The sequence below is a fragment of the Pseudomonas sp. 2 genome, assembly GCF_056627435.1.
This window is the reverse complement of record NZ_JBWXNG010000007.1, coordinates 170184-225995: the sequence shown is the minus strand read 5'-3', so window position 1 is coordinate 225995 and position 55812 is coordinate 170184. Positions and strand designations below refer to the sequence as shown.

Below are 55812 nucleotides of genomic sequence, written 5' to 3'. Positions count from 1 at the left end.
GGTTCGTGCGCCTGTTCGAGCCGCTGCTGATGACCTTCATCGGGCTGTTGATCGGGATGATCGTGATCCTGATGTACATCCCGATTTTCGAGTTGGCGTCGAGTATTCATTGAAAGAGCGACACCGCGTTTCCTCTGTAGGAGCGAATTCATTCGCGAATAATCTTGCAAGCGACATCGATGCATCGCCTGTTCCACCGCTTCGCGAATAAATTCGCTCCTACAGTGTGGGGTTGTCTGTGCAATAAAAAACGCCACGACAATGCGTGGCGTTTTTCATTTGCAGCGACGAATCAACAACACTTCGGCCCGGCCTTGCCGCCGTACCGCGCGTCCTGGCGTTCGCGGAAGAACGCTTCGTAGGACATCACCGGCAGGTCGGGGTGAGTCTTTTGCATGTGCTCGACGTAGTTGTCGTAGTCAGGCATGCCCACCATCAGGCGGGCCGCCTGGCCCAGGTATTTGCCCAGGCGACTCAGGTCGTTGAACATCAGTGCGCTTCCGGCATGGCCTGGAACGGCGATTCCTTGTCGCTGCGCTCCTTCTTCACCCAGGCTGCGCGGCCGACTTTCACCGCGAAGAACAGGATGCTCAGGACCACGAACAGGAACAGCGTGGTCAGCGCCGCGTTGGTGTAGGCGTTGAAGATCACGTGCTGCATCTGCTCGGCGGTCTTGGCCGGGGCCAGGATCTGACCGGCTTCAGCGGCGGTGCTGTATTTCTTGGCCAAGGCCAGGAAGCCAACCGCCGGGCTTGGGTCGAACAGCTTGATGAAGCCTGCGGTCACGGTGCAGATCAGCAGCCACGACGCTGGCAGGATGGTGACCCAGGCGTACTGCTGACGTTTCATCTTGATCAGCACGACGGTCGCCAGCATCAGCGCGATACCGGCCAGCATCTGGTTGGAGATGCCGAACAGCGGCCACAGCGTGTTGATGCCGCCCAGCGGATCGATCACGCCCTGATACAGCAAGTAACCCCACAGCGCCACGCAGCCACCGGTACCGATGATGTTGGCGGTCCAGGATTCGGTGCGTTTCAGCGCCGGCACGAAGCTGCCCAACAGGTCTTGCAGCATGAAGCGACCGGCACGGGTACCGGCGTCGACAGCGGTGAGGATGAACAGCGCTTCGAACAGGATCGCGAAGTGGTACCAGAACGCCATGGTGTTTTCACCCGGCAGCACCTGATGCAGGATCTGCGCGATACCGACGGCCAGGGTCGGGGCACCGCCGGCGCGAGCCAGTACGGTGGTTTCGCCGATGTCCTTGGCGGTGGCGATCAGCGTCTCGGGGGTGATGGCAAAGCCCCAGCTGCTGATGGTCTGCGCCACGGCAACCGGGTCGGAGCCTACCACCGCCGCAGGGCTGTTCATGGCGAAGTACACGCCCGGATCGATCACCGACGCAGCCACCATGGCCATGATCGCCACGAAGGATTCCATCAGCATGCCGCCGTAACCGATGTAACGGGCGTTCTTCTCGTTATCCAGCAGTTTGGGCGTGGTGCCCGACGAGATCAGCGCATGGAAACCCGACACCGCACCACAGGCGATGGTGATGAACAGGAACGGGAACAGTGCGCCTTTCCAGACCGGGCCGGTGCCGTCGGTGAACTGGGTCAGGGCCGGCATTTTCAGCTCGGGCGCCAGAATCAGGATGCCGATGGCCAGGGCGACGATGGTGCCGATTTTCAGGAAGGTCGACAGGTAGTCACGGGGCGCCAGCAGCAACCAGACCGGCAGCATGGCAGCGACGAAACCGTAGCCCACCAGCATCCAGGTGATCTGCACGCCAGTGAAGGTGAACGCATGGGCCCACTCGGGGCTGGCCGCGACCTGGCCACCGGCCCAGATCGACAGCAGCAACAGCACCACGCCGATGATCGAGATCTCGCCGATGCGGCCCGGGCGGATGTAGCGCATGTACACGCCCATGAACATCGCGATCGGGATGGTCGCCAGCACCGTGAACATGCCCCACGGGCTCTCGGCCAGCGCTTTCACGACGATCAGCGCCAGCACTGCGAGGATGATGATCATGATCAGGAAGCAGCCGAACAAGGCGATGGTACCGGGAACGCGGCCCATTTCCTCACGGACCATGTCGCCCAGCGAGCGGCCGTTACGGCGCGTGGAGAGGAACAGGATCATGAAATCCTGCACCGCGCCCGCCAGCACCACGCCGGCGATCAGCCACAGCGTGCCGGGCAGATAGCCCATTTGCGCAGCGAGCACCGGGCCGACCAGCGGACCTGCCCCGGCGATGGCGGCGAAGTGGTGACCGAAGAGAATGTGTTTGTTGGTGGGAACGTAGTCCAGGCCATCGTTGTTGAGCACGGCAGGCGTGGCCCGGGTCGGGTCCAGTTGCATGACGCGGTTGGCGATGAACAGGCTGTAGTAACGGTACGCAACCAGATAGATCGCAACGGCAGCGACGACGATCCAGAGTGCGTTGATGGACTCGCCGCGGCGCAGCGCGACGACACCCAAGGCGCATGCCCCAAGGGCAGCAACGGCGAACCAACCCAGATGTTTGGTCAGTCGGGTCATTGTGGGTCTCCTGCCCAAGCTCATGGCTTGTGGCGTAATTGTTATTGTGTGATCCGGGATAACGGAGCGTCGCCACTATCCACGCAGTTGTCAGCCAGAGAAATTCGCATTACTACGTTTGCACCTACGTAGTTCTACGCAGATCCAATTCTCGGGTCGACCTTGTGCGGATGCGTTGGATCATCCTCCATGTGATCTGTGGGAGTGAGCTTGCTCACGAAAGGGCCACACCATCGGCAGCCGCGCATGCCTGATCATTGGCCTTCGTGAGCAAGCTCACTCCCACAAAAAACATCATTGGCCTGGAAATGTGCACCTATTCAAGACGGATGCAGCCGATGCCCGTTACGTGTCTAATACCCCGTATAACAAAACCCGCCGCGCTGGACGCCTGCCACCATGCAACTCAAACACAAGATCGTCGCCCTGGGCATCCTGCCGCTGATCCTCGCCGTGTCGGTCATCTGCGCGCTGGTGATCGTGCAGAACCAGCGCCTGGGCGAGCAGCAGGCGCAACTGATCGAAGACAGCATCCTGGCCAGCAAGCGCGCGGAGCTGAAAAACTACGTCGAGATGGCCATGAGCGCTCTCGCGCCGATTTACGACAGCGGGCGCAACGACGAGCAGACCAAGCGTCAGGTGCTCGAGGAGCTGTCCAAGCTGAGCTTTGGCATCGACGGCTATTTCTTCGTCTACGACCAGAACGGCCGCAGCCTGATGCACCCGCGCCAGGCCGCGCTGGTGGGCCAGGACTTGTGGAACATGACCGACCCGCAGGGCCTGTTGGTGATCCGCGCCTTGCTGCAGAGCGCCGAATCCGGCGACGGCTTCCAGCACTACGCCTGGGAAAAACCGTCCACCGGGCAAGTCACCGACAAACTCGCCCATGTGGTCATGCTCAAGCGCTGGGGCTGGATGCTCGGCACCGGCATCTATCTGGAAGACGTCGAACGCGCCACCCAGCAGGCGCGCCAGGAAGTGGCCCGGGGCATCTACGCGACCATGCTCGACATCGGCGCGGTGGCGCTGATTGCGGTGTTGCTGGTGTTCGTCTGCGGCGTGACCCTCAACGCCAGCGAGCACCGCCTGGCCGACCGCAAGTTACAGTTGCTCAACCAGCGCATCATGAACCTGCAGGAAGAAGAACGCTCAAGGCTTTCGCGCGAGCTGCACGACGGCATCAGCCAGGTGTTGGTGTCGATCAAGTTCCAGTTCGAGCTGGCTGCTCTGCAAATGGAGAGCGTGCAACTGCAAGGCAACGATCAACGCGGCCTGGAAACCCTGCGCCAGGGCACCGAGCGCCTGGGCGCCGCCATCGGCGAGATCCGCACCATTTCCCACGACCTGCGCCCTTCCCTGCTCGACACCCTGGGCCTGGCCGCCGCCGTCACGCAACTGGTCACCGAATTCGAGCAGCAGACGGGCCTGGCCATCCACTACACCCACAACCTGGGCCAGCTGAAACTGGCCGAGGGCGCCCCGGTGGCGCTGTTCCGCATTCTTCAGGAAGCGCTGACCAACATCGAACGTCACGCCCACGCGCAGAACGTCTACATCGACCTGCAAGGTGATAAAAAGCAGGTTCAGCTGAGCGTGCGCGACGATGGCATCGGCTTTCGGGTGGATGTTGCGCACCTGCAGGAGATACAGGGCGGCATCGGCTTGCGTAATATTCGCGAGCGCGTCGAGCATTTCCACGGCCAGCTCAACCTGTATTCGGCCCCTGGCCACAGCGAACTGACCGTGATCATGCCGGTCAGCGTCGCTGCCTGAACCTTCAACGAACAAGGAACCTGCCCCCGATCATGAGTGCCAGCCAGACCATCCGCATCGCCCTGGTCGACGACCATTCACTGGTCCGCGACGGCGTGCGCGCCCTGCTCTCGACCCGGCCGCTGTTCGAGGTGGTGGGCGAAGCGGAGAACGCCCAGCAGGCGATTGCGATGTGCGAAGCGGTCAAGCCCGACATCCTCTTGGTGGACATCGGCCTGCAGGACATGAACGGCCTGGAACTGACGCAGCTGATCCGCCAGCGCTGCCCGGCGATCAAGATTCTGATTCTGAGCATGTACGACAATCAGGAATACGTCGCCACCTCGATCCGCGCCGGCGCCAGTGGCTACGTCCTGAAGAACGCGCCGTCACGGGAAATCGTCGCGGCCATCGAGGCGATCGCCACCGGCGGCACCTTCTACAGTGCCGAGGTGACCCTCAAGCTGGTGTCGAAAAAGCCTGAAGAGAACGAACTGACCCCGCGCGAGGTGCAGGTGCTGGTGGGCCTGGCCAAAGGGCTGGACAACAAAACCATCGCCCGCGACCTGGCGATCAGCGTACGCACCGTGGAAACCCACCGCCTGAGCATCCGCCGCAAGCTGAACATCGACAAGCCGGCGGGGTTGGTGAAGTACGCGATGGAGCATGGGTTGTTGGTGCCCTGACAACGCCCCCTCTGTAGGAGCGACCGGGGTGGCGCTCCACTTCATTCGCGAAAATGTGTCAGGCGGTAAAGATGTATCGCCTGATCGATCTTCGCGAATGAATTCGCTCCTACAGGGTTACGCGACATCAACCCTTCGGCAGCGCCTGCTGCGCCGTCTCCTGATCCACCGGCAAGGCAAAGCGAAACGTCGCGCCCTGCCCCGGCACGTCCACCAGCGCCACCTGAATCCCGTGCAACTGCAGGATCTGATGCACGATCCGCAGCCCCAACCCGCCATCGCGCCGTGCGCCGCCGATATTGAACGGCCGCAGAAACAGCCCTTCGCGCAACTCAGCAGCGATCCCCGGGCCGCTGTCGCTGACCGTCACCTCGACGAACTGCCCCCTGGGCACCAGAGCAATCCTGATCTCGCCGCCAACCGGGGTATGGCGCAAGGCGTTGTCGAACAGGTTGGTCAGCACCCGCTCGATCAGCCCCAGGTCCGCGTGTACACCGGGCACCGAGGGCGGGAAAATCGGGGTCAGGGTCACCGATTTGGCCTCGGCGCCGAGCTCGAATTTCTGGAAGATGTCCTGCACCAGATCGGTCAGCGAGAAGCGCTCGATCACCGGCACCACGAAGCCATGCTCCAGGCGCACCAGCTCGAGCAGCGACTGCGCCAGCCCGCCGACTTTGCGGCTCTGGTCCAGGGCGATACCCAGATAGCGGCGGCGTTCCTCGGCGCTCAGGCTGGCGTCCTTGACCGACAGCACTTCCAGGTAGCCGTGCAGCGAGGCCAGCGGCGTGCGCAGGTCGTGGGAGATGTTCGCCACCAGCTCGCGGCGGTCCTGGCTCTGCCGGGTCAGGGTCTGCCACTGCTCGCTCAGGCGGTGCTGCATCTGGCGGAAACTGGCGTCGAGCACGGCGATTTCGTCGGCGCCCTGGCCCGGCTGCGCGATGGCCTCGGCCGGCAAGGCCACGGGTGCGGCGTTGATGTCGAAATGGCTGACCGAATCGGTCAGGCGCCGCAGCGGCCGGGTGATCCAGCCAAACGCGGTAAGGCCGGCGAACAGGCAGAGCAAGGCGATCAGGCCGATGGACCACAACGCGGTGCTCAAGGCCTCGCTGGTCGCCCCGCGCTCGGCAAAGCGATCATGGGCCTCGCCCAGCAGCACCACGTAGAGAAAGCCCGAAGGCTTGCCCGCCACCATCAACGGCGCTGCGCTGAACACCTTGCGCGTGTCGACGCTGCGCGGGTCGTCGCCCAGGATCGGCAGCGGCGCACCCGTGAGCAGCTGTTGCACCGGCCGCAGATCGACCCGGTCCCGCACAATCCGGTCCTTGGGCGCGGCGTCGCCGACGATCTTGCCGTCCATGTCCAGCAGGTACACCTCGACACTGGGGTTGACCAGCATCAACTGGCTGAACAGCTCGCGCACCGCGTCGGGTTTCAGGCCGTTGGCGTCCATCAGCTGGGTGTCGCGGGCGATGTGCTGGGCCAGGTCACGGGACAGGCCCTGCACCACTTCCAGCTCGTGCATCTTGTTCGAGCGCACCTGCAGCCAGACCGAGGTGCCGCAGCAGATCAGCAGCAACAGCGCGAAGACCAGCGACAGGCGCTGGGTCAGGGTCATCTTCACGAGGCCTCTCCCGGGTCGACGAACTTATAGCCGCGGCCCCACACTGTCAGAATGCGCAAAGGCTGGGCCGGATCGGCCTCGATTTTGGCGCGCAGGCGGTTGATGTGGGTGTTGACCGTGTGCTCGTAGCCTTCGTGGTTGTAGCCCCACACCGAGTTGAGCAGGTCCAGGCGCGAGAACACCTTGCCCGGCTGGCGGGCGAAGTAGTACAGCAGGTCGAACTCGCGAGGCGTGAGGTCCAGCGCCCGGCCTTCCAGCGAGGCCTCGCGGGTCAGCGGGTCGATGAACAGCCCGGCGCTGGACAGGCTGCCCGCTTCCATCTTCAGGTTGCGCGCCATGGCGTCGACCCGGCGCAGCAGCGCTTTGACCCGCGCCACCAGCTCCATCATCGAGAACGGCTTGGCCAGGTAGTCGTCGGCGCCCAGTTCCAGGCCGAGGATGCGATGCATTTCGCTGGAACGGGCGCTGGTGATGATGATCGGCGTGTAGCGCGTCATCGCCCGGGCGCGGCGGCAGATTTCCAGGCCGTCGACGCCGGGCAGCATCAGGTCGAGGATCAGCGCGTCCCAGCCGCCCTGCTCCAGCAGCCGCAGGCCCTTCTCGCCGTCGGCGCTATGTACCACTTCGAAGTGTTCGTCCCGCAGATGCAGGCAAATCAGGTCGGCGATATGGCTATCGTCTTCGACCACCAGAATGCGTTTGGGCTGATCCATGTCAGGGAAACCTTGCCGGCGCCGGATGGCGCGATGGGCCCATTGTGCCGATTTTGCCGGCGGGCAGTTATCACGAATTGTTTAACTCTCGGTGAGGATTCCGGGAACAGGCCGCGCGCAGGATTGCCCCATCGCATCACCGCCGCCCCAACCGTGGCAGGCAGCCGGTGCCAAGGAGACCCTCATGCTTTCAAGACGACAATTCATGGTACTGAGCAGCAGCGCCGGGGTGGCCGCCATCGCCCTGGGCGTACTGCCCAAGTTCGCCGATGGTGAAACCCTGACCCCGGCCGACTCGCCCATCGGCAGCTTCGAAGTCAGCCACAGCGACGCCGAGTGGCACACGCTGCTCACCGATGACCAGTTCGCGGTGTTGCGCCGCGAAGCCACCGAACGCCCCTACAGCAGTCCGCTCAACGACGAACACCGCAACGGCACCTTCGCCTGCGCCGGTTGCCAGCTGCCGCTGTTTTCCTCCAGCACCAAGTTCGACAGCCACACCGGCTGGCCCAGCTTCTGGCAGCCGCTGGACAACGCCACGGGCATTCGCACCGATACCTCGTTCGGCGTGCTGCGCAAGGAAGTCCACTGCCGCCGCTGCGGCGGGCACTTGGGGCACGTGTTCACCGACGGGCCCAAGCCAACGGGATTGCGTTATTGCATGAACGGGTTGGCGATGAGTTTCACCCTAACGTCCTGATAGCAGGTAAGCCTGTGGGAGTGAGCTTGCTCACGAAGGCGGCAGGTCCGCTTGAACAGATGCCGCATCTACCGAATCTTCGTGAGCAAGCTCACTCCCACAGGTGCTCCGATATCCGCTCCGATGTCTTCATGAACTGATTCTGAAGGGAATTACCCCATGCTCCTGATCATCCTTGCCTATCTCGGCGGTGTGCTGACCATCGTCAGCCCCTGCATCCTGCCGGTGCTGCCTTTCGTGTTCGCCCGCACCGGCCAACCTTTCGTGCGCAGTGGCCTGCCGTTGCTGGTGGGCATGGCCCTGACCTTCGCCCTGGTGGCGACCCTGGCGGCCGTCGGCGGGGGCTGGGTGGTCCAGCTCAACCAGTATGGCCGCGGCCTTGCGCTGGTGTTCGTGGCGCTGTTCGGCCTGACCCTGCTGCTGCCCAAGCTGGCCGAGCGCCTGACGCGCCCGCTGGTGGCGGCCGGCAGCAAACTGTCGGAAAACGCCGGGGTCAACGCCGAACCCAGCCCTTGGGCTTCGTTCCTGATCGGCGTTGCCACGGGCCTGCTGTGGGCGCCCTGTGCCGGCCCGATTCTGGGTCTGGTCCTGACCGGCGCCGCCCTACAAGGCGCGAGCGTCGGCACCACGCTGTTGCTGCTGGCCTACGCCGCCGGCGCTGCCACCTCGCTGGCCCTGGCCCTGCTGCTGGGCGGCAAGGTGTTCAGCGCGATGAAACGCTCGCTGGGTGCCGGTGAGTGGATTCGTCGCGGTCTGGGTGCTGCCATGCTGGCGGGGGTTGCAGCCATTGCGCTGGGCCTGGACACCGGCATCCTGACCCGCATCTCCACCGCCTCCACCAGCAGCCTGGAGCAATCGCTGGTTGGCCGTCTGACCGGCAAAACCGGCGACAGCAACCTGGCCCAGGGCGGAGCGATGATGGCGCAGAACATTCCCGGCAGCGATCAGGGTGGCGCCATGATGATGGCGGCGAAAACCACCTCCGACAGCCTGCCGGTCGAAGGCCAACTGCCGAGCCTCAATGGCGCGGTGCAGTGGCTCAATTCCGAACCGCTGACCGCCGAGCAGCTCAAAGGCAAGGTGGTGCTGGTCGACTTCTGGACCTACTCGTGCATCAACTGCCTGCGCAGCCTGCCGTACGTCAAGGCCTGGGCCGACAAATACCGCGATCAGGGCCTGGTGGTGATCGGTGTGCACGCCCCTGAATTCGCCTTCGAACGCGACGTGAAGAACGTCACCAAAGCAATGAAGGATCTGGGCATCAACTACCCGGTGGCGATCGACAACGACTACAAGATCTGGCGCGCCTTCGACAACCAGTACTGGCCTGCCCACTACTTCGCTGACGCCCAGGGCCGCATCCGTTATCACCACTTCGGTGAAGGCGCCTACGACGAGTCCGAGCGGGTGATTCAGCAGTTGCTGCGCGAAGCCGGCAAGGGCCAGATCACCAGCGACCTGATCGACGCCAGCGGCAAGGGCGTGCAACAGGCGGCCGACATGAACGAGGTCAAATCGCCGGAAACCTACCTGGGCTTCGAGCGCGCCGAGAACTTCGTCTCCCCCGGCGGCGCCAAGGGTGACCGCGCGGCCAGCTACAGCACTCCGCAATCGCTGGCACTCAACAGCTGGGGCCTGGATGGCCAGTGGAACATCGCTGCCGAGCGCGCCAGCCTCACCGCGGCCAACGGCAAGATCAGCTACCGCTTCCATGCCCGCGACCTGCACCTGGTGCTGGGCCCAGGCAGCGACGGCAAGCCGGTGCGTTTCAAGGTGATGATCGACGGCAAAGCCCCGGGCGATGCCCACGGCACCGACGTCGCACCGGACGGCAGCGGCACGGTCACCGAGCAGCGCCTGTATCAGCTGGTGCGCCAGCCGGGCGACGTCGCCGACCACACCTTCAGCATCGAGTTCAGCGACCCGGGCGTGTCTGCCTACGCCTTCACCTTCGGTTGATTGACCTGTTCGAGGAGAATCAGAGATGAAAACTTTCAGCCTCAATCGTATAGCTCAAGGCTGCTCCGCCTGGCGTCGCACCGGCCTGCGCGTGCTGCTGGGCGCCGCCTTGCTGCAGACCGCCGCCTGTTCGTTCGCCGCCGAAGACGCGGTGAGCATCGCTCCGCCGCAGAAAGACGAAATCACCACCTCCGCCGGCACCGAAACCGCCGTCCTGGCCGGTGGCTGCTTCTGGGGTGTGCAGGGCGTGTTCCAGCATGTGCAGGGCGTGACCGAAGTGGTCTCGGGTTATGCCGGCGGCAAGGCCGAAACTGCGCATTACGAGCGCGTCGGCGATGGCGATACCGGGCATGCCGAATCGGTGAGGATCACCTACGACCCATCGAAGGTCAGCTACGGCAAGCTGCTGCAGATCTTCTTCTCGGTGGCCCACAACCCCACCGAACTCAACCGCCAGGGGCCTGACCACGGCACGCAATACCGCTCGGCGATCTTCGCCGAAAACCCCGAACAGCAAGCGATCGCCCAGGCCTACATCGCCCAGCTGGATGCGGCCAAATCCTTCAACGCGCCCATCGTGACGAAGATCGAGCAGTACAACGGTTTCTACCCGGCGGAGGACTACCACCAGAACTTCCTGACCAACCACCCGACCTACCCGTACATCGTCATCAACGACCTGCCCAAGGTCGGCCAGCTGAAGCAGCTGTTCGCCGATCGCTACAGCGAACAACCGGTGTTGCTGAAAACCGCCCGCTGACAACCCACCAGAAAATGTAGGAGCCGGCTTGCTGGCGAATGCGGTTGGTCATTCAACACTGCTGTGTCTGACCTGCAGCATTCGCCAGCAAGCCGGCTCCTACAGGGTTTGTCAGATCCTCACGATCCGTGTCTGTCGGGATGGCACGGGAGCGCCATCACAAACCAAAGTATGACCGGCAGACACCTGTGTATCCGCCACCTGTACCAAGGTACAAGTGACGGCATTCGGTCGCAGGCATACCTTTGAGCCATTCCTGTCATGCAGGCCAGAGCTCTCTTGATGCAGTGGGATGCAGACCTTACCGCACAGGCCGTCCAACCGATGCCGAGGAGATTCGCCATGTTTGCCGATGTCGATCCAAAGCCCGGACTCAACGCCGAGTTCGCCGCCGACGCCCACGGGCTGTACACCACCTTGCACGGCCAGCAGCGCCAGGCGTTTCTCCAACTGCTGCAGGCCCACCGCCAGACCACCGAACAGGCCGGCGGTTTTGCCCGCGAAGTGCGCTGGCGGCTGCGCAGCCTGAACTATCAGGCGATCAAGGAGCTGTTCAAGGATCTGGATCAGTCGACCCGGCATTTCGTGAGTTTCCTGGGCTCGCGCATTCAGTTGCTCGGCGGCCAGGTCGCCGAAGATCACCTGCCCACAGCGCCGGTGCCAGACGCTGAACAGGCCCCCGGTTTTCGTGAGTGCTTCAAGGAAATTCATCAACTGGCACAGCAACTGACCACGTTGACCGGCCAGGCCCAGGGTTTCATGGACCGCGCCGTGGACGCCGGCGACTACGCCACCGCCAACCTGGTCAGCGAGCTGCTGTACCGCACCAACCAGTTGGTGTGCAAGATCCGCATGGACATCCCGTCCGGCGCCTCGTTCACCAGCGAATGCCGCCAGCCGACGCGGCCCAACGCCTGGTTCTCGACCATGGAAGTCTGGGCGCAGAGCCCGGGGATCGCGGCCTTTGCCTCCACCCGCAGTATTCATATGTGAAGTGTTGTCGCGTGCTGTTCTCTCCTCCTCTTGGCGCCCGTACAGGGCGCCCTTTTTTTATGAAACGTCTACGCTTGATGAGCCTCGAATCCCGGCCCGAGGCCGATACGGGCAGGCGCAAACAGCCAAGGCAGTGCAACACGGAAAAAAGGCGCACACGCGTCCAATAAGAAGATCGTTCACCCAGGAAGACTAACTGTCCCAAACCGGAGCCTGATAATGAATAAACTCACCACCGTGGCGGGCGCACCCGTCGTTGACAACCAGAACTCGCAATCGGCCGGCCCCCGCGGCCCGCTGATGCTGCAAGACGTCTGGCTGCTGGAAAAACTCGCGCACTTCGACCGCGAAGTGATCCCGGAGCGTCGCATGCACGCCAAGGGTTCGGGGGCATTCGGCACCTTCACCGTGACCCACGACATCAGCCGCTACACCAAGGCGCAGCTGTTCTCGCAAATCGGCAAACAGACCGACATCTTCATCCGCTTCTCCACCGTGGCCGGCGAGCGCGGCGCGGCCGATGCCGAGCGCGACATCCGCGGTTTTGCCGTGAAGTTCTACACCGAGCAAGGCAACTGGGACCTGGTGGGCAACAACACCCCGGTGTTCTTCCTGCGCGACCCGCTGAAATTCCCCGACCTGAACCACGCGGTCAAACGCGACCCGCGCACCAACCTGCGCAGCGCCGAGAACAACTGGGATTTCTGGACCTCGCTGCCCGAAGCTCTGCACCAGGTCACCGTGGTCATGAGCGACCGTGGTATCCCGGCCTCGTACCGGCACATGCACGGCTTCGGCAGCCACACCTTCAGCTTCATCAGCCCGCAGAACGAGCGTTTCTGGGTCAAGTTCACCCTGAAAACCCAACAGGGCATCAAGAACTTCACCGATGCCGAAGCCGCCGAGGCCGTGGCCGGTGACCGCGAAACCCACCAACGCGACCTGTTCGATGCCATCGAGAAAGGCGACTTCCCGCAGTGGAAGCTGTTCGTGCAGGTGATGCCCGAGCAGGACGCCAACACCTACAACATTCACCCTTTCGATCTGACCAAGGTCTGGCCGCACGCCGACTACCCGCTGATCGAAGTCGGCGTGCTGGAGTTGAACCGCAACCCGGACAACTACTTCCACGACGTCGAGCAGGCCGCGTTCAACCCGGCCAACGTGGTGCCGGGCATCAGCTTCTCGCCGGACAAAATGCTGCAGGGCCGCCTGTTCTCCTACGGCGACGCCCAGCGTTATCGCCTGGGGGTCAACCACCACCAGATCCCGGTGAACACGCCCAAATGCCCGGTCAACAGCTACCACCGCGACGGCCAGATGCGCGTCAACAGCAACGCCGGCGGCACCATCGGTTACGAGCCCAACACCAAGGGCGCGTGGGTCGAGCAGCCGGACTTCGCCGAGCCGCCGCTGGAACTGCACGGTGCAGCCGCCAACTGGGACTTCCGCAAGGACGACGATGACTACTACTCCCAGCCACGCGCGCTGTTCCGCCTGATGAACGCTGCGCAACAGCAGGCGCTGTTCGACAACACCGCCCGCGCCATCAGCGGTGCGTCGGCGGCGGTGCAGCAGCGCCACATCGACAACTGCACCAAGGCCGACCCGGCCTACGGCGCAGGCGTTGCCGCGGCGATCGAGAAGTTGCGCTGAACCTATCTCGTAGAGACCGATAAACAGCGTTGACACACAGGGGTGTTCAGGCCACGGTACTGACACCCCTTTTCTTCGCCTGCGATTCGACGCCGAGTGCCCGCCATGAACGACCTTGCGCAATTGAACGAAACCCATGGCCTGCTGCTGGTGTTCGTCAACGTGCTGCTGGAGCAGATCGGTCTGCCGGTACCGGCCTATCCGACGCTGATCGTCACCGGCGCGCTGGCGATGCAGAGCAAACCGCTGCTCGGCGCCGGGGTGCTGGTGGCGATGTTCGCCTGCCTGATCGCCGACGCCCTGTGGTACTGGGCGGGCAAGCGCTACGGCGGCACGCTGCTGAAAACCGTGTGCAAGATTTCCCTGTCCCAGGACACCTGCATCCGCCAGGGCCTGACCGTGTACGACCGGGTCGGGCCACGGGCGATGCTGCTGTCCAAGTTCCTGCCCGGCGCCGGCGCCCTGGTCACCACCGTGGCCGGCATGAACGCCACGCCGTTCGGCATTTTCATGCGCTACTCGCTGGCCGGTTCGTTTATCTGGGCAGGCTCCGCGCTGCTGCTGGGCATGCTGTTTACCGACGCGTTGATTCCGCTGCTGGACTGGCTCAGTGGTTATCTACCGCTGGCCATCGCTGGCGTGGTCGGGGCCCTGGCGCTGTTCATCGCCTGGAAATACTGGAAACGCCGCCGCCTGATCGCACGCACCGCCCAGGTACCGCGCATCACCGTGCCACAGTTACTGGCCCTGCAGAACAGCGAACAGGCGCCGGTGGTCATCGACGTGCGGCCCAAATTCCATACCGCGGTGGTCGAGGGCATTCCCGGCGCGGTGTCGATCAGCCTGGAGGAGCCGCTGCAGCCCTGGGTCGAGCAGTTGGGCGACGTCGACATGGTGTTCTACTGCGCCTGCCCCAACGAACTGTCCGCCGCCCTGCTCGCGCAGAAGCTCAGCAAACACGGCCTGACCCGAGGCAAGGCGCTGGTCGGCGGGCTGGATGCGTGGCGCGATGCGCAATCCGATCAGCAGATCCCGGGCCAGACAGCCACCGCCTGACGTCTCTCAGGCGATGTCGATCACCACTTTACCTTTCGCGCTACCGCTTGCGACCCGCTCGTAGGCCTGATTGACCTCGGCCAGGGTAAAGCGCTGCTCATCCAGCAATACGCGCAATTGCCCGGCCTCGGCCATGCGGGTGGCCTCGGCCATGATCTCGCCGTGGTGCCTGCGACCCTTGCCGGTCAGCAATGGCAAGAGCGTGAACACGCCCGAATAGGTCGCGCCGCGAAACGACAGGGGCGCGAGCTTGTGTTCGCCCCAACCCAGGCAGCTGACCACATGGCCGCTGTAGATGCGCGCGGCGGCGAAGGACGCATCCAGGGTCGCCCCGCCCACGGTGTCATAGACAATGTCGAAACCTTCGCCGGCGGTGTATTCGGCCATGTAGCGCTCTACGCTCTGTGCACGATAGTCGATGGCCGTTGCGCCAAGACCTTCGATCGTTTTCAGGCTGGAGGCTGAGCCGGTGGCGAACACCTCGGCGCCGTAGGCTTTGGCGATCTGCACCGCAACATGCCCGACCCCGCCCGCACCGCCATGCACCAGCACCTTCTGGCCGCTGCTCACCCGAGCGCGGTCGACCAGCCCTTCCCACGCGGTAATGAACACCAGCGGCAAGGCGGCCGCTTCGCGCATGCTCAGGTTGTGCGGCTTGCGCGCCAGCAGGTCGGCGTCCACCGCGATGTACTGCGCCAGCGCACCCTGATTGCCACCGATGCCACCGGCCATGCCGTACACCTCATCGCCGACCGCAAAGGCCGTCACGCCCGCGCCCAGCTTGTGCACCACACCGGCCAGGTCCATCCCCAGCACGGCAGGCAACGGCTGGCGCGCATGGCCGCCCTTGCCGGCGTGAATCTTGGTGTCCAGCGGGTTGACCGCACTGGCCATGACCCGTACCAGTACCTGGCCAACGCCCGGTTCGGGGATGTTCAAGATTTGCAGCGCAAGTGGGTTTTGATGATCGACGGCGACAGCGGCTTGCATGGTACTCATGGCGGTTTTTCCTGATTCGAGGGCCTCAATGCGAGGCGATGAACAGAGTTTGAACCGCAGAAACCATGCCGATAAGACGATAGATCTCTATAGTATTTATTCCGTTAAGCCACCAAATGACCGAGCGATGGACACTCTTCAGGCCATGACCATGTTCGTGCGGGTGGTCGAGCGCGGCAGTTTTTCTGCGGTCGCGCGGGAGCTGGGCACGACCCAACCGACCGTCAGCAAGCAGATCGACGCCCTGGAAAAACGCTTGGGCGGTCGCCTTATCGCCCGCAGCACCCGGCAGTTGTCGCTGACCGACGAAGGCCAGCGCTACTACCGCCAGTGCCGGGAAATCCTTGCCGCGATCGACACCGCCGAACTCAGCTTCCAGACCGGCCGCGAGGCCGTGGCCGGGCCTTTGCGCATCGCCTCGTCGGTGAGTTTCGGCCGTTTGCAGATTGCACCGCGGTTGCAGGGCTTTCTCAGCCGTTACCCCGAGGTCACGGTGGACCTGTTGCTCAGCGATCAGAACGTCGATCTGGTCAGCGAGGGCATGGACGTGGCGATCCGCATTGGCGAATTGAAGGACAGCAGCCTGATCGCCCGGCAGATCGGCCTGACCCGACGCCTGCTGGTCGCCGCCCCCGACTATCTGCAGCGCCATGGGACGCCGCAAACAGCCGCCGAGCTGCGCGGGCACAACTGCGTGCTGTTCAATCTGCTGGAGGATTTCGACACCTGGGTGTTCGACGGCGGACAACAGCATGTGCGGGTGCGCGGCAACGTGCGCAGCAACAACAGCGAGGCGATCCGGCAGATGGTGCTCAGCGGGCTGGGGATTTCGCTGTCGCCGTCGTGGTTGTACCGGCAGGACATCGCGAAAGGTCGGGTGGTGCAGCTGTTGCCACAGCTGACCCCGGCCGCCCTGCCCATCCACGCCCTCTCCCCGGCCAACCGCAGGCAATCGGCGCGGGTGCGGGCGTTTGTGGATTTTCTGGCAGAGGCCTTTGAAGCGGATGCGGATTTGCGGTGATCCGCTTTTGATTCTGGCCGAAGGCCGTAGGAGCCCGGCTTGCCAGCGATCTGGCGCGCAGCGGCAGCAAATTCATGCACCTTGGCCGTGTCATACACACCGCATGCATAGAATTTACTGCCGGTTTCCGGCAGATCGCTGGCAAGCCGAGCTCCCACGCCCTCCGGGCAGAAGCCTTTCGGCAGTGCGTGTCAGTGCAAAACGCTCTGCAAGAACTGCCGCGTGCGCGGGTGTTCCGGTGCGCTGAACACCTGCGCTGGCGGGCCCATTTCGACGATCTTGCCGCCGTCGAAAAACACCACCCGGTCAGCCACTTCCCGGGCAAAACCCATTTCGTGGGTGACCACGATCATGGTCATGCCCTCGGCGGCCAGCCCCTTCATCACGCTCAGCACTTCGCCCACGGTTTCCGGGTCCAGTGCCGAGGTGGGCTCATCGAACAGCAACAGGCGCGGTTTCATCGCCAGCGCGCGGACGATCGCCACCCGTTGCTGCTGGCCGCCGGACAGCTCGCTCGGATAACCCTCGGCCTTGTGCTTCAGGCCCACGCGATCGAGCAACGCCAGCGCATTGGCCTGGGCATCGGCCTTGCTCACGCCCTTGACCTTGACCGGGGCCAGGATCATGTTGCCCATCACCGTCATGTGCGGAAACAGCGTGTAGTCCTGGAACACCATGCCGATGTCTTCACGCAAGCGGGCCATGGCCTTGCGGTCGTCGGCGCGCACCGAATCGCCGCCGTCCACCACCACGCTGCCCGCCGAGGGTTCCTCCAGGCTGTTGAGGCAGCGGATGAAGGTCGACTTGCCCGAACCGCTGGGCCCGATGATCACCACCACCTCGCCCTGTGCCACGTCCAGGTCGACACCCTTGACCACTTCCACCGAGCCGAAATGTTTGTGCAGCCCGCGCACTGTCAGCATCGGTTTCATAGGCCGGCCTGCGCGCGGGTTGCCGCCTGAAGTGATTCCTGAGCGGCCTGCAGGCGGTCACGCCGGGCCTGATTGGCTTGGCGCTCCTGCTGCAACCGCGCGTTGGCGCGAATCAGGCTCGGCCGCAGCGACGACAGCGCAGGGCCACCCGCCGAAGCGCGGGACTGCACGTTGGCGGTCGGGTCCAGGCATTCGCGGACCTTGTCCGCCGGCAGGTTCAGGGCATGGCCCAGTTGCTCGCGAGCACAGACGTCGACCATTTCGGTGTCGATGCGGTGTGCCGGCAAGCCTGCGTCCATCGCCATGCGCACGGCGGCGCCGACGATATGATGCGCTTCGCGGAAAGACAGATCGGCTTCACGCACGATCAGGTCGGCCAGCCCGGTGGCGGTGGAGAAATCCTCGCCGGCGCGGCGCCCGGCCAGGTCGGCGTTCGGCGTTGCGGTGCGCAGCACCAGCTCCAGCAGTTTCAGGCAGCGCAGGCTTTCCTCGGCCGCCTCCCAGAAGCCTCGGGTCCCCTCGCGGTTGCCGTCGCCGGTGTGGGAGAAGTTGCTGCCCTTGACCGTCACGCTGGCCGCCATCAGCAGGCCGACGATATGCCCGGTCCGGCCCTTGAGGTATTCCAGCACGGTCGGATTCTTCTTCTGCGGCATGATGCTCGAGGTCGCCGCCACGCTGTCCGGGAAATCGATCAGGCTGAACTCATGGGTGCTCCAGACAAAGTAATCCTGCGCCACCCGGCTCCAGAACACCGACAGCAGGCTCAGGTGCGACAGGCTTTCCAGAATGAAATCCCGCGAACCCACAGCGTCCAGCGCGTTGTCCAGATAACCGTCGAAACCCAGCAGTTCGGCGGTGCGCGCCCGGTCGATGTCGAACGGCGTACCGGCGAAGGCTGCGGCGCCCAGCGGGCTCTGGTTCATCGATTCCAGGGTCTGGGTCAGGCGCTTGCAGTCGCGCTCCAGCGCCTGCTCCACCGCCGACAGGTAGTAGCCGTAGGTGATCGGCTGCGCCGGTTGCAGGTGGGTGTAACCGGGCATCACCACTTCGGCGAACACTTCGGCGTTGTTCAACGCGGTCTGGCGGGTCTGGATCAGCACATCAATCAGCGCCATCAGCACTTCCCGGCAACGCATGCGGTCCAGGGTGGCGAGGATGTCGTTGCGGCTGCGCCCGGTGTGCAGGCGGCCGCCGACATCGGTGCCGATCTGCTCGATCAGGTGCGCTTCATAGTTGAAGTAGGCGTCTTCGCGGGACGGGTCGAGGGTGACCACACCCGGCCCCGCCGCTTCCATGTCCAGCACGCCCTTGGCCAGGGCGCTGGCGTGTTCGCCGCGAATCAGGCCCTGCTCGGCGAGCATCACGATGTGCGCCTTGTTGACGTTGCCCAAGTTGAGGAAACCGTCGGCAAACCCTTCCAGACGAGGCCGATAGATGAACTCGTTGACCTCGGGGGCGGTGGCTTCCTTCAAGCGACGACTGACTTTGGATTCTTGCATGATCAAACCCCTTGACGAGTAACGCGCATCGCCGGACGACCCAGGCGACGTTCGAGATAACGGCTGAGCCAGCTCAGCAATGAACAGATGACGAAATACACCACCAGCACCGCGCCATAGACGGCGAACGCGGGGCTCACACCGGTCATGACCGTGGAGCGCTCGACGATGATCTGACCGACCTTGAGGAACTCGCTCACGCCCACCAGTGCCCCCAGCGAGGTGGCCTGCACCAGCATGGTCAGCAGCCCCGTGTAGGCCGGCAGGATCGCCTTCAGTGATTGCGGGGCAATCACGTGCAGGTAGATCTGCCAGGGCCGCAGGCCCAGGGTCCAGGCGCTTTTCCACTGATGCCGATTCACCGACTCAAGGCCGCCGCGCACGATCTCGATGCCGTTGGCACTGCCCCACAGCGTCAGGCCCGTGACCACTGCGGCAAAAGGGCTCAGATCGAGGCCGAACATCGGCGCACCGAAGAAGATGAAGAACACGTTGACGATCAGCGGGATCGAGCGAAACAGCTCGACGTAGCCGTGAATCGCCCACCACAGCACCCGGTTCTTCAGCGTCGCCAGCACGCCGAACACCGTGGAAATGAGCGTGGTGAACAGCAGGATCACCAGCGCCAGGCGCACAGTCATCCACAGTCCCTTGAGCACGAAACCCCAGTTTTCAATCAGGAAATTCATACGGGCCTCAGTGCCTGAAAGGACGTTGCAGGTGGGCCGACAGGCGTCCGGTCGCAAGCGACAGGAGCGCCACCAGGGTCAGGTACATCACGCAGATCGCACTGAACATCTCGATGGCCCGAAAGTCGGTGGCAATCCGGTCCACCGCCACGAACGTCAGCTCCGCAAGGCCGATGGCCTGCAAGTACGACGAGTTTTTCAGCAGCGAGATCGCGGTGTTGAGCACCGCCGGCAAGCTGGTGCGAAAGGCGATCGGCAAGGCCACCAGATAGAAGTACTGGTGCGGCTTGAGACTCAAGGCCATGCTCGCCTCACGCATCTTGTTCTCCACCGTGGCCAGCCCGCCGCGCATGTTCTCCACCTGATAGGCACCGGCCCACAGCGACAGGCACAGCACCCCGGACCAGAACAGCGACAGCTCCAGACCGATGGCCGGCAAGCCGTAGAAGATGAAGAACAGTTGCACCAGGATCGGCGTGTTGCGGATCAGCTCGACGTACAGCACCACGGCCTGCGCCAGAAACGGAATCCGGAAGGCGCGCACGGCGCCCCCGAGAATGCCGATCAGCAGCGAACAGCCGATGGCCAGCAGTGAGACTCGCAGCGTCATCAGCACGCCGTCGAGCAAGGCTGGCCACTGCGCCAACAGATAATTGAAATCGAAATCCATGACGGCGCCCGATCAGAGTTTTTCTTCAGGCTTGGCCTGTTCGAACACACTCAAGTAGTAGCTCTGGATGTTTTCCGGGACGTACTCCTGCACCCAGCCACGAAACAGCTTGTCTTCGTGCATCTTGGCCACGGCCGCACTCAGGTAATCGCGAAAGGCTTCGTCGTTCTTGCGCACGCCAATGGCCGCGTCGGAAATCTGGAACGGCTCGTTGATCAGGCGCGCATCGCCGTCGTTGGCGGCGACCACCACCAGCGTCGCGGCGTCGTGGGTGTAGGCGTCGGCGCGGCCCTGACGAAAGGTCTGCAGGGCGTCGGCGGCGCTGTTCATGCGCAGGGTCTTGACCTCGGGCATATGGTCTTCGAACCACTTGGCCTGCACCGAGCCCTTGAGGGTGGCCAGGGTCTTGCCGTTGAGGTCCTTGATCGATTTGATCGGGCTGTCCTTCTTCACCACCACGTCACTGGCGCCCCAGCGATACGGCGTGGTGAAGTCGATCACCCGCTGGCGTTCCGGCGTGACGCCCAGAGTGGCGATGAGGAAATCGACCTTGCGCCCGATCAGCTGCGGCACGCGGTTTTCAGCGGTGACGCAGGTGAACGTGACTTTGTCCTTGGAGCCCAGCGCCCAGAGAGCGATCTGCTTCGACATCTCGACTTCGACGCCAGCGTAGTTACCGCTGCTGTCCTGGAAACCATAAGGGGGTTGATCGCAGCGCACTCCGGCGTGCAGTTGCCCGGCCTGCTTGATTTCATCCGGCACAGGCGGCAGATCGGCCGCATACACCTGCGCCAATCCGGCGAGGGAAACGCTTGAAACGGCCAGTGCACGAACGAGGAACTTCAACGAAAACGACATATTGCCTCCTGGTAAGCGATCAGCGAGGGGCCGTACGACGCGGCACCACGCACAGATTTCAAGGGCAGACTTTTTTTATAGGTGGAGCTCAGCGAGAATTGCCGCGGCCTGTTGTGTGAGCCAGGACGTCGGTCCATCGTGTCCGTCTGCGCGAACTGTCGATGTCGAAAACAGTTATAAAGCCTCTGGCTCATGCCAACAAATGACAATACATTGGTCACCCATACCGAATTGATATGGCCTGCCATGAACTTCAAACAAGTCGAAGCCTTCCGCGCCGTGATGTTGAGCGGCTCGATGACCGCCGCCGCCGAATCGCTGCACACCTCGCAACCGAACATCAGCCGCCTGATTGCGCAGCTTGAACGCGCCAGCGGATTCAAATTGTTCGAGCGTGTGGGCGGCCGGCTGCTGGCCACCGATGAAGGGGCAGCCTGGTTTGCCGACGTGGAGCGGGCGTTCATCGGCCTGCAGAGCCTGGAAAAATCGGCGCAGAACATTCGCCGTGGCGGCACCGGGCAGCTGCGCATTGCAGCGGTGCCGTCGCTGTCGCTGACCGTGCTGCCCCGGGTGATCCAGCGCTTTCGTCAGGAAAACCCGGAGGCTGCGATTTCCATCCACACTAGCGACTCGCCGATGGTCGCCCACTGGGCGGCCTCGCAGTTCTGCCATGTGGCGCTGGCGTCGTATGTGGGTGAGGACATGCCCGGGGTGAGCACGCAGAAGATTTGCGATGTACCGGGGGTGTGCGTGTTTCCCAAAGGGCATCGGCTGGGCGCGCTGGCGTCGGTCAAGCCGGAGGACCTGCGCGGCGAGGAGTTCATTTCCCTGTCGCTGAACGACGGCTCGCGCACCCGGGTCGACCGGGTGTTCGCCGAAGAACGGGAGTACCGCAAGCTGAACGTGGAAACGCCCTACGCCGCCACCGTCTGTTCATTGGTGGCGCTGGGGCTTGGGGTGAGCATCGTCAGCCCCATGGTCGCCCGGGAATACCTGCACATGGGCGTGGAAACCCGGCCGTTCCTGCCGGAAATCCGCTTCTCCACCTACCTGCTGCTGCCCGAAGACCGCCCGCAGAGCCTGCTGAGCCAGCGCTTCAGTGTGTTGATTCAGGAGATGCTCAGCGAGGCGAGCAAGGGGTGGATGTAGCTATACCAGGGAACGCCACCGAACCTGTAGGAGCGAAGACGTTTGGCCGAAACGAATGCATCGCCTGCCCCATCGTTCGCGAATGAATTCGCTCCTACAGGGATCTGGGTCTGGTCACTGATCTTGTGGCAAAACACCGATCTGTAGGAGCGAATTCATTCGCGAAAATCGTTCGAGCGACACAAACGCATCGCCTGTCCCGGCCATTCGCGAATGAATTCGCTCCTACAGGGGGGCTGTGTCTAGCGTGGAGGGATCAAATCCCTTCCAGCGCCAGGTCCATCGCGAAGTAGGTGAAGATCAGGTCCGCGCCCGCGCGCTTGATCGCGCCGAGGGACTCGCGTACCACGCGGCCTTCGTCGATGGCACCGGCCTGGGCACCGAACTTGATCATCGCGTATTCGCCGCTGACCTGATACGCCGCCAGCGGCAGGTTCGAGGCTTCGCGGATGTCGCGGATGATGTCCAGGTACGCGCCGGCCGGCTTGACCATCAGCGCGTCGGCGCCTTCGGCTTCGTCCAGCAGCGATTCGCGCAGCGCTTCGCGGCGGTTCATCGGGTTCATCTGGTAGCTCTTGCGGTCGCCCTTGAGCACCGAACCACCCGCCTCGCGGAACGGGCCGTAAAGCGAGGACGCGAACTTGGTCGAATAGGCCATGATCGGCGTCTGATGAAAACCTGCCGCATCCAGTGCTGCGCGAATCGCGCGCACCTGACCGTCCATCGCCGCAGACGGCGCAATCACGTCAGCACCGGCGCGGGCCGCCATCACCGCCTGTTTGCCGAGGTTCTCGATCGTCGCATCGTTATCGACATGACCGTCGTGCATCACGCCACAGTGGCCGTGGTCGGTGTACTCACAGAAGCAGGTGTCGGACATCACGATCATTTCCGGCACGGCGTCCTTGATGGTGCGCGACATGCGCGACACCAGGCCGTTCTCGCGCAGGGTGTCGCTGCCGGTGGCGTCCAGATGATGGGACACGCCAAAGGTCATCACCGACTTGATCCCGGCGCGGGCATAGCGCTCGACTTCCTGGGCCAGCTTCTTCTCCGGGATGCGGCGCACGCCGGGCATGCTGGTGATCGGCACGAAATCGTCGATTTCTTCCTCGACGAAGATCGGCAGCACGAGATCGTTCAGGGTGAATTCGGTTTCCTGGAACAGCGCGCGGAAGTTGGCATTGCTGCGCAGGCGACGTGGACGGGCGGCGGGAAACAGACTGGACATGGCAGTTCCTGAAAAAAAGGTACGAAAACGACCGGGGCACGACGGGGTGCGCCGGGTTCAATGGCGCGAAGCTTATGCCTGCACCGGCCTCGATTCAAATGGCACGACAAGAAAGTCCCTTACCGAAGCCGTAACAGTGCCCTTGCAACCCCTTCGCAAAACCTGCGAACCAAGCTGCAGGCGCCGGGTCATTAGCCTTGAGCGGCAGCCGCACCGGCAGCACGATCTTCTGGCAGATACCCACCTTGAACAGCCTGCACGATGTGCGCAACAACCGCTCTCTGGACGGCCTGAACTTCTTTCTCGCCGACGTTCGCGACGGCCTGGGGCCTTATCTCGCGATCTACCTGCTGGCCGTGCACAAGTGGGACCCGGCGAGCATCGGCCTGGTCATGACCCTGGCTGGTATAGCCGCTTTACTCACCCAGACGCCAGCGGGTGCGCTGATTGACCGCACCCGCAGCAAGCGGCTGGTAGTGATCGTCGCTGCACTGCTGGTGACCGCCGGCTGTCTGGTCTTGCCGTTCATCCACAGCTTCACCTGGGTGCTGATCACCCAGGCCCTGAGCGCCATCGCAGGCTCGGTGTTCGCCCCGGCCATCGCCGCCATTTCATTGGGCATTACCGGCCCCAAGGCCTTCACCCGCCGCACCGGGCGCAACGAGACCTGGAACCACGCCGGCAACGCCTGCGCGGCGCTATTGGCGGGCGGGTTTTCCTGGCTGTTCGGCCCGATTGCGGTGTTCTACCTGATGGCGTTCATGGCGCTGGCGAGCATCGCGGCGGTGAGCCTTGTGGACGGCAACGCCATCGACCACGAGGTGGCCCGCGGTTTCGACCCGGCCAACGATCCGTCCCATGAGCAACCCTCGGGGCTGGCGGCATTGCTGGGCAACCGCGCCCTGCTCACTTTCGCCATCTGCTGCGGGCTGTTCCACCTGGCCAACGCGGCGATGCTGCCACTGGTGAGCCAGAAGCTGTCGCAGATCGACGTGCAACTGGCAACGCCGCTGACGTCTGCCTGCATCGTCGCCGCGCAACTGGTGATGGTGCCGGTGGCCTGGCTGGTGGGCGCCAAGGCCGATGTCTGGGGGCGCAAACCGCTGCTGCTGGCCGGTTTTATCATTCTGCCGCTGCGTGGAGTGCTGTACGTGCTGTCCGACAACCCTTACTGGCTGGTCGCCGTGCAATTGCTCGACGGCATCGGCGCCGGGGCCTTCGGTGCGCTGCTGCCACTGGTGGTCAAGGACCTGACCCAGGGCACCGGGCGCTTCAACGTCAGCCTCGGCGCCGTTTCAACGGTGTTCGGCCTCGGTGCGGCGCTGAGCAACGGCCTCGCGGGCTGGGTGGTCGACGCCGCCGGTTACAGTGCGGCCTTCCTGACCCTGGCGGTGATTGCCGCCTTGGCGTTCCTGCTGCTGTGGTTCGCTGTCCCTGAAACCCTGCCCGCCGGCAATGTGCCTGAGCAGCAGCGCGGTGATCAGGCTGACCACGCCGATGGCCAACGCCAGCCACAGCACGGCCCGATCCCCTGAATGATCGCGCACCGCCGCAAAACACCAGGGCGCGAACGCCGACAGAATGAACCCGGGCGCCACCAGCCGCCCCAGCAACCGGGCGTACTGGCGATGGTCAAACAGCTCGAACGGCAGGCTCGCCCGCAACAACGTGGCCAGGCCATTGAGCGCGCCGTAGCCGAACACGAACACGCACGCCAGCAGCACCCTGCCCTGCGCAATAAGGCCGATGGCGAAACACAGCGGCAGCATCGAACCCACCCAAAGATTGAGCGTCAGCGCCTGGGTCTTGCGACCGAACAGGCTTTGCGTCAAGCGCGCGCAGGTCTGGCCGACGCCCCACAGCGCCACCAGCCCGATCGGCGCGCCCATGCCCGCCAACAGGCTGGGCAGCTGCGGGCCCAAGCCTGCGGACAGCACGCCGATCAGCGTCACGCTCAAGGCGTACAGCCATTGCCGTGACAGGGGCGCGGCGATTTCATCTTCGCCCGCCTGTTCCTGCGGTTCGACCGTTGCCCTGTGCGGCTGTCTTGGCAACGCACCGAGTAACAGCAGGCTGATAATCAGGCACGCCGCATACACCCGCAGGCCGTTCTGCCAGCCCATGTGCTCCTGCAAGACATGCCCCAGCGGCCAGAACACCGCCGACGCCAGCCCGCCGAGCAAGGTGATGCGCACCATGGCCGGGCGCGCCAGTTCGCCAGCGAGCCTCGCCATGGCAGCGAACAGCGCGTCGTACAGCGACAGACGCATGCCCACGCCGAGCAAGGCCCACAGCGCGTAATAACCGGCCAATGACAAGGGCGCACAGGCCAGCGCGACGCAGACCAGTGCATTGATCAAGGTGCCGACCCGCAACACCGTGCGCCCGCCGAAGCGCTCGATCAGCCCGCCGCTCAAGGGCGAGATCAGTCCCATCACCACCATCGCCACCGACAGCCCGGCGAACACCCGCTGGCCGCTCCAGGCCAGATCCCGCGCCATCGCCTCGCCAAATGCACCGAGCAGATAGAACGAGGTGCCCCAGTTGATCAGTTGCGCGATCCCCAGGCGCCAGACCACCCAGGCGCCCAACGCTGGCTTATCCACGGGGCACGCTGGCGTCGCCTTCGCCCAGTGAGCGCTGCATCAGCACGGTGTCCAGCCAGCGGCCGTGCTTGAACCCCACCGACTCGAACACCCCCACCACGCGAAAGCCCAGACGTTCGTGCAGGCGAATTGAAGCGGTGTTTTCGCGGTTGCCGATCACCGCCACCATCTGCCGCCGCCCGTCGTCGATGCAGCGCTGCACGATCCAGCCCAACAAGGCCTGACCGATGCCCAGCCCGCCCATGCCGTCGCGCACATACACCGAATCCTCCACGGTGAAGCGGTAGGCCGGACGCGGCCGGTACAGCGTCGCGTAGCCGTAGCCCACCACCTCGCCGTCGCGCTCGGCCACCACATACGGCAAGCCATGCCCCAGCACATCCGCCCGCCGTTGCAGCATCTGCGCGAGGGTTGGCGGCTCAAGTTCAAAGCTGGCAGTGCCGTGGATCACGTGATAGGCGTAGATCGCCTGCACGGCGGGCATGTCGTCTTCACGGGCGTCGCGCAGGATGAAATCGTGGGGCATGGGGCGGTCTTCTTGTACAGGGAACAGAATGTGAGGTCATGATCGCGCGCCTCCTGATCAAAACAAAGCTATGATTCGTCATCCTCAGCATAAGTAAAACTTTGCCATGCAGCGGCTCAACCTCACTCACCTGCACACCTTCGCCCAGGTCATTCGCCATGGCAGTTTTTCAGCCGCGGCCGAACGCCTGAACCTGACCCAGCCCGCCGTCAGCCTGCATATCCGCCAACTGGAGGAGCGCCTGAACCTGCGTCTGATCGAACGGGTGGGCAAACGGATCAAGCCGACGTCGGCGGGCAGCACGCTGCTGACCCACATCGGCCGGATCGACGCCGTGGTCGAGGACGCGCTGCTGGATCTGTCCAGCCACGCCGAGGGCGTCGCTGGCCAGGTCGCCATCGGCACCGGCGCTACCGCCTGCATTCACCTGCTGCCGCCGATCCTGCGGCAATTGCGCCGCCAGTTCCCGGCGCTGGACGTGCGGGTCAGCACCGGCAATACCGAAGGCATCCTGCGGGCCGTTGCAGAGAACCGCCTGGACCTGGCGCTGGTCACCCTGCCCGCCGCCGGGCGCAGCCTGTCGATCACGCCGCTGCTGGAGGACGAGTTCGTGGCGATTTTCAGTGCCGCGCAGCCTGCCATACCCGCCAGCATCACGCCCCAGGCGCTGACCGACCTGCCGCTGGTGGTGTTCGAAGCCGGCAGCAGCACGCGTTTGCTGATCGATGAGTGGTACCTGCAGGCCGGGCTGCGGATCAAGCCGGTGATGGAGTTGGGCAGTATCGAGGCGATCAAGGAAATGGTCGGCGCGGGGCTGGGTTACAGCATCGTGCCACGCATGTCGGTGGCGGCCGAACATCACCGGCGCGGGCTGCACGTGATGCCGCTGACCCCGGCGCTGAGTCGCACGCTGGGCATCGTGCTGCGCCAGGACAAGCCGCTGGGCAAGGCCCTGCGCCAGGTGCTGGAAGCCTTGCAGACGCTCGAGACCTGATTGGGTTTAGAATGCCGCCCTTTCTCCATTGCCGATCCTTCGCTACCCGATGAATGCCGACGCCCTGAACACCCTCAACCAGCACCTGCTGACCGCCCTCGCTCCCGCGCCCGCGGAGACCCGCCGCCTGTTTCATGGTCGTGGTCGTCGCTGGCCGGGCCTTGAGCAACTGACTGTGGACTGGATGCAGGGCGTGGTACTGGTGTCACTGTTCAAGGAGCCCGCTGGCGCCGAACTGACGGCGTTGAAGCAATTGCTGGCCGAGTTGTGCCAGTCCCCGGCGTGGACTGGCAGCCAAGCGCACACCCTGTTGTTGCAACACCGCTACCTGCCCGACAGCCTCACCGAAACCCTGCTGGGTGAGATGCCCGACGAGTGGACGCTGACCGAGGGCGGCCTGCGCTACTTGGTCGATTTTGGCAAGAAGCAGAACACCGGGCTGTTCCTGGACATGCGCTACGGCCGCGACTGGGTGCGGGCCAATGCTTCAGGCAAGCGCATCCTCAACCTGTTTGCCTACACCTGCGGCTTCTCGGTAGCGGCCATCGAGGGCGGCGCAGAGGCGGTGGTCAATCTGGACATGTCCCGCGCGGCGCTCAGCCGGGGCCGCGACAACCATCGGCTCAACGGCCATGATCTAGGCAAGGTCAGCTTTCTCGGCCATGAGCTGTTCAAGTCCTGGGGCAAGGTCAAGAATGGCGGGCCGTACGATCTGGTGATCATCGACCCGCCATCGTTTCAGAAAGGCAGTTTTCTGCTGACCAAGGATTACCAGCGCGTGCTGCGCAAATTGCCGGAGCTGCTGAGCGCCGACGGCTGCGTGCTCGCCTGCATGAACGACCCGGCGCTGGGCGCGGACTTTCTGATCCAGAGCATGGCGCGTGAAGCCCCGCAATTGCGCTTCGAACAACGCCTGGAAAACCCGCCGGAGTTTGCCGATATCGAGCCTGAGGGTGGGTTGAAGGCTTTGGTGTTTCGTCAGGAATAATCCGGTCCCGTGGCAGCACGGCTTGCCGGCGGGGTCGTCCTCAAGATCGCTCCCGCCGGCAAGCCGTGCTGCGGATGTGGGTGATGCTTAAGCGCTGAGCCGCGAAATCACGTCGTTCAACCCCACCGACAATTCATGCAGATCCTGGCTGGCGGTCTGGGTGCGCTGCACGTTGCTCTGGTTGGTGGTGGCGATGGCGGTGATCTCGGTGAGGTTGCGCGAGATGTCTTCGGCGACCGAGGTCTGCTCCTCCGCTGCCGTGGCGATCTGCCGGTTCATGTCGCGGATGGCCTCCACAGCTGTGGTAATGCGTTGCAGCGAGGAGCCGGCCAGCGTCACCTGATCCACGCTTTCCTGGCTGCGCGCCTGGCCGCTTTCGATGGCCTGGGCGGCGTTGAGGGCCAACAGGTTGGTCTGTTCGGCGATCCCGTGGATCACTTCCAGCACCTTGCCGATGCGCCCGCTGTCGCTTTCCAGGCGACGAATCACCTCGGCGGTGTTGCTGATTTCGGTGCGCATCTGGGTGATCGAGTTGATCGTCGCGTTCATCACCTTGTCGCCGTCCTGCGAACTGCGGTCGGCTTCGTCCGCGGCCTGCGCAGCCTGGGCCTTGCTCGCAGGGTCCAGGCCTTTCATCGCGCTCAGGCTGGTCAGCGCATCCTGCACAAGACGTTCCTGATCCTCGAACTGGCCCCCAGAATTTGTCGCGATCGGCCGGCATCTTGCAAATCCGACAGGTGGTCGCAAACCGCCAGCAGGCTGCCAAAAGAACATTTCACTTTTATGACAAATTGAAGTCAAGCCACTGAAAAATCGACGTTTTCGCCCTCAGGCGTTCCACGCCGTCTGGCACTCCTTCAAATAGTCGATAAACGCCCGCAGCCGCAGCGGCACATGGCGGTTGCTGGGGTACAGCAAAGTGAACGGTCGCGACCGCCCGGCATGCTCCTTGAGCACCTCGACCAGGGTGCCGTCGCGCAGCTCTTTTTCCACCACGAAGCGATAGGCCTGGAACAGCCCTGCGCCGCTTTTGGCCAGGGTTACGCCGCCCAATACGTCGTCCGAACAGCAGTAACCGCCGTCAGCCAACACGTCGCGCGGCTGGCCGTTTTCCTGAAACAGCCAGGGAATGCGCCGGCCGTTGCTGGGCAGTTCGTACTGGATGCAGTCGTGGCTGGCCAGATCGTCCAGGGTCTGCGGGGTGCCTGCCCGTTGCAGGTACTCTGGGGTGGCCACCAACACCAAGGGCCCGTCTTCGAGCTTGCGTGCGATCAGCGTCGAGTCGGGCTGAGTGCGTACACGGATCGCCATGTCATAGCCTTCGGCGACGAAATCGATGTTGCGATTGCTCAGGTTGATGTCGACTTTCACCTGCGGATAGCGTCGGCGAAATTCGGGGAGCAGCGGCAGGATGCGGTGATGGCCGTAAGTAGTGGGAATGCTCATGCGCAGCGTCCCGGAGGGCTGCAACTGCTGGCCGGAGACCTGGCGCTCGGCTTCGATCAGTTGCGCCAGCGCCTGATTGCACTGCTCGAAATACACCCGGCCGCTGTCGGTCAGGCGAATGCTGCGGGTGGTGCGCACAAACATCCGCACCCCCAGACGCTCCTCCAGCCGAGAAATCGACCGGCTCACCGCCGCCGGTGTAACACCGGCGGCCAAGGCCGCGGCGGTGAAGCTGCCGGCCTCGGCGGCCAGACAGAACAGCTCGATGCTGCCCAGTTGAATGTCATCGAAATGGCGCTTCACGATTCTTTACACCGGGTATGTAGTGGCGGGGTTCAGGCGCTGATTTATCACCTTTCTCGACATAAAAACAGATACCGAGCAGCGATACATGTCCTGTGGGAGTGAGCTTGCTCGCGAATGCGGTGGGTCAGTCAGATATGGCAGTGCCTGACCCACCGCATTCGCGAGCAAGCTCACTCCTACAGGGGCAGCATTACTGCCCAAACACCTGCGAAGGCCGGCGCAGCACTGGGTCGAACGGGTTGATCCGCGGGCTGATCGCTGCCGCTTCGCGCTTGAGCATTTCCACCACCGTGGGCATGCGCTCGGCGTTGAGCCGGTCGGTGATGGTCGCCACGCTCAAGGCCGCGACGGCCCGTCCTTCGCGGTCGAGGATCGGCACCGCCAGGCCCGCCATGCCTTCCAGCACGCCGGTGTTGCGCGCCGCGTAACCCAGGCGCCGGACGTTGTCGATTTCCGAGCGCAGCATCACCTCGTCGTACAGGTGAAAATCCCGCAGGCGCGGCAGGTTGTAGCGGATCACGGTTTCGCGCTCGTCTTCGGGCAGGAAGGCCAGGATCGCCAGGCTGCCCTGCCCCACGCCCAGGGCCACGCGCCCGCCGATGTCGCCGGTAAAGGTGCGGATCGGGTACGGGCCTTCGCTGCGGTCCAGACACACCGCGTCAAAGCCACTGCGCGCCAGCAGAAACAGCGAATCACCCAACGACGCCGACAGCCGCAACAGGCTCGGCCGCACCACGTCACGCAGGTTGCCGGTCTGCCCGGCCCTGGCCGCCAGCGCGAAGAAATCCAGGCTCAAACGGTAGCGTTTGCTGCGCGCATCCTGCTCGACCATGCCCTCGTCCATCAGGCTGCGCAGCAGGCGATGGGTGGTGGGTTGCGACAGCCCCACCTGCTGCGCCAGCTGCGTGACCCGCTCGCCGCCTTCGGGGCAATTGCCCAGGCAACGCAACACCGCGAACAGCCGCGACACCGCACCCACACCCGTTTCTTTTTCCGTTTCATTCCGCTCAGTGGAATTCATATTTGTGCTTTTCCAGTATTAATTCACCGAACGAATAAACTTGAAAATACTACTCGCTCAATGAAATTCCTCGTTGAGGCCATCGTATTCGCAGGGCTAGGATCAGTCCACAGGGCGATTTGAATAACAGCGGCAGCCGACACCGATCGAGCGCCAGCGTCCAAGCGGTACACGCACGTTTTCTCTTTCGCATCTGCCCACAAAAAACGCGTGCCTTGCGGCATGCACGACAACAAAGGTGGAAGCAGTCATGGCTTTTCTTCAACTGAAAGCACTGTGCAAGCGCTACGGCGCAGTCGACGCCGTGGTCGCCAGCGACCTGTCGGTGGCCAAGGGAGAGTTCGTTTCCCTGCTCGGCCCTTCCGGTTGCGGCAAGACCACCACCCTGCAAATGATCGCCGGCTTCGTCGACGTCAGCGCCGGGCAGATCCTGCTCGACGGGCGCGACATCACCCACGCCAAACCCGCCAGCCGCGGCCTGGGCGTGGTGTTTCAGTCATACGCGCTGTTTCCCCACATGACCGTGCGCGACAACGTCGCCTTCGGCCTGAAGATGCGCAAGGTGGCGGCCGCCGACATTCAGCGCAGGGTCTCTCGGGTGCTGGAGCTGGTCCGTCTGGACCAGCACGCCGAGCGTTATCCCCGCGAGCTGTCCGGCGGCCAGCGCCAGCGGGTGGCACTGGCCCGGGCGCTGGTCATCGAGCCGCCGGTGCTTTTGCTCGACGAGCCGTTGTCGAACCTGGACGCCAATCTGCGCGAAGAAATGCAGTTCGAGATCCGCCGTATCCAGCGTGAAGTCGGCATCACCACGCTGATGGTCACCCACGATCAGGCCGAGGCGCTGTCGATCAGCGACCGCGTGGTGGTGATGCAGGCCGGGCGCATCACCCAGATCGACGAGCCCTACAAACTCTACGAACACCCGCGCACGCGGTTCATTTCCGGGTTCGTCGGCAAGGCCAACCTGCTGCAGGGCGAACGCGATGACTGCGGCGCGGCGCAGGTCTGCGAGCCGCAAGGCAACGGCGAGCTGACCCTGAGCCTGCGCCCGGAAAAGATCGACCTGGTCGACGCCGGTGCAGGGCGCCTGCAGGGGCGCATCGTCACCCGTTACTTTCTCGGCAGCCAGTGGCTGTACCGGATCGAGACGCCGATTGGCGAGCTGACCGTGGTGCGCCGCAACGACGGCGAAGCGCCGCTCGACGAAGGCGCGGCGGTGGGCCTGGACTGGCCGGCAGAGCTGCTCCGTGTGTTGACCAGCGACGAGGTGCCGGCATGAGTGGCGCGGGCGTTCTACGTGACAGCGGTCGCGGCTATCTGTTGTCCACGCCAGCGCTGGCGTTGTTCGTGGGGCTTCTGATACTGCCTCTGTTGCTGACACTGGTGCTGTCATTCAACGTGTTCGACTACGAAGTCGGGGTCAAGGGTGATGCCTGGACCTTCGCCCAGTACCTGAACCTGATCAGCGACTCGTACTTCTACGAGATCTTTTTTCGCACTTTCTGGATCAGCGCGCTGGTCACCCTGCTGTGCGTGGTGATCGGCGTGCCGGAGGCCTACGTGCTCAGCCGCATGGGGACGCCGTGGCGCTCGATCTTCCTGATTTTGATCCTCACCCCGCTGCTGATTTCGGTGGTGGTGCGGGCCTTTGGCTGGAGCCTGTTGCTGGGCGCCGACGGCCTGGTCAATCAGGCGATCCAGGCCCTCGGTGGGCGCCCGCTGAAACTGCTGTACACGCCGTTCGCGGTGGTGCTGGCGCTGGTCCACGTGATGCTGCCGTTCATGATCATTCCGGTCTGGACCTCGCTGCAAAAACTCGACCGCTCGGCCGAACAGGCGGCGTTGTCGCTGGGCGCCAGCCAGGCCACGGTGATGCGCCAAGTGGTGCTGCCCCAGGTCATGCCCGGAGTGCTGTCCGGCACGCTGATCGTGTTCGGCCTGTCGGCCAGCTCCTTCGCCATTCCCGGCCTGCTGGGCGGGCGGCGCCTGAAGATGGTCGCCACCACCGTCTACGACCAATACCTGTCGGAGCTGAACTGGCCCATGGGCGCGACCATCGCGGTGGCGCTACTGCTGATCAACCTGCTGGTGATGCTGTCGTGGAACCGGCTGGTGGAAGGCCGCTACAAAAAATCCCTGGGGGAATGACCGATGTCCAAGAACGGCCCTCTGGCCCTGTCCTTTCATGCCCTGGTGGTGGTGTTCATGCTGGCGCCACTGGTGGTGGTGTGCCTGGTGGCATTCACCCCGGAAAACACCCTGAGCCTGCCGTGGCACGGCTTTTCCCTCCGCTGGTTCGCCGCCGTTTTCGAGCGCGCCGACTTCATTCAGGCCTTCTATAACAGCCTGATCCTGGCGGTGGTCGCGGCCACTCTGGCGACGCTGATTGCGGTGCCTGCGGCGCTGGCGATCACTCGCTATCAGTTTCCCGGGCGCAACTTTCTCAATGGCCTGTTTCTCTCGCCGATCATCATTCCGCATCTGGTGCTGGGCGTGGCGATGCTGCGGCTGTTCGCGCTAATGGGGGTCAATGGCAGTTTCGTCTGGCTGATGTTCGCCCACGTGGTGGTGATCACGCCGTACGTGCTGCGGCTGGTGATCGCCGCGGCCATTGGCGTCGACCGCAGCGCCGAGCAGGCGGCTGAATCCCTGGGCGCGAGCCGCTTCACCCTGTTTCGCCAGATCACCCTGCCGATGATCCTGCCCGGCGTTGCCGGCGGCTGGCTGCTGGCGTTCATCAACAGCTTCGACGAGGTGACGCTGTCGATCTTCGTCACCTCGCCCTCGACCCAGACCTTGCCGGTGCGCATGTACGTCTACGCCACCGAATCCATCGACCCGATGATGGCCGCCGTGTCCGCGCTGGTGATCGCCCTGACCGCCGCGACGATGATCATCCTCGACCGGGTCTACGGCCTGGACCGCGTGCTGGTGGGCAAACACTGATGACCCTTTTCGATTTGCGTTTTTGCCTGACAGAGAGAGCGCCATGGCATTGCTGAAACGACTGGCAGAAACCGACCGCGAGGTCCTGCCGTTCACCCTGGACGGCGACCCCGCCCAAGGGTTGTTGGGCGACACCTTGCTGACTGCCGTACTGACTGCTGGCGAGCACCTGCGCGGCAGCGACTTCAGCGCCCAGCCTCGGGCCGGATTCTGCCTGATGGGTGCCTGCCAGGATTGCTGGGTGAAGTTGGGCGATGGCCGCCGGGTGCGCGCCTGCTCGACCCTGCTGCAGCCTGGGCTTTGCGTGCATCGCGAGCCGGGGCGCAACCTATGAGCAATCGCCAGATCGTGATCGTCGGCGCAGGCCCGGCGGGCATTCGCGCGGCCCAGACCCTGGTCGCCTACGGCCTGCAACCCTGTCTGATCGACGAAGGCCTGCGCGGCGGCGGGCAGATCTATCGCCGTCAGCCCGAGAACTTCACCCGTCCGGCCAAGGCGCTGTATGGCTTTGAAGCGGCGAAAGCGCAGGCGGTTCATGCGACCCTCGACCGGCTGCACGGCGATATCGATTACCGCCCGCAAACCCTCGTGTGGAATGCGCAAGACAGCAGCCTCGACACACTGGCGTTCGGCGACGGCCCCAACGGCGTGGCCGCTCAGGTGCCTTATACAAAGCTGATCGTCGCCACTGGCGCCACCGACCGCATTCTGCCGGTGCCGGGCTGGACGCTGCCGGGGGTCTACAGCCTGGGGGCGGCGCAGATCGCATTGAAATTTCAGGGCTGCGCCATTGGCGAGCGCGTGGTGTTCGCCGGCAGCGGGCCGCTGCTGTATCTGGTGGCGTATCAATACGCCAAGGCCGGCGCGAAGGTGCTGGCGGTGCTCGACAGCGCACCGCTGTCGGCTCAGACCCGCGCCCTGCCCGCCCTGCTCGGGCAGCCTGCAACGCTGGCCAAGGGCGTCTATTACCGCGCATGGCTCACGGCCCATGGCATCCCGGTGCATCAGGGCGTGCAATTGCACAGCATCGAGGGCCAACAGCGCGTCAGCGGCGTGAGCTGGCAACGCGGTTCTTCAACGCATCGGCTCGATTGCGACGCCGTGGCCTTCGCTCATGCCCTGCGCAGCGAAACCCAGCTGGCCGATCTTCTGGGCTGCGAATTCACCTGGAGCCCGCTCAACCGTGCCTGGCTGCCCACTCGCGACGCCTGCGGGCGCAGCAGTGTCGACGGCGTTTATCTGGCGGGCGATGGCGCCGGGATCATGGGCGCCGATGCCGCGGAAATGGCCGGTGAACTGGCGGCGCTGACGCTGCTCGATGACATGGGCCATCAGGTCGATCAGGCCCGCAGCCTGGTGCTGCAAGACAGCCTCGCTGGCATCGAACGCTTTCGTCACGGGCTGGAAACGGCGTTTCCGTTTCCTCAGGACTGGGCCGCGAAAGCTCCGGATGACGTGATTGTCTGCCGCTGCGAAGAGGTCAGCGCAGGCGACATCCGCCAGACCGTCGCCCAAGGAAATTGGGAAGTGAACCGAGTCAAGGCCATGTGCCGGGTGGGCATGGGCCGCTGCCAGGGACGCATGTGTGGATTGGCCGCCAGCGAGATCGTCGCCCAGGCCTCGGGCCGGGACATTGCCAGCGTCGGACGCTTGCGCGCCCAGGCGCCGATCAAGCCGCTGCCCTTTGGCCTGGAAATAGAAACGCGTCTGGAGACCGAGCAATGAGCCTGCCCATCGAAGTGGACGCCATTGTCATCGGCGGCGGAATTGTCGGCGGTTCGGCGACGCTGTTCCTCGCCAAGGCCGGAAAACGTGTGGTGCTGCTGGAGCGGGACTTTTTCGGCTCGCACTCCAGCGGGGTCAACTACGGCGGCGTCAGGCGTCAGGGCCGCCCCTTGTCCCAATTACCGCTCTCACAACGGGCCCACGGTATCTGGGCCAACCTCAAGGACCTGATCGGCATCGACGGCGAGTACCTGCGTTCCGGGCACCTGAAACTGGCCCGTAGCGACAAGGACATGGCGGCGCTGGTGGCCTATGAGCAGGCGTCCCGGGGTTTCGGCCTGGACCTGCAATTGCTCGATCGCGCCCAGTTGCGCGCACGCTTTGCCTGGGCAGGCGATGTGGCGGTGGGTGCCTCGCTGTGTGCTGACGACGGCCACGCCAACCCGCGTATCGTCTCACCGGCCTTCGCCCACGCAGCGCGCCGGGCTGGCGCCCAGGTGTTCGAACAGGCCAAGGTCATCGAAGTCGAGCATGACGGTCAGGCCTTCACTGTCCGTACCGCCAGCGGCCAGCTTTTTCGCGCGCCGTGGCTGCTCAATTGCGCCGGCGCCTGGGCCGCGGCACTGGCTGAACAGTTCGGCGAGCCGGTGCCGATGCGCACAGGCCACCCGGCCATGCTGGTGACCGAGCCGCTGCCGATGTTCATGGACGTCAGCACCGGAGTCGAAGGCGGCGGCATCTATGCCCGCCAGGTCGCTCGCGGCAACTGCGTGCTCGGCGGCGGACAGGGCTTTGCACTTGACCCGACCAAGGCACGCCCCGGCCAGGCGGCCATTCTGGAAATCCTGCGCAACGCTGTGGAGCTGTATCCGCCTCTGGCGGGCGCCCAGGCCATCCGCACCTGGAGCGGCACCGAAGGCTATTTGCCTGACCGAGAACCGGTGCTGGGCGAAAGCAGCACCCAGCCGGGTTTGCTGCACGGTTTCGGCTTTGCCGGCTCGGGCTTTCAGATCGGCCCGGCGGCAGGCGAAGCGTTGGCGCAGATCGTCTGCCAAGGGAAATCGGACATTGCCCTGACGCCGTTTTCCATCGGCCGCTTTGCAACGACACAAACACCGCTCTCCATTCCAACTGCCGCGCCCGCTCCGGTGGGCACGAGCAACGTCATCCCCCTGCTCAGAGGAAGGTCGTCATGAACATCGTCAAACGCTTCGCCTTGACCTGCGGCGCTTGCCTGCCGCTGGCCGCAGCGCTGGTCACCCTGCCCGCTCACGCCGAACCGACCCTTTACCTGGGCATGAACGGCGGCACCATGGAGCGGCTGTATGCCGATCAGGTGCTGCCAGCGTTCGAGAAGGCCAACCACGTCAAGGTGGTAATCGTGCCGGGCACCTCGTCGGACATTCTGGCCAAGGTCCAGGCCAGCAAGGACAACCCGCAGATGCACGTGATGTTCCTCGACGACGGCATCATGTACCGGGCGATTTCCATGGGCCTGTGCGGCAAGCTGCAGCCCAGCGCGACCCTGGCCGACATCCCGGCCAAGGGCAAGATCAAGGATGAAGCCGTGGCAGTGAGCCTTGGCGTCACGGGCCTGGCCTACAACACGAAGATGTTCCAGGAGAACGGCTGGAGCGCCCCCACGTCCTGGGCCGACATGGCCGACAAGCGCTACAAGGACAAACTGGTGTTTCAGTCGCTGGCTTCGTCCACCTTCGGCCTGCACGGTTTCCTGATGTTCAACCGCCTGCAGGGCGGCGACGAAACCAACGTCGAGCCGGGCTTCAAGGCCTGGCCCAAGACCGTCGGCCCGAACGTACTGGAATACATCGCAAGCTCAGCGAAGATTTCCGAAATGGTCCAGACCGGCGAGGCGGCGCTGTTCCCACTCACGCCGACCCAGGTTACTGCCCTCAAACTCAAGGGCGTTCCGGTGGAATACGCCCCGCCCAAGGAAGGCGCCGTGGTGCTGAACGTGGCCGAATGCACCATTGCCAACAACGACCAGCCGGAACTGGCGCAGAAACTCGCCGAATTTTTGCTGACGCCCGAAGCCCAGGCCCCGGCGCTGGAACTGGGCGACCAGATCCCGTCCAACCCGAAAACCCCGACCAGCGACAGGACCCGCGGCCAGGTGGAGGCGATGAACCAGTACCTGCAAACAGCGGTAACCATCGACTGGGACCAGGTCAACCAGATCCGCCCGGAGTGGAATGCCCGCTGGAGCCGGACGATCGAGCGGTAGTCCGGCCAATGCACATTCCGTAGCAGCACGGCTTGCCGGCGGGGGCGATCTTGAAAACGCTCCCGCCGGCAAGCCGTGCTGCTACGGTTCGGTCCAGGAAGCACAAGACGCTGCCCTGCACTTTTCTTTCAACTATCCCCCACCCCCACAGTCACAGAAGAAACACCCCCACCTCACACCCCGACGAGGCCGGATGAGTTTCATTCTCTGCATGACCGTGCTCGGCGTCCTGCTGATGCTGCTGGCGCTGACCTCTTCCTACCTGCGCTGGCTGCCGGTGACCACCTCGGCGGTATGCCTGGCGTTTGGCGCGGGCATCGGCCCCTGGGGCCTGGAACTGGTGCAACTGGATATTCGCGAAGCACGTCACTGGCTTGAGCGGCTGACGGAAGTCGCGGTGCTGTTTTCCCTGTTCAGCACCGGTATCAAGCTGCGCCTGCCGTTAAACCGCAAAGCCTGGCATTCGGCGTATCTGCTGGCGGTGCCGGTGATGCTCGTCAGCATCGTTGGTGTGGCGCTGGTCGCCCATTACCTGCTGCAAGTGCCCTGGGCCATCGCTCTGTTGCTGGGCGCCATGCTCTCGCCCACCGACCCGGTGCTGGCGGGCATGGTCCAGGTCACCCATGCCCAGGATTTCGACCGGGTGCGCTTCGGCCTCTCGGGCGAGGCCGGGCTCAACGACGGAACAGCGTTTCCCTTCGTGATCTTCGCGTTGCTGTACCTGGGCCACGGCGCCAGCGACTTCTCCTGGGTGCAGGGCTGGCTGCTGCACAACATCCTCTGGGGCGTTCCGGTCGGTCTGTTGATCGGCTACGGCCTGGGGCGCGGCGTCGGGCATCTGATGATCTACCTGCGCATCCGCAACGCCGACAGCACCACCTCGCCCAACGATTACCTGGCCCTGGCCTTGATCGCCATGGCCTACGTCGTCGCGCAAGGGCTGGGCGCCTTCGGCTTTCTCTCGGTGTTCGCCGCGGGCCTGGGGTTGCGCCACGCCGAGGTCAGGACCACCGGTTCCGAGGTGCCTGCCGAACACGTGGCCAAACCCGTGCTCGGGCACATGGACAGCGACCCCCAGGCCGCCACCGTCACCCGCCACGACGAACTGAGCGAGTCGCAGCTGGCCGCCGGGGTGATGATGGGCGACATGCTGGCATTCGGCAGCCTGGTGGAGCGGGCCATGGAAGTGCTGCTGATCACCCTGCTCGGCGCGGCCATTGCGTTGTACTGGGACTGGCGCGCAGTGCCGCTGGGATTGGCGCTGTTCTGCGTGATTCGGCCGCTGAGCGTCTGGCTGCTGATAGGCCGCAGCCTCCTGACCGGACCACAGAAAGCGCTGGTCGGCTGGTTCGGCATTCGCGGCATCGGCTCGTTGTTCTACCTGTGCTACGCGCTCTCCCACGGCTTGCCCGCCGACAGCCTGCAGACCACCATCAGCCTGACGCTTTCGGTGGTGGCCCTGAGCATTCTGCTGCACGGCATCAGCATCCAGCCGCTGCTGGCGCGCTATGAACGCAGCATGAATCGCGATCGAACCGACGACGCCTGACCGGTTTATGATAGACAGCGTCGATCAACTCATCAGAACAAGCGATTTGACGCTGTCCGGGTCGGCCCGTAGCGTGCGTGCCATTGAGGGTGTTCGAACAACGCGTGCATTTTCGCCTCGGCAGGCGTATCACATAGCCTATATACACAGCGGTTATGGCCTTCGCAGAATCGCGAAAATGCTGCGATCATCGCCACCTGATCAGCCCCTGGCGCTGCCACGTTTTGCTATCGAGATGCACCATGTCAGATCGAGTCCTGATAGACGGTTATTCACGCAAAGTCGATTACGTTCGCCTCTCGGTGACCGATCGCTGCGATTTTCGCTGCGTGTACTGCATGGCCGAGGACATGACCTTTCTGCCGCGCCAGCAGGTGCTCTCACTGGAAGAAATCCAGCAGATCGCTGAACGCTTCGTCGCCCTGGGCACCAAAAAGATCCGCTTGACCGGGGGCGAGCCACTGGTGCGCGCCGGCATCGTCGGCCTGTGCAAGAACATCGCCGCCCTGCCCGGCCTGCGCGAACTGTGCATGACCACCAACGGCTCGCAGCTGGAAAAACTCGCAGCGCCGCTGTTCGACGCCGGCCTCAAGCGCCTGAACATCAGCCTGGACAGCCTCGACTCTGAGCGTTTCAAGCAACTGACCCGCACCGGTGACCTTTCCAAGGTCATCGCCGGCATCGACGCCGCCAACGCCGCCGGTTTCACCCACACCAAACTCAACTGCGTGGTGATGCAGGGCCGCAACGATCACGAGATCAACGACCTGGTGGCCTTCGCCATCGATCGCGGGCTGGACATCACCTTCATCGAAGAAATGCCGCTGGGGGTGATCAGCGAACACAGCCGCGCCGAGTCGTTCTTCTCAAGCGACCAGGTGCGCGAGCGCATTGCCGAGCGCTACACCCTGATCAACTCCACCGAATCAACCCAGGGCCCGTCGCGCTACTGGCGCCTGGCCGAGGCGCCGAACATCCGCGTCGGTTTCATCTCCCCCCACAGCCACAACTTCTGCGCCACCTGCAACCGCGTGCGGGTCACGGTGGAGGGTCGGCTGTTGCTGTGCCTGGGCAACGAGCATTCTGCTGACCTCAAGGCGGTTTTGCGGGCCAATCCGGGGCAGCCGCACAAGCTTGAAAATGCGATTGTCGAGGCGATGAAGTTGAAGCCTTATCGGCATAACTTCGAGATCAATGATGATGTGCAGGTGGTGCGGTTCATGAATATGACGGGTGGGTAAATGGGCAGCGAAGTTTCCTACGACTCTTGTCTGCTCCAAATCGCTGACACACTTGTAACGCCGGGTTGACTCAGTTTCCAGATCCGGTAGCCTTCCATTCCGCAGGTGGGTAAATCCTGAATCACCGCGAAGTGCCGCATGCAGGCGCCTCGTAAGCACGCTCTAAGCGGCGCCGGCCTCAGGGACCGCCAACTATTCCCATAGCCCCTTGCAGGGGCTATTTTTTTGCCCATGTGAAACGGATTTCGCGTTGAATTTTTATATGGACGAAAGCGGCGATCTGGGATGGTCCCTGCACCAACCCTACACCTCGGGCGGCTCCAGCCGGTTCCTGGTGATCGCCTGCGTCGGCGCATCGAATGAACTCGACGTTCACATCAGCCGTACCATTCGCCAACTCTATGACCGCTTTGGCTGGAGTACTCGACGCGAAAAAAAGTGGACGGATATGGGCATCAAGGCGCGGCTCGCGTTCTCGCAAGCGGCAGTCTCCCTGAAACGTAAACAGCCTGAGATCCAGTACCGCGCCATTATCGTCAACAAAGGCCATGTGGCCGAGCACCTGCGCCACGACGGCAACCTGCTCTACAACTACATGACCAAAGAATTGCTGATCGAAGAAATGGCACGCCATAGCGCGATTCGCCTGGTCCCGGACCCCAGAACGATCAAACAGCAAAGCGGCAACAGCCTGCCGGAATACCTGAAGATTCAGCTTCTATTCGAAAAGAACGTCGATACCCGATTGAATTATCACCCGATCGACAGCAGCCAGAGCCTGCACTTGCAGTTCGCAGACATGCTGGCAGGTGCCGTTTCCTCACATTACGAATTCGGAGAACGTACCGGATTCGAGATGCTACGACCCTGTTTTTGTGAACTGACCGAACTGAAACTGCTCGGTGGTTCCGGTAACTGACACACCGGATTTAATTTTCTTACGGCCTGAGCAATCCATTCATTTGCTCCAAATCCCGATCGCGCGAACAACACCCACCGTAGCAGTCCGGCTTGCCGGCGGTCGCCCGAGGTCGCGTCCGACCGCAGCGGCAGTAAATCCTGTGCACGCGATTTACCTGACACGGCCAGGTCGCCTGACTTTACTGCCGCTTCGCGCCAGATCGTCCGATCGCGGCCCGGAGCAAGCTTGCTCCCACGCCCTCAGGGCAGAATCAAAAGCAGATCGCATACCACCACGCCGTTGCCGTTGCCGTTGCCGTTGCCGTTGCCGTTGCCGTTGATCTTGTTTTTGCTCTTCGTGCGCGACAGCCCAGACACCACAAAACGCGACTTGGGTGCAGGCTGAATGGAGGTCTCGCGCAGTGGGCCAAGCGGCAGGATGCCGCGCGAGGCGCGGGGCCATGGATGGCCCATTCGCGCCGGGCCCACGGAGCGAGGCCGGAATGAAGGAAGTCCGACGAAGGAGGACCCAAACCAGGAGCAAGACACCTTGGTTACTTGGGTGTCTTTTCCAAGTAACTCGGCGAAGCCGAAACAAGCCTGCCGTTAGGCAGGCCCTCTCAGCACCAACACAATCAGCGGATATGCAAACCGCACGAAATGTCGATAAGCCAAGATCAAACCGGCCTCAGTGCATGGCCCCATGATCATGCCCCATCCCCATCGAATCCTGCATACCCCGAGCCGGCGCCAAAACCTGCACCGTCTCTTTCACGCCCTTGTCATTCTCGATGGTCAGCGTCAACGGCACCTGATCGCCTTCCTTGATCGGCCCGGTCAAGCCCATCAGCATCACGTGATACCCGTCCGGGTCCAGCGACACCGCCTTGCCCGCCGGCAGCGCCACCGAATCCACCGGCCCCATGCGCATCACGTCATTGGTCATGCTCATCTCGTGAATCTGCACGTCTTTAGCCACCTTTGAGCTCACACTCAACAGCTTGCTGTCGGTATCCGCCGTGATCCGCATGAACGCCCCCGAAGAAGGCTGCCCCTGCACCGTCGTGCGCACCCAGGCATCGTCGACGCGGGTTTGCGCCATGGCCGACACACTCAGGCCCGCCAACAAAGCAACAGCCAGTACCGATTTGCAAAACAGAGCGGTCATCAGCAGACCTCCATGACAGTGGTCAGATCTTCCGCGCATTGTTTGGCGGACAAGGATGGCGACAGGCCCAGGCGCAGGTTGCCGCGCGAGTCAAAGACGAAACTGGTGGCCGTGTGCGACATGGTGTAGGTGTTGCCGGCCGGGACTTTCTCGTAGAACACGCCGAACTCCTTGGCCACGTGCTGCGTCTGCTCCAGCGTGCCGCGCAGGGCGACGAAGCTGGGGTCGAACTGTTTGACGTAGGCGTCGAGGATCTCGGGGGTGTCGCGCTCGGGGTCGACGGTGATGAAGATCACCTGCAGGGTCTTGCCGTCCTCGCCCATGATCTTCTTGATCTGCGCCGCGCGGGCCAGCGCCGTCGGGCACACCGCCGGGCACTGGGTGAAGCCGAAGAACACCATCGGCATCAGGCCGCGATAACTGGACAGCGTCCTGACCTCACCCTGGGTGTCGGTGAGCTTGAAGGTGCGGCCCATGATCTTGTTGGACAGATCCTTGCCGTACTTGAAATCCAGCGCCGTGGTCGAACCATCGCAGCCGGCGAGCAGGCCCAGGCCCAGCACGCCCATGCCGGTCAGGACCTGACGGCGGCTAAAAACATCATTCATGTGACGAACTCTCTGAAGCAGCGGCCAGCGTTGGCGCCAGCCTTTGATCGCCCGGCCAGGTTGTGAAAAACCACGGCGGGCGACGCCAAACAGTCAGCAGGTTTCGCGACAGGCTCAGGGCGCCTGGGGCGAAAGCGCGGGCAGGAGGGATCGCGGCGGTTTGCGCAGCAGGTAGTCCGAACGCGGCACGCGCTTGCGTGAGGTGCGCGCCAGCCAGCCCAGGCCGATGAAGAACACCAGCGCCAAGGCCAGGCTGCCGGCGAAGGCGCAGTCGGTCATGGACAGTTTCATCAGTTGGGCGTGATCGCCCATCTGCGCCATGTCCATCTGGCCGTGCTTGCCCGCCGCGCCCTGCTCAGCGCTGCACTCGGCCGCGGCACTGGCCTGATTGAACGCCCGCAGCATCTGCCCATGGCTGAGGCTGCACACAAGGCCACTGAACAGGATGGCGCCGTAGAGCATCCAGGCAATGAGCGATTGGTGGGTTCGGACGAATTTCATGGGGCGCCATTCTACCTGCTTGCGCCACGGGACATGTAACGGGGCCGGACTGTCGGGTGCGACAAAACCGCGCAGCTCTATCAGCCAGGCTGATTCGATGGGAAATCTTGCGGAACCCCGCCGCGCGGCCACTGCCGAACCCAATAGCCGCCTGCTCGGAACGCAGGCGCACAACCCCACAGGGCATTTCAGGGAGAACGCAAGGCATGGGCGATCACACACCCAACCTCGACGCGCTGCTGGCCGACTTCGCCCGGCGCCCCAACCCGCCCGCCAGCGCTGAGGCACTGGTCGAGGCCATGCGCCAGTGCATCACCCAGGGCCTGGATCAGTTGCCCTTGCCCGGCAGCGGCCAGACGCTGGAGCGCTGGCGGCAACTGGCGACGGTGGCGGGTACGGACCTGGCGCTGCTCAAGCTGTACGAGGGCCACACCGACGCGCTGGCGATCCTCGCCGAGCTGTCGTTCAATCCGTTTTTCCTGCCGGGCATCTGGGGCGTCTGGGCTGCCGAACCGCCCGATGCGCGGGTGTCGATCGTCCAGCAACAGGGCGACGAAGTGCTGCTGCGCGGGCACAAGGCCTGGTGCTCGGGAGCAAAGCAGATCGACTACGCACTGCTGACCGCCTGGGGCCCGGAAGACAGTCGGCAACTGGTGGCGGTGCGCCTGGACAGCCCGGGCATCAGCATCGATGAACAAGGCTGGCAGGCCGTCGGCATGGCCAGCACCGCCAGCGCTGACGTGCATTTCGACGGTGTGGTCGGCCATGCCGTCGGCGCACCGGGCGCCTATCTGGGGCGGCCCGGCTTCTGGCACGGTGGTGCTGGCATTGCGGCAGCCTGGTACGGCGCTGCCGTAGCGCTGGCGAAGGTGCTGCGTGACGCCCATCGCGGCCATCGCCTGGACCCGCATTCCGATGCGCATCTGGGCGCGGTGGACGCTGCACTCTGTGGCGCATCGGCGGCGCTGCGTGAATGCGCGGCATGGATCGATGCCCACCCCAAAGAAGACGCGCACTACCCCGTGCAGCGCCTACGCGCGCAGGTGGAAATGGCCGTGGAGCAGGTGTGCCGGCACGTAGGCCGCGCCCTGGGTGCCACGCCTTTCTGCCGCGATCCACACTTTGCCCGGCTGGCGGCGGACTTGCCGGTGTTCATTCGCCAGAGCCACGCCGAGCGGGACCTGGCGCAACTGGGCCAGGCGCTGACCGAACAGAAAACGGAGGGCTGGTCGCTATGAACATGGCAGTCAACGATTCCAAACCCTTCGGCGTGTCCGGCACGCCGCTCACCGAGTGGCAGGCGAGCCCGGCGCTGCATGGCGTGCGCCCGATCACCCTCGCCGAACTGGTGCCCACCGGCGCGCGCCTGGTGGTGCTGGCGCCCCATCCGGACGATGAGATCCTCGCCTGTGGCGGGTTGCTGGCAGGGATGGTCGAGCGACAGGATCACGTGCAACTGATTTCCGTCACCGATGGCGAAGCCAGCCACCCGGATTCGCCGCAATGGCCACAGATGAGGCTGCGCGTGGAGCGGCGCAAGGAGAGCGAGCGGGCCATCTCGCGCCTCGGCTTCGACGTGTCGCGCCTGTGCTGGCAGCGCCTGGGGCTGGCCGACGGTCAGGTGGCCGAGCGCTCCGAGTCGCTGATCGCCCTGCTCTCCGAGGACCTGGGTCCCGGCAACGTACTGCTCACCACCTGGCGCCACGACGGCCATTGCGATCACGAAGCGGTGGGCCATTGCGCGGCCCAGGCAGCGGCCAATACCGGCGCGACGCTGCTGGAGATCCCGGTCTGGGCCTGGCACTGGGCCGAGCCGAACGATCCGCGAATCCCCTGGACCCGGGCGCGCAAGGTGTTGCTCAACGACGAACAGCAGCGGCGCAAACGCTGGGCCATCGAGGCTCATGCCACGCAGTTGCAGAGCGATGCCAGCACAGGCGCCGGTCCAGTGCTCGCCGCCGGCACGCTGGACCGCTTGCTGCAGCCGTTCGAACTGGTGTTCCTGTGAGCCTGCCTGCCGATTATTTCGATGAGCTGTTCGCCGACAGCGACGATCCGTGGGCCTTCCGAACCCGCTGGTACGAGCAGCGTAAACGCGACCTGACCCTCGCCGCCCTGCCCCGTCAGCGCTACACACGGGCGTTTGAGCCGGGGTGCGCCAACGGCGAATTGAGCCTAGCCCTGGCGCCACGTTGCGACAGCCTGCTGTGCATGGACCTGTGCCCGCGCGCGGTTGAACTGGCAGTGAAGCGCTTGAAACGCTTTTCCAGAGCCAAAGTCGTACAAGGCAGGCTGCCACAGGACTGGCCTCAGGGAGAGTTCGATCTGATCGTCATCAGCGAGTGGGCGTACTACCTGACGCCGGCGTCCTTCATCGAAGTGATCGACCGCTTGCTGGGCAGCCTCACGCCCGATGGTGCGGTGCTGGCCTGCCACTGGCTGCAGCCGATCGACGGCTGCGCGATGACCGGCCGCGAAGCCCACGGCCTGCTCAACGCCCGCCTGCGCCTGCACCGCACGTTGCGCCATGAAGAGCCGGATTTCCTGCTGGAGATGTGGAGCCGACAGCCGGGCGGGATCGATCTTGCGGAGCAGATTCGCTGATGATTGACCTGGATTGCGTGTAGGAGCCGGCTTGCTGGCGAATGCGATGTGTCAGACAGCGATGCATTGACTGACACACCGCTTTCGCCAGCAAGCCGGCTCCCACAGTTCAGCGGCGTTGCGCAAAGTTATGACCGATTGGGTACCCGTGGGAGCCGCCTTGGTGGCGAAAGCGATAGTTCAGGCAACACGAGTCAAACCTGGCCGTGGAGGCGGTTCAATACGAACACCCGCGCCTGACGAGTCATCTGGTCCATGTGCCGATCACGCTGTTTTTCGGCGTCGGTCATCGCGCGCTTGCCGTGCTGGTTGAGCAGGTAGGCGTGGATCTGCCGCACCTCCACTGAGCTGTAGATCGGCGCCACGTCGAGCACCGCGACCAGGCCCTCGGTTTGATGGTCGCGGGTGTTCATCAACACCTGCGGCCCCCGGGCCGCCAACACCTGAAAGCCCATCGCCTCGAAGTACGACACTTTGTTGATGAAACACGCCAGTTCCGCGTGCGGGTAACGCGCGGTCATGGCGCTCAGCATCGCCCGGGCGATGCCCTGCCTGCGCCGGCTGGCCTGCACCGCCATATAGGCCACGGAGCAGGCTTGCGGATCATCCTTGACCGGCAGGTACAACAAAAAGCCCAACACCACGGCAGGATCCTCGGCATCCAGCGCGACGATCAGCTCCACCGGCATCCCTCGCGAGCCGTCCATCGCCTGCAGGTACTGATGCACTTCGTGGCCCACGCCGAACTGATACAGCGGGTACAGCGGGTTGCTCGGCGCGATGCCGACCACGCTGATGTCCGTCACATGATCGATCACCAGTTGCGTGATCTGGCTCTCGATCGATTCGGGCGGGGTGTTTTCAAGGCGGGTGATGGTGAACATGGAAATCCTGATCAAAGCTGAACCCGCGCATCATACCGGCTTCTGCCACCGGGCTCGAATTGCTAAGGTGAACGCCCCGCCCTCGCCTTCAGGATTAGCCCAACCATGTTCGATTGGGACGATTTGCGCTTCTTCTCCACCTTCGCCCGCGAAGGCAGCCTCGCTGCCGCAGCACGCACACTGGGCGTCGAGCACGCCACCGTGGCGCGGCGCATCGCCTCGCTTGAGGCCGCGCTGGCGCTGAAACTGGTGGACCGTCGCGGCCGGGTCTACGAGCTGACGGCCGATGGCGTGCGGGTCGGTGAGTTCGCCGAGCAGATGTCCAGCGCCTCGTTCGCCCTGCAGCGCTTCGCTGGCGGCGAGCATGACCGCATCGAGGGCGAAGTGGTGATTTCCTCGCCTCCGGCCTTTCTCGCGACGTTGATCGCGCCAAACATCGGCAGGCTGCGCGAGCGGTACCCGGGGCTTGCGGTGCGCATGGTCGGCTCCAAATCCATCGCCTCGCTGGCACGCAAGGAAACCGACGTCGCCCTGCTCTACGCGCGGCCCGAAGAAGCCCAGGTGGTAGCCAAACACCTGGCCGACCTGCCCTTCTCGCTATACGCCAGCGAACGTTACCTGGAAACCCGTGAGCGTGCCGACTACGAGTTCATCGGCTACGACCAGAGCATGGAGCATTCAGTACAGCAACAATGGCTACGCGGGCATCTGGACGGCCGGCCGCTGGCGATTTCCAGCAACGACTTGCGCGTGCAGGCCCAGGCCGCAGCCGGCGACGGCGGGCTGGTGCTGCTACCTGCGTTTCTTGCCCGCGAATACCGGCTCAAGCGCGCCCCGGCCTGCGACACCGCGCTGAGCCTGCCGGTCTGGCTGGCCTATCACGAGGACCTGCGCAACGCCGGCAAGATCCGCGTGGTGTTGGATTTTCTGATCGACTGCCTGGCCTCGCCTTCCGACCTGTGAAATTTTTCACATGGCGTATGCGCCACCGGCCAATTCTCTCCGCTCATCGTGCTCTCTATCCTCGGCGGCAATAGAGAAATCGATGAGAGGCTTTTGCCATGAACGCTCAACCCCGAGATAAAGGAAACTTGCCCATCTTCAGGGCCGCATGGATCGTCACGGCGGTATTCATTCTGTCCAACGCCGCCACCCCGCTGTACAGCCACTGGCAGCAGGGCCTGGGCTTCGGCTCCGGCACCCTGACCGTGATCTTCGGCTTCTACATCCTCGGCCTGCTGCTGACCCTGGCGGTGGCCGGCCAGCTGGCGGACCACTTGGGCCGCAAGGCGCTGCTGGTGCCGGGGGTATTGATTGCGATTGTCGCGGCCGTGCTGTTCGAGTACGCCAACAGCGTCGCGATCCTGATACTGGCGCGGCTTTTGAGCGGGATTTCCGTCGGCATCGTGGTCTCGGCGGGCATGGCCAACGTGGTCGAGCACGCCAGCGAAGCGCGCAAACCCTTCGCCTCGTTGATCGCCTCGGTGTCGATGGTGCTGGGCGCAGGCACCGGGCCGTTGCTGGCCGGTGTGATTGCGCAGTACGTCGCCGCGCCCGTTGACTGGGTGTTCGATAGCGAAATCGTGCTGTTGCTGCTGGCCTTGCTGGTGGTGCTGCGTCAGCCCGGCGTGAAACTGGGCACTGGAAGCTTTCGGCCGAAACTGCCTTCGCTGGCCCGCGAACATGTCGGGATCGTCGCTCAGGGCGTGTCGTTCTTCGGCCCCGGCCTGACATCCACCTGTTTCGTCCTGGCGCTGGGCCCGAAAATGCTGGCCAGCCTGCTGCACGCCAACAGCCCGCTGATCGCCGGGGCCATGGCCTTCGCGATGTTCCTGACCGCCGTGGCGGTGCAGTTCGCAGCGAAAAAACGCAGCATGCATCAGGTGTTTCTGCTGAGCGGCGTGATGACCATATTGGCGATGGCCAGCCTGTGGACAGCCCTGCAACTGGGATCGCCCGTGTGGCTGGTGGCTGCGGCGCTGCTGGCCGGTGCCGGCCAGGGCTTCGGCCAATTGGGCGGCCTGACCCTGATCGCCCGCAGCGTCGCGCCAAAGCGCCGCGCCGAGGCCAACGCGATCTTCAACATGGGCGGATACGTGCCGGCAGGGATCATTCCGGTGGCGACCGGTTATCTGATCGATCTGGCCGGGATTCACTTCGCCATTGGTGCGTTGGCGGCGGTGATCGCCGGGTTGGCAGGGCTGGCGCTGGTAGCGTTGCAGCGGCGCCAAGGTGTGGAGCGGTGTGAGGTTGCGCATTCGGCGTGACCGATGACCACGGGCCCACACGGCGGTGCGCTTGAATGCGCATCGCCGGCAAGCCGGACTGCTACGGGATTGGGGCGAACAGAAATCTGCGTACACCTCGCACCCGTACGCCAACGGTCAGAACGTCAACCGCACCGGCGCCACATCCAGAATCTTCGCCAACCGCACCACCGTCACCCCAACCCCCAGATGCCGCAACGAAGGCTGCACCAGCACGCAATTATCGTGAGGTGTGACGATCGGCATGTCGCCGTCATGGGCGATCACTGTGCCGGCCTTTTCGATCACCTCCAGCCCGCGGAAGTCATCGACGAAACTGAAATCCATGCTTCTGGCGACCACAGCGCTGGTCACCTCGAGAAAGCGCTGCGGCTGCACGGGCTCGGCAAGGATGAACTCGGCCACATCCTCCCGACGCACAGTGCCGGTGGTCACGAGAAACCGCGCGGCGGTGTCCAGCGCCACTTCGCGGCTGCGACGGGAGAAGTGCTGCCCGGTTTCGATCAGCAAGGCGTTGCGGGCACTGGCCGGGTCATTGAAGCCTTGGTAATCGCGCAGCCGGCGGCCGTTGGCGTGCCCCGCATCCACCACCACGGTTTGCGGCACGCCCAGGGACGCGGCGAAATCCAGGCCCTTGCGCTGGGCGCCGCACATCATCACCGGCGGCGCCTCTTCGTGCATCGAGTGGATGTCCAGCAGCAGGTCGACACTGTCCACCACCGGGCGCAACTGGCGGGCACGACGCAGCTCGATCGAGTCCAGATCCCCGGCCAGCTTTTCCGGCAGCCAGACCCGGTTCATGTCTTCGTCCAGGTAACGGGTGGCGTCGATGTTCTGCGGATCGAAGCGGTGATAGGCCTCGACATTGCCGAACGCCAGGGTCAGGCGGCCCCGCAGCGGACGCAAGCCACGGGCCAGAAAGGCATCCACGGTGATGGCACCGCTGACTTCGTTCCCATGGGTCAGCGCCATAATCATGACGTGGGGCCCGGCCACGCCGCTGTCGAAGGTGTGCACGTAATCGACCCCGTCGCTGCCCCTCTGCCAGCGACGGATATCGGGGAACTCCACCTCTACAGGGTAGGGTTTGAGGGACGCGCGGACTTGCTCAAGGGTCTTCATTTCAGTCTCCAGCAGACAATGGCATACGCAGGCCGCTACCCACAGGGCACGGCAAAAACAGGCAATGGGTTAACGAAAGAATCAGGCCGGCTGGCGGTTACGCATGCGCCGTCCCAGAACGATCACGGCGATGACGCTGACCAGCGAGGTGGCGATCACGTAGAAGCTCGGCGCCAGCTTGCTGCCGGTGGCGTCGATCATCCAGGTCACGATCAACGGCGCGAATCCGCCGAACAGCGTCACCGAAAAGTTGTAACTCAGGGCCAGGCCGGTGCCGCGAATGCGGGTGGGGAAAATGTCGGAAAGCATCGCCGGAATCGGCCCCAGGGACGCAGCGATCAACACGCCCACCACCGCCTGCACCAGCAGCAACGTCGATACGCTTGGGAAGTGGTTGAGCCAGACAAACATCGGGTAGGACGACAGCCCCGTGATCAGCAGCGCCAGGGTCAGCACGCGAAAGCGGCCATAGCGGTCGGAGAGCATGCCGAACACCGGCGCCATGATCATCAGCGTCAGGCCCGTCACCAGGGCGCCGAGGAACGACGAGGTGGCCGCGATCTGCAACTGCTTCAGCGCGTAGGTCGGCATATACAGCTTGTGCACGTAGTTGAACGCGGTCGCCCCGGCAACGACACCGATGGCCAGCAGCAGGCTCTGATAACCGTTGACCAGCACCTCGCGCAGCGGCGCCTTGGGCTCGGCCTTGGCGGCGACTTTCTGGAAGTCCGGGGTTTCGTCGATCTGGCTGCGAATGTAGAAACCCACCGGGCCGATCAGCAGTCCGACGCCGAACGCCACGCGCCAGCCCCAGTCGCTCAGCTGTGCGTCGGTCAGCAGGTAGCTGAGCAGCGCGCTGACACCGGCGGCCAGCACTGTCGCCAGGCCTTGGGTGGACAGTTGCCAGCTGGCGAAGAAGCCGCGACGGCTGGGCTCGGCGTGCTCGACCATGAACGCCGTGGCCGCACCGAATTCGCCGCCGGTGGAGAAGCCCTGCAGCATGCGCGCGACGATGATCAACAGCGGCGCAGCCAGGCCGATCTGCTGGTAGGACGGCGTGAAGGTGATCAGCGCGGTGCCTACCAGCATGATCAGGATCGACAGGGTCAGCGAGGCCTTGCGCCCGGCACGGTCGGCGTAGGAGCCGAGCACGATGGCGCCCAGCGGACGCATCAGAAACGAGATGCCGAACGAGCCCACCGCCAGCAGCAGCGACGTGGTTTCGTTGTCCGAAGGGAAGAACAGCTTGCCGATCACCACGGCGAAATAGCCGTAGATCAGCAGGTCATAGAATTCCAGGGCATTGCCGAAGCTGGCGGCAATGATCTCTTTCCACGGCCCTCGGCGGGTGGTGGTCGATACCGCATGCACGGTTGAGGAATGGGTGGTCATGAAAGGTGGCTTCCGGGTCTGTTTCACAGTTGGCGATCATGTCCGCAGGCATCAGGCGCGCAGCGAACTCGACGGCAGTCATTGTTATGGGTGAAAACAACCGCACAGCTTTCGAAGGTCTCTGCCCTCGTGACTGTCCGGCCCGGTATCAAGGTGAATCAACAGGTCCTCATTGAACAATTGCTGTTTGGGCACAAGCCTGAGCCGGTTCGGCACGGGGCAGATGGCGTGGGCGTTTGCCAGCGACCGATCCCGTTGATTATTTGCAGGTTGCCCACTATTGGTGCATTGAAACGCAGATCTGTAGGAGCGAATTCATTCGCGAACCGGCAGCCCGGCCAACACATCTCCGTCGCCTGAACAATCATTCGCGAATAAATTCGCTCCTACAGGGTCGGGGTTCACCAAAGCCAAATCGTCAGGCCAACCCTTCCCAGATCCGCATCACCCGCTCGCTCTGGTTGGAACGCAGCCGATGCAGCGAGATGTCGAAGCCGATGTGCATTTCCGGCCCGCCGGCCACCAACAACTGCCCCGCATCCAGCGCCTCACGCACCACCATGCGGGGCAGCCAGGCCAGACCGTTGCCGCGCTTGGCCATTTCCAGAATCGCTTCGTAGGAATCGGCCTGATAAATCATTTTCAGCGCCAGCCGATGGGGCAATTTCGCCAGGTGCTGGGCCAATACTCCGCGCAGGGACAAGCTCGGTGAAAAGCCCAGCCAGGGAATGCTCGACGCATCGCTGTCAGCGTGAATCGAAAACAACGGCCGGCCGTCGGCATCCGGCGCGCTGACCGGCAACAGCACTTCCTGAGCGAGCACCCGTGAATCGAAGCGTTCGCTGTCGATCAGAATCCGCGTCAGGGGGCTGGAAAAGATAAGTTGCAGGTCCACCTCGCCTGCCGAGAGTTTGACGATCGCCTCCTGCGCGCCGCCGGTGACCAACGACACCGGGAAGGCGCCGAAGCGTTCATTCAGCGACTGATACCAGTCGGGGAAAAACCCGCTGGCCAAGGTGCGGCCGGTGGCAATGCGCAGCGGTTCGTCGCGGTTCATGCCGATGTTCTGGAATTGCGCGCGGGCGGCCAGCAGCAGCTCCATCGATTGCGAGGCGGCATCGAGAAACAGCACGCCCGCAGGGGTCAGCGACAGCGGCTGCTTGCGCTCGATCAACGGCGCGCCGACCCAGTCTTCCAGCGCGCGAATGCGTCGGCCGAACGCCGGATGGGTCACGCAACGGTTCTCCGCCGCCCGCGACAGGCTGCGGGTGCGCGCCAGTTCAATGAAGTCTTCCAGCCATTCCAGTTGCATCGGTTTTCCTGTTCGGCGTCGGCCATTGGTTCTGGCCAGTTGATGGCATTTGCGCACATGCACGGACGCTTGTCATGCGCCGAAATCGGCGGGATCGGATTCACCGTGCCATCACCGCGGATTTGCGCAAACCGCCAGACGATGAGATATTCGCAACCGCGATTCATTCTCATCAAAGCATTCAACCCATGACCCCTACCCTGTTGCTGGTCGAAGACGACGCGCGCCTGCGTCAGGATCTCGACCGGCATTTTCAAAAACGCGGCTTCAACGTCACCGCCTGCCAGTGCGGCAACCAAGGGTTGGCGGCCGTGAATACCGGGCATTTCGATCTGGTGCTGCTGGACATCATGCTGCCCGGTCCCGATGGCCTGGCGCTGCTGGAAACCCTGCGCAACCGGGGCGAGACGCCGGTCATGCTGATGTCCGCGCTGGGCGCGGAGCAGGACCGCATCACCGGTTTCACCCGCGGCGCCGATGATTACCTGCCCAAGCCGTTCAGCCTCGCCGAGCTCGATGCCCGGGCCAACGCGCTGCTGCGGCGGGTGGCGCGGATGCAGGCAAATGCCCGGACAGCCCCGCCGGCCAATGACGGCGCGGTGCAGTTCGACGAGCAACTGCAGGACGTCGTGCATCAGCAGATGCGCGCGGGCCTGACCGGCTCCGAGTACCGCCTGCTGATGACCCTGCGCGAACAACGAGGCGAGGCGCTGAGCAAAGCGTTCCTCTATCAGCACGTGCTGCACCGCATTTACACGCGGCTGGACCGCGGGCTGGATGTGCATGTCTGCAACCTGCGGCGCAAGCTGCTGGCCATCGGTATCCAGCATCTACAGATCCAGGCGGTGCGCGGCCAGGGCTACATTCTGCTCGACACGGACAGCGCCTGATGCGCCGTCACCCGCTGCTGTGGAAGCTCGCGCTTCTGCAGATTTCCTTCTGCCTGCTGCTGACCTGGATCATCTGGACCTGGGGCCTGTCGGCCGAGCGCAGCACCTACTTTCTCGATCAGGCCGACCAGCAATACCTGGCCCGCTACGCGCAGCAGGCCGAGCAGGCCTGGCGTGATCAGGGCGCAGTAGGCGTGGAGCAGTTTCGCCATCGGCTGTCGGAACAAGAGAACACTTGGGTGGCGGTTATCGGCCCGCATTTGCAGAGCCTCGGCACCACGCCGCTGACGGCCGTCGAAGCCAGCCACCTGACGTTCATGCGCATGCTGCACTGGCCCATGAGCCGGCGCCTGCAGGATGAGCTGCCCTTCGTCAGCATCGAATTTCCGGACACGCCAGAGCAAGGCCGACTGGTCATGCAACTGCCCGAACGCCTACTGCCGAGCGGTTTGACGCCCTGGACCCACGTGCTGAGCCATGGGGTCATGCCGACGCTGCTGGCGGCGCTGCTCGGTTTGTTGATCTACCGCCATCTGGTGGTGCCGCTCAACCGCCTGCGCGACCGCGCCGACAGCCTCAAGGCCGACGACCTGGACAGCGACGGCCCCGGTCTGCCGCTGATGCATCGACGCGACGAACTGGGTGAACTGGCCAGCGCCTTCGAGCACATGGCCGAGCGGCTGCGCCAGAGCCTGAACCAGCAGCGTCTGCTGCTGCGCACCCTGTCCCACGAACTGCGCACGCCGCTGGCACGCCTGCGCATCGCCCACGACAGCGAGTTGCCGCCCGAGCAATTGCGCGAGCGGCTGGACCGGGAAATCGGCGACATGCAGCGGCTGCTGGAAGACACGCTGGACCTGGCGTGGATGGACACCGAGCGCCCGCAACTGCCCACCGAGCCGGTGTTGATGCTGTCGGTCTGGGAAGCGCTGTGCGAAGACGCCTGTTTCGAGAGCGGCTGGTCGCCCCGGCGCCTGATCTGCCTGCTGGACACCGATTGCCGGGTGCAGGTGCATCTGGACAGCGTCGCCCAGGCGCTGGAAAACCTGTTGCGCAACGCCATCCGTTTTTCCCCGC

Annotated in this window: 54 protein-coding genes and 1 pseudogene (2 of these 55 running past the window's edge); 31 read left to right on the top strand and 24 right to left on the bottom strand. The window is 63.9% G+C overall.

What is annotated here, in order from left to right; all coding sequences use genetic code 11:
* Window positions 1-113: the 3' portion of a type II secretion system F family protein gene (locus AC1MEK_RS14195; RefSeq protein ID WP_480396914.1), read on the top strand. Its footprint begins 1078 nt before the window's first position; only the last 113 of its 1191 coding nucleotides appear in the window; the start codon falls outside the window, past its left edge; its stop codon occupies window positions 111-113.
* Between the two features lie 179 nt (window positions 114-292).
* On the opposite strand, the gene AC1MEK_RS14190 is transcribed toward AC1MEK_RS14195, so the two are convergent.
* The gene (locus tag AC1MEK_RS14190) at window positions 293-490 is read right to left on the bottom strand and encodes a YbdD/YjiX family protein (protein ID WP_480396913.1); all 198 of its coding nucleotides are present in this window, start codon (window positions 488-490) and stop codon (window positions 293-295) included.
* A complete protein-coding gene (locus tag AC1MEK_RS14185; protein ID WP_480396912.1) occupies window positions 490-2550 on the bottom strand; it encodes a carbon starvation CstA family protein in 2061 nt (686 codons plus the stop codon). Before AC1MEK_RS14185 ends, AC1MEK_RS14190 begins: the two co-directional genes overlap by 1 nt.
* A 399-nt stretch (window positions 2551-2949) precedes the next feature.
* Between AC1MEK_RS14185 and AC1MEK_RS14180 the strand changes: the two genes are divergently transcribed.
* Complete coding sequence (locus tag AC1MEK_RS14180; RefSeq protein WP_480396911.1) at window positions 2950-4323, top strand: cache domain-containing protein; 1374 nt, start codon at window positions 2950-2952, stop codon at window positions 4321-4323.
* Window positions 4324-4355: 32 nt separating this feature from the next.
* Window positions 4356-4988 carry a response regulator gene (locus AC1MEK_RS14175; RefSeq protein ID WP_480396910.1) on the top strand — a complete coding sequence of 211 codons (633 nt, stop codon included), beginning with the start codon at window positions 4356-4358 and terminating at the stop codon, window positions 4986-4988.
* A gap of 127 nt (window positions 4989-5115) precedes the next feature.
* Here AC1MEK_RS14175 and AC1MEK_RS14170 read toward each other — a convergent pair whose 3' ends face one another.
* Window positions 5116-6609, bottom strand: a complete 1494-nt coding sequence (locus tag AC1MEK_RS14170; protein WP_480396909.1) for a HAMP domain-containing sensor histidine kinase — start codon at window positions 6607-6609, stop codon at window positions 5116-5118.
* On the bottom strand, window positions 6606-7322 hold the full coding sequence (locus AC1MEK_RS14165; protein WP_480396908.1) for a response regulator transcription factor: 717 nt from the start codon (window positions 7320-7322) through the stop codon (window positions 6606-6608). The genes AC1MEK_RS14170 and AC1MEK_RS14165 overlap by 4 nt, the downstream gene beginning before the upstream one ends.
* 184 nt (window positions 7323-7506) lie before the next feature.
* On the opposite strand from AC1MEK_RS14165, the gene msrB reads away from it, so the two are divergent.
* The 6 genes from msrB (at window position 7507) to AC1MEK_RS14135 (ending at window position 14446) form a co-directional block, all read left to right on the top strand.
* Window positions 7507-8022, top strand: a complete 516-nt coding sequence (gene msrB / locus AC1MEK_RS14160; protein WP_480396907.1) for a peptide-methionine (R)-S-oxide reductase MsrB — start codon at window positions 7507-7509, stop codon at window positions 8020-8022.
* Window positions 8023-8181: 159 nt separating this feature from the next.
* A complete protein-coding gene (locus tag AC1MEK_RS14155) occupies window positions 8182-9981 on the top strand; it encodes a cytochrome c biogenesis protein DipZ (protein WP_480396906.1) in 1800 nt (599 codons plus the stop codon).
* Between the two features lie 25 nt (window positions 9982-10006).
* Window positions 10007-10741, top strand: coding sequence for a peptide-methionine (S)-S-oxide reductase MsrA (gene msrA / locus AC1MEK_RS14150; RefSeq protein ID WP_480396905.1), 735 nt, complete (start codon window positions 10007-10009; stop codon window positions 10739-10741).
* Window positions 10742-11083: 342 nt separating this feature from the next.
* Window positions 11084-11734 (top strand): ferritin-like domain-containing protein, encoded by a 651-nt coding sequence (locus tag AC1MEK_RS14145; protein ID WP_480396904.1) that lies wholly within the window; start codon window positions 11084-11086, stop codon window positions 11732-11734.
* Between the two features lie 219 nt (window positions 11735-11953).
* On the top strand, window positions 11954-13390 hold the full coding sequence (locus AC1MEK_RS14140; RefSeq protein WP_480396903.1) for a catalase: 1437 nt from the start codon (window positions 11954-11956) through the stop codon (window positions 13388-13390).
* A gap of 105 nt (window positions 13391-13495) precedes the next feature.
* On the top strand, window positions 13496-14446 hold the full coding sequence (locus AC1MEK_RS14135) for a VTT domain-containing protein (RefSeq protein ID WP_480396902.1): 951 nt from the start codon (window positions 13496-13498) through the stop codon (window positions 14444-14446).
* 6 nt (window positions 14447-14452) lie between these two features.
* On the opposite strand, the gene AC1MEK_RS14130 is transcribed toward AC1MEK_RS14135, so the two are convergent.
* The gene (locus tag AC1MEK_RS14130; RefSeq protein ID WP_480396901.1) at window positions 14453-15445 is read right to left on the bottom strand and encodes a zinc-dependent alcohol dehydrogenase family protein; all 993 of its coding nucleotides are present in this window, start codon (window positions 15443-15445) and stop codon (window positions 14453-14455) included.
* 127 nt (window positions 15446-15572) lie between these two features.
* On the opposite strand from AC1MEK_RS14130, the gene AC1MEK_RS14125 reads away from it, so the two are divergent.
* Window positions 15573-16466 (top strand): LysR family transcriptional regulator, encoded by an 894-nt coding sequence (locus AC1MEK_RS14125; protein ID WP_480396900.1) that lies wholly within the window; start codon window positions 15573-15575, stop codon window positions 16464-16466.
* A gap of 191 nt (window positions 16467-16657) precedes the next feature.
* On the opposite strand, the gene AC1MEK_RS14120 is transcribed toward AC1MEK_RS14125, so the two are convergent.
* Genes AC1MEK_RS14120 through AC1MEK_RS14100 form a run of 5 tightly spaced genes read right to left on the bottom strand, consistent with a single transcriptional unit; the run spans window position 16658 to window position 21114 of the window.
* Window positions 16658-17398: an amino acid ABC transporter ATP-binding protein gene (locus AC1MEK_RS14120; RefSeq protein WP_480396899.1), complete on the bottom strand. Its 741-nt coding sequence runs from the start codon at window positions 17396-17398 to the stop codon at window positions 16658-16660.
* Complete coding sequence (gene argH, locus AC1MEK_RS14115) at window positions 17395-18897, bottom strand: argininosuccinate lyase (RefSeq protein ID WP_480396898.1); 1503 nt, start codon at window positions 18895-18897, stop codon at window positions 17395-17397. Before argH ends, AC1MEK_RS14120 begins: the two co-directional genes overlap by 4 nt.
* 2 nt (window positions 18898-18899) lie before the next feature.
* Window positions 18900-19586 carry an amino acid ABC transporter permease gene (locus AC1MEK_RS14110; protein ID WP_480396897.1) on the bottom strand — a complete coding sequence of 229 codons (687 nt, stop codon included), beginning with the start codon at window positions 19584-19586 and terminating at the stop codon, window positions 18900-18902.
* A gap of 7 nt (window positions 19587-19593) precedes the next feature.
* Window positions 19594-20256 (bottom strand): amino acid ABC transporter permease, encoded by a 663-nt coding sequence (locus AC1MEK_RS14105; protein ID WP_480396896.1) that lies wholly within the window; start codon window positions 20254-20256, stop codon window positions 19594-19596.
* Between the two features lie 12 nt (window positions 20257-20268).
* Window positions 20269-21114 (bottom strand): transporter substrate-binding domain-containing protein, encoded by an 846-nt coding sequence (locus AC1MEK_RS14100; RefSeq protein WP_480396895.1) that lies wholly within the window; start codon window positions 21112-21114, stop codon window positions 20269-20271.
* 246 nt (window positions 21115-21360) lie between these two features.
* On the opposite strand from AC1MEK_RS14100, the gene AC1MEK_RS14095 reads away from it, so the two are divergent.
* The gene (locus AC1MEK_RS14095; protein ID WP_480396894.1) at window positions 21361-22263 is read left to right on the top strand and encodes a LysR substrate-binding domain-containing protein; all 903 of its coding nucleotides are present in this window, start codon (window positions 21361-21363) and stop codon (window positions 22261-22263) included.
* Between the two features lie 256 nt (window positions 22264-22519).
* On the opposite strand, the gene hemB is transcribed toward AC1MEK_RS14095, so the two are convergent.
* Window positions 22520-23494 (bottom strand): porphobilinogen synthase, encoded by a 975-nt coding sequence (gene hemB / locus AC1MEK_RS14090; RefSeq protein WP_480396893.1) that lies wholly within the window; start codon window positions 23492-23494, stop codon window positions 22520-22522.
* 245 nt (window positions 23495-23739) lie between these two features.
* On the opposite strand from hemB, the gene AC1MEK_RS14085 reads away from it, so the two are divergent.
* On the top strand, window positions 23740-25029 hold the full coding sequence (locus AC1MEK_RS14085; protein ID WP_480397028.1) for an MFS transporter: 1290 nt from the start codon (window positions 23740-23742) through the stop codon (window positions 25027-25029).
* Here the strand turns inward: AC1MEK_RS14085 and AC1MEK_RS14080 are convergent.
* A pseudogene (locus tag AC1MEK_RS14080) lies at window positions 24955-26100 on the bottom strand (MFS transporter); the annotation flags it as partial. The gene AC1MEK_RS14085 and the pseudogene AC1MEK_RS14080 overlap by 75 nt on opposite strands.
* Window positions 26093-26626 (bottom strand): N-acetyltransferase family protein, encoded by a 534-nt coding sequence (locus tag AC1MEK_RS14075; protein ID WP_480396892.1) that lies wholly within the window; start codon window positions 26624-26626, stop codon window positions 26093-26095. The pseudogene AC1MEK_RS14080 and the gene AC1MEK_RS14075, both read right to left, overlap by 8 nt.
* Window positions 26627-26732: 106 nt before the next feature.
* Here AC1MEK_RS14075 and AC1MEK_RS14070 point away from each other — a divergent pair, with 106 nt between their 5' ends.
* A complete protein-coding gene (locus AC1MEK_RS14070; RefSeq protein ID WP_480396891.1) occupies window positions 26733-27620 on the top strand; it encodes a LysR family transcriptional regulator in 888 nt (295 codons plus the stop codon).
* 49 nt (window positions 27621-27669) lie between these two features.
* Window positions 27670-28608 (top strand): class I SAM-dependent methyltransferase, encoded by a 939-nt coding sequence (locus AC1MEK_RS14065; RefSeq protein ID WP_480396890.1) that lies wholly within the window; start codon window positions 27670-27672, stop codon window positions 28606-28608.
* 87 nt (window positions 28609-28695) lie between these two features.
* On the opposite strand, the gene AC1MEK_RS14060 is transcribed toward AC1MEK_RS14065, so the two are convergent.
* The 3 genes from AC1MEK_RS14060 to AC1MEK_RS14050 all read right to left on the bottom strand — a co-directional run bounded on the left by AC1MEK_RS14060 (window position 28696) and on the right by AC1MEK_RS14050 (window position 31381).
* Window positions 28696-29244 carry a methyl-accepting chemotaxis protein gene (locus AC1MEK_RS14060; protein WP_480397027.1) on the bottom strand — a complete coding sequence of 183 codons (549 nt, stop codon included), beginning with the start codon at window positions 29242-29244 and terminating at the stop codon, window positions 28696-28698.
* A gap of 192 nt (window positions 29245-29436) precedes the next feature.
* Window positions 29437-30357 carry a LysR family transcriptional regulator gene (locus AC1MEK_RS14055; protein WP_480396889.1) on the bottom strand — a complete coding sequence of 307 codons (921 nt, stop codon included), beginning with the start codon at window positions 30355-30357 and terminating at the stop codon, window positions 29437-29439.
* A gap of 193 nt (window positions 30358-30550) precedes the next feature.
* Window positions 30551-31381 carry an IclR family transcriptional regulator gene (locus AC1MEK_RS14050; protein WP_480396888.1) on the bottom strand — a complete coding sequence of 277 codons (831 nt, stop codon included), beginning with the start codon at window positions 31379-31381 and terminating at the stop codon, window positions 30551-30553.
* Between the two features lie 250 nt (window positions 31382-31631).
* On the opposite strand from AC1MEK_RS14050, the gene AC1MEK_RS14045 reads away from it, so the two are divergent.
* The 10 genes from AC1MEK_RS14045 to AC1MEK_RS14000 all read left to right on the top strand — a co-directional run bounded on the left by AC1MEK_RS14045 (window position 31632) and on the right by AC1MEK_RS14000 (window position 42006).
* Window positions 31632-32660 carry an ABC transporter ATP-binding protein gene (locus AC1MEK_RS14045; RefSeq protein WP_480396887.1) on the top strand — a complete coding sequence of 343 codons (1029 nt, stop codon included), beginning with the start codon at window positions 31632-31634 and terminating at the stop codon, window positions 32658-32660.
* Window positions 32657-33529 (top strand): ABC transporter permease, encoded by an 873-nt coding sequence (locus tag AC1MEK_RS14040; RefSeq protein WP_480396886.1) that lies wholly within the window; start codon window positions 32657-32659, stop codon window positions 33527-33529. The genes AC1MEK_RS14045 and AC1MEK_RS14040 overlap by 4 nt, the downstream gene beginning before the upstream one ends.
* Before the next feature lie 3 nt (window positions 33530-33532).
* Window positions 33533-34327: an ABC transporter permease gene (locus AC1MEK_RS14035; RefSeq protein ID WP_480396885.1), complete on the top strand. Its 795-nt coding sequence runs from the start codon at window positions 33533-33535 to the stop codon at window positions 34325-34327.
* A 43-nt stretch (window positions 34328-34370) separates the two neighbouring features.
* Window positions 34371-34661 carry a (2Fe-2S)-binding protein gene (locus AC1MEK_RS14030; protein ID WP_480396884.1) on the top strand — a complete coding sequence of 97 codons (291 nt, stop codon included), beginning with the start codon at window positions 34371-34373 and terminating at the stop codon, window positions 34659-34661.
* A complete protein-coding gene (locus AC1MEK_RS14025; protein WP_480396883.1) occupies window positions 34658-36052 on the top strand; it encodes an FAD-dependent oxidoreductase in 1395 nt (464 codons plus the stop codon). Before AC1MEK_RS14030 ends, AC1MEK_RS14025 begins: the two co-directional genes overlap by 4 nt.
* Window positions 36049-37248 (top strand): NAD(P)/FAD-dependent oxidoreductase, encoded by a 1200-nt coding sequence (locus AC1MEK_RS14020; protein WP_480396882.1) that lies wholly within the window; start codon window positions 36049-36051, stop codon window positions 37246-37248. The genes AC1MEK_RS14025 and AC1MEK_RS14020 overlap by 4 nt, the downstream gene beginning before the upstream one ends.
* On the top strand, window positions 37245-38297 hold the full coding sequence (locus tag AC1MEK_RS14015) for an ABC transporter substrate-binding protein (RefSeq protein ID WP_480396881.1): 1053 nt from the start codon (window positions 37245-37247) through the stop codon (window positions 38295-38297). Before AC1MEK_RS14020 ends, AC1MEK_RS14015 begins: the two co-directional genes overlap by 4 nt.
* 193 nt (window positions 38298-38490) lie before the next feature.
* A complete protein-coding gene (locus tag AC1MEK_RS14010; RefSeq protein WP_480396880.1) occupies window positions 38491-39846 on the top strand; it encodes a cation:proton antiporter in 1356 nt (451 codons plus the stop codon).
* 242 nt (window positions 39847-40088) lie between these two features.
* Complete coding sequence (gene moaA, locus AC1MEK_RS14005) at window positions 40089-41087, top strand: GTP 3',8-cyclase MoaA (protein ID WP_480396879.1); 999 nt, start codon at window positions 40089-40091, stop codon at window positions 41085-41087.
* Between the two features lie 262 nt (window positions 41088-41349).
* Window positions 41350-42006, top strand: coding sequence for a DUF3800 domain-containing protein (locus AC1MEK_RS14000; RefSeq protein WP_480396878.1), 657 nt, complete (start codon window positions 41350-41352; stop codon window positions 42004-42006).
* Between the two features lie 242 nt (window positions 42007-42248).
* On the opposite strand, the gene AC1MEK_RS13995 is transcribed toward AC1MEK_RS14000, so the two are convergent.
* The 4 genes from AC1MEK_RS13995 to AC1MEK_RS13980 all read right to left on the bottom strand — a co-directional run bounded on the left by AC1MEK_RS13995 (window position 42249) and on the right by AC1MEK_RS13980 (window position 44264).
* Window positions 42249-42461 carry a hypothetical protein gene (locus AC1MEK_RS13995; protein ID WP_480396877.1) on the bottom strand — a complete coding sequence of 71 codons (213 nt, stop codon included), beginning with the start codon at window positions 42459-42461 and terminating at the stop codon, window positions 42249-42251.
* Between the two features lie 214 nt (window positions 42462-42675).
* The gene (locus AC1MEK_RS13990) at window positions 42676-43155 is read right to left on the bottom strand and encodes a copper chaperone PCu(A)C (RefSeq protein WP_480396876.1); all 480 of its coding nucleotides are present in this window, start codon (window positions 43153-43155) and stop codon (window positions 42676-42678) included.
* On the bottom strand, window positions 43155-43763 hold the full coding sequence (locus AC1MEK_RS13985; protein WP_480396875.1) for an SCO family protein: 609 nt from the start codon (window positions 43761-43763) through the stop codon (window positions 43155-43157). Before AC1MEK_RS13985 ends, AC1MEK_RS13990 begins: the two co-directional genes overlap by 1 nt.
* 114 nt (window positions 43764-43877) lie before the next feature.
* Window positions 43878-44264: a DUF2946 family protein gene (locus AC1MEK_RS13980; RefSeq protein ID WP_480396874.1), complete on the bottom strand. Its 387-nt coding sequence runs from the start codon at window positions 44262-44264 to the stop codon at window positions 43878-43880.
* A 206-nt stretch (window positions 44265-44470) separates the two neighbouring features.
* On the opposite strand from AC1MEK_RS13980, the gene AC1MEK_RS13975 reads away from it, so the two are divergent.
* The 3 genes from AC1MEK_RS13975 to AC1MEK_RS13965 are packed head-to-tail and all read left to right on the top strand — an operon-like array spanning window position 44471 to window position 46868.
* Entirely contained in the window at window positions 44471-45502 is a 1032-nt protein-coding gene (locus tag AC1MEK_RS13975; RefSeq protein WP_480396873.1) for an acyl-CoA dehydrogenase family protein, read from the top strand.
* A 2-nt stretch (window positions 45503-45504) separates the two neighbouring features.
* Window positions 45505-46272, top strand: coding sequence for a PIG-L deacetylase family protein (locus tag AC1MEK_RS13970; RefSeq protein WP_480396872.1), 768 nt, complete (start codon window positions 45505-45507; stop codon window positions 46270-46272).
* Window positions 46269-46868, top strand: a complete 600-nt coding sequence (locus AC1MEK_RS13965) for an SAM-dependent methyltransferase (RefSeq protein WP_480396871.1) — start codon at window positions 46269-46271, stop codon at window positions 46866-46868. The genes AC1MEK_RS13970 and AC1MEK_RS13965 overlap by 4 nt, the downstream gene beginning before the upstream one ends.
* A gap of 194 nt (window positions 46869-47062) precedes the next feature.
* On the opposite strand, the gene AC1MEK_RS13960 is transcribed toward AC1MEK_RS13965, so the two are convergent.
* Window positions 47063-47752: a GNAT family N-acetyltransferase gene (locus AC1MEK_RS13960; RefSeq protein ID WP_480396870.1), complete on the bottom strand. Its 690-nt coding sequence runs from the start codon at window positions 47750-47752 to the stop codon at window positions 47063-47065.
* A gap of 105 nt (window positions 47753-47857) precedes the next feature.
* Here AC1MEK_RS13960 and AC1MEK_RS13955 point away from each other — a divergent pair, with 105 nt between their 5' ends.
* Window positions 47858-48715 carry a LysR family transcriptional regulator gene (locus AC1MEK_RS13955; protein WP_480396869.1) on the top strand — a complete coding sequence of 286 codons (858 nt, stop codon included), beginning with the start codon at window positions 47858-47860 and terminating at the stop codon, window positions 48713-48715.
* Window positions 48716-48843: 128 nt separating this feature from the next.
* Entirely contained in the window at window positions 48844-50019 is a 1176-nt protein-coding gene (locus tag AC1MEK_RS13950) for an MFS transporter (protein ID WP_480396868.1), read from the top strand.
* Window positions 50020-50136: 117 nt separating this feature from the next.
* Here AC1MEK_RS13950 and AC1MEK_RS13945 read toward each other — a convergent pair whose 3' ends face one another.
* From AC1MEK_RS13945 to AC1MEK_RS13935, 3 genes are all read right to left on the bottom strand, one after another.
* A complete protein-coding gene (locus tag AC1MEK_RS13945; RefSeq protein WP_480396867.1) occupies window positions 50137-51141 on the bottom strand; it encodes a M14 family metallopeptidase in 1005 nt (334 codons plus the stop codon).
* An 81-nt stretch (window positions 51142-51222) separates the two neighbouring features.
* Window positions 51223-52533, bottom strand: a complete 1311-nt coding sequence (locus AC1MEK_RS13940; protein WP_480396866.1) for an MFS transporter — start codon at window positions 52531-52533, stop codon at window positions 51223-51225.
* Window positions 52534-52951: 418 nt separating this feature from the next.
* Window positions 52952-53845 (bottom strand): LysR family transcriptional regulator, encoded by an 894-nt coding sequence (locus AC1MEK_RS13935; RefSeq protein WP_480396865.1) that lies wholly within the window; start codon window positions 53843-53845, stop codon window positions 52952-52954.
* A gap of 188 nt (window positions 53846-54033) precedes the next feature.
* Between AC1MEK_RS13935 and AC1MEK_RS13930 the strand changes: the two genes are divergently transcribed.
* Window positions 54034-54735 carry a response regulator transcription factor gene (locus tag AC1MEK_RS13930; RefSeq protein ID WP_480396864.1) on the top strand — a complete coding sequence of 234 codons (702 nt, stop codon included), beginning with the start codon at window positions 54034-54036 and terminating at the stop codon, window positions 54733-54735.
* Window positions 54735-55812, top strand: partial view of a HAMP domain-containing sensor histidine kinase gene (locus tag AC1MEK_RS13925; RefSeq protein ID WP_480396863.1) — the 5' portion only. The gene runs 260 nt beyond the window's last position; the window shows 1078 of its 1338 coding nt (coding positions 1-1078); the start codon lies at window positions 54735-54737; its stop codon lies off the right edge, out of view. The genes AC1MEK_RS13930 and AC1MEK_RS13925 overlap by 1 nt, the downstream gene beginning before the upstream one ends.

Bases quoted from the DNA above. Each gene is read 5' to 3' on its own strand.
- AC1MEK_RS14100 (WP_480396895.1), bottom strand. From the start codon at position 21,114: ATGTCGTTTTCGTTGAAGTTCCTCGTTCGTGCACTGGCCGTTTCAAGC.
- AC1MEK_RS13930 (WP_480396864.1), top strand. From the start codon at position 54,034: ATGACCCCTACCCTGTTGCTGGTCGAAGACGACGCGCGCCTGCGTCAG.
- AC1MEK_RS13960 (WP_480396870.1), bottom strand. From the start codon at position 47,752: ATGTTCACCATCACCCGCCTTGAAAACACCCCGCCCGAATCGATCGAG.
- AC1MEK_RS13975 (WP_480396873.1), top strand. From the start codon at position 44,471: ATGGGCGATCACACACCCAACCTCGACGCGCTGCTGGCCGACTTCGCC.
- AC1MEK_RS14110 (WP_480396897.1), bottom strand. From the start codon at position 19,586: ATGAATTTCCTGATTGAAAACTGGGGTTTCGTGCTCAAGGGACTGTGG.
- AC1MEK_RS14045 (WP_480396887.1), top strand. From the start codon at position 31,632: ATGGCTTTTCTTCAACTGAAAGCACTGTGCAAGCGCTACGGCGCAGTC.
- AC1MEK_RS14060 (WP_480397027.1), bottom strand. From the start codon at position 29,244: ATGAAAGGCCTGGACCCTGCGAGCAAGGCCCAGGCTGCGCAGGCCGCG.
- AC1MEK_RS14165 (WP_480396908.1), bottom strand. From the start codon at position 7,322: ATGGATCAGCCCAAACGCATTCTGGTGGTCGAAGACGATAGCCATATC.
- AC1MEK_RS13980 (WP_480396874.1), bottom strand. From the start codon at position 44,264: ATGAAATTCGTCCGAACCCACCAATCGCTCATTGCCTGGATGCTCTAC.
- moaA (WP_480396879.1), top strand. From the start codon at position 40,089: ATGTCAGATCGAGTCCTGATAGACGGTTATTCACGCAAAGTCGATTAC.
- AC1MEK_RS14065 (WP_480396890.1), top strand. From the start codon at position 27,670: ATGAATGCCGACGCCCTGAACACCCTCAACCAGCACCTGCTGACCGCC.
- AC1MEK_RS14095 (WP_480396894.1), top strand. From the start codon at position 21,361: ATGAACTTCAAACAAGTCGAAGCCTTCCGCGCCGTGATGTTGAGCGGC.
- AC1MEK_RS14070 (WP_480396891.1), top strand. From the start codon at position 26,733: ATGCAGCGGCTCAACCTCACTCACCTGCACACCTTCGCCCAGGTCATT.
- AC1MEK_RS13995 (WP_480396877.1), bottom strand. From the start codon at position 42,461: ATGGGCCATCCATGGCCCCGCGCCTCGCGCGGCATCCTGCCGCTTGGC.
- AC1MEK_RS13990 (WP_480396876.1), bottom strand. From the start codon at position 43,155: ATGACCGCTCTGTTTTGCAAATCGGTACTGGCTGTTGCTTTGTTGGCG.
- AC1MEK_RS13955 (WP_480396869.1), top strand. From the start codon at position 47,858: ATGTTCGATTGGGACGATTTGCGCTTCTTCTCCACCTTCGCCCGCGAA.
- AC1MEK_RS14190 (WP_480396913.1), bottom strand. From the start codon at position 490: ATGTTCAACGACCTGAGTCGCCTGGGCAAATACCTGGGCCAGGCGGCC.
- argH (WP_480396898.1), bottom strand. From the start codon at position 18,897: ATGCAAGAATCCAAAGTCAGTCGTCGCTTGAAGGAAGCCACCGCCCCC.
- AC1MEK_RS14025 (WP_480396883.1), top strand. From the start codon at position 34,658: ATGAGCAATCGCCAGATCGTGATCGTCGGCGCAGGCCCGGCGGGCATT.
- AC1MEK_RS14015 (WP_480396881.1), top strand. From the start codon at position 37,245: ATGAACATCGTCAAACGCTTCGCCTTGACCTGCGGCGCTTGCCTGCCG.
- AC1MEK_RS14180 (WP_480396911.1), top strand. From the start codon at position 2,950: ATGCAACTCAAACACAAGATCGTCGCCCTGGGCATCCTGCCGCTGATC.
- AC1MEK_RS14185 (WP_480396912.1), bottom strand. From the start codon at position 2,550: ATGACCCGACTGACCAAACATCTGGGTTGGTTCGCCGTTGCTGCCCTT.
- AC1MEK_RS14050 (WP_480396888.1), bottom strand. From the start codon at position 31,381: ATGAATTCCACTGAGCGGAATGAAACGGAAAAAGAAACGGGTGTGGGT.
- AC1MEK_RS14130 (WP_480396901.1), bottom strand. From the start codon at position 15,445: ATGAGTACCATGCAAGCCGCTGTCGCCGTCGATCATCAAAACCCACTT.
- AC1MEK_RS14135 (WP_480396902.1), top strand. From the start codon at position 13,496: ATGAACGACCTTGCGCAATTGAACGAAACCCATGGCCTGCTGCTGGTG.
- AC1MEK_RS14125 (WP_480396900.1), top strand. From the start codon at position 15,573: ATGGACACTCTTCAGGCCATGACCATGTTCGTGCGGGTGGTCGAGCGC.
- AC1MEK_RS14035 (WP_480396885.1), top strand. From the start codon at position 33,533: ATGTCCAAGAACGGCCCTCTGGCCCTGTCCTTTCATGCCCTGGTGGTG.
- AC1MEK_RS14145 (WP_480396904.1), top strand. From the start codon at position 11,084: ATGTTTGCCGATGTCGATCCAAAGCCCGGACTCAACGCCGAGTTCGCC.
- AC1MEK_RS13970 (WP_480396872.1), top strand. From the start codon at position 45,505: ATGGCAGTCAACGATTCCAAACCCTTCGGCGTGTCCGGCACGCCGCTC.
- AC1MEK_RS14000 (WP_480396878.1), top strand. From the start codon at position 41,350: ATGGACGAAAGCGGCGATCTGGGATGGTCCCTGCACCAACCCTACACC.
- msrB (WP_480396907.1), top strand. From the start codon at position 7,507: ATGCTTTCAAGACGACAATTCATGGTACTGAGCAGCAGCGCCGGGGTG.
- AC1MEK_RS14155 (WP_480396906.1), top strand. From the start codon at position 8,182: ATGCTCCTGATCATCCTTGCCTATCTCGGCGGTGTGCTGACCATCGTC.
- AC1MEK_RS13935 (WP_480396865.1), bottom strand. From the start codon at position 53,845: ATGCAACTGGAATGGCTGGAAGACTTCATTGAACTGGCGCGCACCCGC.
- AC1MEK_RS14175 (WP_480396910.1), top strand. From the start codon at position 4,356: ATGAGTGCCAGCCAGACCATCCGCATCGCCCTGGTCGACGACCATTCA.
- AC1MEK_RS14120 (WP_480396899.1), bottom strand. From the start codon at position 17,398: ATGAAACCGATGCTGACAGTGCGCGGGCTGCACAAACATTTCGGCTCG.
- AC1MEK_RS14020 (WP_480396882.1), top strand. From the start codon at position 36,049: ATGAGCCTGCCCATCGAAGTGGACGCCATTGTCATCGGCGGCGGAATT.
- AC1MEK_RS13940 (WP_480396866.1), bottom strand. From the start codon at position 52,533: ATGACCACCCATTCCTCAACCGTGCATGCGGTATCGACCACCACCCGC.
- AC1MEK_RS14075 (WP_480396892.1), bottom strand. From the start codon at position 26,626: ATGCCCCACGATTTCATCCTGCGCGACGCCCGTGAAGACGACATGCCC.
- AC1MEK_RS14105 (WP_480396896.1), bottom strand. From the start codon at position 20,256: ATGGATTTCGATTTCAATTATCTGTTGGCGCAGTGGCCAGCCTTGCTC.
- AC1MEK_RS14140 (WP_480396903.1), top strand. From the start codon at position 11,954: ATGAATAAACTCACCACCGTGGCGGGCGCACCCGTCGTTGACAACCAG.
- AC1MEK_RS13985 (WP_480396875.1), bottom strand. From the start codon at position 43,763: ATGAATGATGTTTTTAGCCGCCGTCAGGTCCTGACCGGCATGGGCGTG.
- AC1MEK_RS14030 (WP_480396884.1), top strand. From the start codon at position 34,371: ATGGCATTGCTGAAACGACTGGCAGAAACCGACCGCGAGGTCCTGCCG.
- AC1MEK_RS13945 (WP_480396867.1), bottom strand. From the start codon at position 51,141: ATGAAGACCCTTGAGCAAGTCCGCGCGTCCCTCAAACCCTACCCTGTA.
- AC1MEK_RS14010 (WP_480396880.1), top strand. From the start codon at position 38,491: ATGAGTTTCATTCTCTGCATGACCGTGCTCGGCGTCCTGCTGATGCTG.
- AC1MEK_RS14040 (WP_480396886.1), top strand. From the start codon at position 32,657: ATGAGTGGCGCGGGCGTTCTACGTGACAGCGGTCGCGGCTATCTGTTG.
- hemB (WP_480396893.1), bottom strand. From the start codon at position 23,494: ATGTCCAGTCTGTTTCCCGCCGCCCGTCCACGTCGCCTGCGCAGCAAT.
- msrA (WP_480396905.1), top strand. From the start codon at position 10,007: ATGAAAACTTTCAGCCTCAATCGTATAGCTCAAGGCTGCTCCGCCTGG.